Origin of the sequence: Fibrobacter succinogenes (assembly GCF_902779965.1) — a bacterium.
Taxonomy (GTDB): domain Bacteria; phylum Fibrobacterota; class Fibrobacteria; order Fibrobacterales; family Fibrobacteraceae; genus Fibrobacter; species Fibrobacter succinogenes_F.
This window is the reverse complement of record NZ_CACZDK010000031.1, coordinates 1-43,322: the sequence shown is the minus strand read 5'-3', so window position 1 is coordinate 43,322 and position 43,322 is coordinate 1. Positions and strand designations below refer to the sequence as shown.

The 43,322-nt window shown below is 44.3% G+C and carries 23 protein-coding genes; 10 read left to right on the top strand and 13 right to left on the bottom strand.

Annotation, left to right across the window (positions count from 1 at the left end):
* On the top strand, positions 1-1,210 hold a 1,210-nt coding region (aspS, locus tag HUF13_RS13280), incomplete at its 5' end, for an aspartate--tRNA ligase (RefSeq protein ID WP_173475591.1).
* Between the two features lie 117 nt (positions 1,211-1,327).
* Here the strand turns inward: aspS and HUF13_RS13275 are convergent.
* The 10 genes from HUF13_RS13275 to HUF13_RS13230 form a co-directional block, all read right to left on the bottom strand.
* On the bottom strand, positions 1,328-2,305 hold the full coding sequence (locus HUF13_RS13275) for a hypothetical protein (RefSeq protein WP_173475590.1): 978 nt from the start codon (positions 2,303-2,305) through the stop codon (positions 1,328-1,330).
* A 332-nt stretch (positions 2,306-2,637) separates the two neighbouring features.
* Positions 2,638-3,963 carry an FISUMP domain-containing protein gene (locus tag HUF13_RS13270; protein WP_173475589.1) on the bottom strand — a complete coding sequence of 442 codons (1,326 nt, stop codon included), beginning with the start codon at positions 3,961-3,963 and terminating at the stop codon, positions 2,638-2,640.
* A gap of 9 nt (positions 3,964-3,972) precedes the next feature.
* Complete coding sequence (locus HUF13_RS13265) at positions 3,973-4,773, bottom strand: hypothetical protein (RefSeq protein ID WP_173475588.1); 801 nt, start codon at positions 4,771-4,773, stop codon at positions 3,973-3,975.
* A 10-nt stretch (positions 4,774-4,783) separates the two neighbouring features.
* Positions 4,784-5,041 carry an FISUMP domain-containing protein gene (locus HUF13_RS13260; RefSeq protein ID WP_173475587.1) on the bottom strand — a complete coding sequence of 86 codons (258 nt, stop codon included), beginning with the start codon at positions 5,039-5,041 and terminating at the stop codon, positions 4,784-4,786.
* A 179-nt stretch (positions 5,042-5,220) separates the two neighbouring features.
* A complete protein-coding gene (locus HUF13_RS13255; protein ID WP_173475586.1) occupies positions 5,221-6,258 on the bottom strand; it encodes a hypothetical protein in 1,038 nt (345 codons plus the stop codon).
* 38 nt (positions 6,259-6,296) lie between these two features.
* Positions 6,297-12,959, bottom strand: coding sequence for a SpvB/TcaC N-terminal domain-containing protein (locus tag HUF13_RS13250; protein ID WP_304039163.1), 6,663 nt, complete (start codon positions 12,957-12,959; stop codon positions 6,297-6,299).
* Positions 12,960-12,981: 22 nt separating this feature from the next.
* Positions 12,982-14,277, bottom strand: a complete 1,296-nt coding sequence (locus HUF13_RS13245; RefSeq protein ID WP_173475585.1) for a glycosyltransferase — start codon at positions 14,275-14,277, stop codon at positions 12,982-12,984.
* Between the two features lie 14 nt (positions 14,278-14,291).
* Complete coding sequence (locus HUF13_RS13240) at positions 14,292-24,107, bottom strand: neuraminidase-like domain-containing protein (RefSeq protein WP_173475584.1); 9,816 nt, start codon at positions 24,105-24,107, stop codon at positions 14,292-14,294.
* A 274-nt stretch (positions 24,108-24,381) separates the two neighbouring features.
* A complete protein-coding gene (locus HUF13_RS13235; protein ID WP_173387338.1) occupies positions 24,382-24,555 on the bottom strand; it encodes a hypothetical protein in 174 nt (57 codons plus the stop codon).
* 8 nt (positions 24,556-24,563) lie between these two features.
* The gene (locus HUF13_RS13230) at positions 24,564-26,204 is read right to left on the bottom strand and encodes an acetolactate synthase large subunit (protein ID WP_173475583.1); all 1,641 of its coding nucleotides are present in this window, start codon (positions 26,202-26,204) and stop codon (positions 24,564-24,566) included.
* A 263-nt stretch (positions 26,205-26,467) separates the two neighbouring features.
* On the opposite strand from HUF13_RS13230, the gene HUF13_RS13225 reads away from it, so the two are divergent.
* The 6 genes from HUF13_RS13225 (at position 26,468) to HUF13_RS13200 (ending at position 35,438) form a co-directional block, all read left to right on the top strand.
* Positions 26,468-28,900, top strand: a complete 2,433-nt coding sequence (locus HUF13_RS13225) for a circularly permuted type 2 ATP-grasp protein (protein WP_304039161.1) — start codon at positions 26,468-26,470, stop codon at positions 28,898-28,900.
* 1 nt (position 28,901) lies between these two features.
* Positions 28,902-29,783 (top strand): transglutaminase family protein, encoded by an 882-nt coding sequence (locus HUF13_RS13220; RefSeq protein WP_173475581.1) that lies wholly within the window; start codon positions 28,902-28,904, stop codon positions 29,781-29,783.
* A gap of 80 nt (positions 29,784-29,863) precedes the next feature.
* Positions 29,864-31,357, top strand: a complete 1,494-nt coding sequence (locus HUF13_RS13215; protein WP_173475580.1) for a circularly permuted type 2 ATP-grasp protein — start codon at positions 29,864-29,866, stop codon at positions 31,355-31,357.
* Between the two features lie 38 nt (positions 31,358-31,395).
* Complete coding sequence (locus HUF13_RS13210) at positions 31,396-32,325, top strand: alpha-E domain-containing protein (RefSeq protein WP_173475579.1); 930 nt, start codon at positions 31,396-31,398, stop codon at positions 32,323-32,325.
* A 217-nt stretch (positions 32,326-32,542) separates the two neighbouring features.
* Positions 32,543-34,816: a CotH kinase family protein gene (locus tag HUF13_RS13205; protein ID WP_173475578.1), complete on the top strand. Its 2,274-nt coding sequence runs from the start codon at positions 32,543-32,545 to the stop codon at positions 34,814-34,816.
* Positions 34,817-34,919: 103 nt separating this feature from the next.
* Positions 34,920-35,438 carry a hypothetical protein gene (locus HUF13_RS13200; protein WP_173475571.1) on the top strand — a complete coding sequence of 173 codons (519 nt, stop codon included), beginning with the start codon at positions 34,920-34,922 and terminating at the stop codon, positions 35,436-35,438.
* 201 nt (positions 35,439-35,639) lie between these two features.
* Here HUF13_RS13200 and HUF13_RS13195 read toward each other — a convergent pair whose 3' ends face one another.
* The gene (locus tag HUF13_RS13195; RefSeq protein ID WP_173475577.1) at positions 35,640-38,390 is read right to left on the bottom strand and encodes an alkyl/aryl-sulfatase; all 2,751 of its coding nucleotides are present in this window, start codon (positions 38,388-38,390) and stop codon (positions 35,640-35,642) included.
* A 372-nt stretch (positions 38,391-38,762) separates the two neighbouring features.
* On the opposite strand from HUF13_RS13195, the gene HUF13_RS13190 reads away from it, so the two are divergent.
* Entirely contained in the window at positions 38,763-40,151 is a 1,389-nt protein-coding gene (locus HUF13_RS13190; protein WP_173475576.1) for a hypothetical protein, read from the top strand.
* A gap of 108 nt (positions 40,152-40,259) precedes the next feature.
* Here the strand turns inward: HUF13_RS13190 and HUF13_RS13185 are convergent, their stop codons facing one another.
* Positions 40,260-40,739, bottom strand: a complete 480-nt coding sequence (locus HUF13_RS13185) for an isoprenylcysteine carboxylmethyltransferase family protein (protein WP_173475575.1) — start codon at positions 40,737-40,739, stop codon at positions 40,260-40,262.
* A 133-nt stretch (positions 40,740-40,872) separates the two neighbouring features.
* Between HUF13_RS13185 and HUF13_RS13180 the strand changes: the two genes are divergently transcribed.
* Entirely contained in the window at positions 40,873-41,814 is a 942-nt protein-coding gene (locus HUF13_RS13180) for a hypothetical protein (protein ID WP_173475574.1), read from the top strand.
* On the top strand, positions 41,783-42,709 hold the full coding sequence (locus HUF13_RS13175) for a hypothetical protein (protein WP_173475573.1): 927 nt from the start codon (positions 41,783-41,785) through the stop codon (positions 42,707-42,709). Before HUF13_RS13180 ends, HUF13_RS13175 begins: the two co-directional genes overlap by 32 nt.
* 174 nt (positions 42,710-42,883) lie before the next feature.
* Here the strand turns inward: HUF13_RS13175 and HUF13_RS13170 are convergent.
* Positions 42,884-43,322, bottom strand: a 439-nt coding sequence (locus HUF13_RS13170; RefSeq protein ID WP_173475572.1) for a phosphoenolpyruvate carboxykinase domain-containing protein, incomplete at its 5' end; no start/stop codon positions are given.

Sequence of the window (43,322 nt, the reverse complement as noted above, 5' to 3'; positions counted from 1 at the left end):
CAAGTTCTACGCCCTCCCGCAGTCTCCGCAGCAGTACAAGCAGCTCTTGATGATTGCCGGCATGGACCGCTACTTCCAGATTGCCAAGTGCTTCCGCGATGAAGACCTCCGCGCTGACCGTCAGCCGGAATTCACGCAGATCGACGTTGAAATGTCCTTCGTCAACCAGGACGAAGTGATGGAAATGTTCGACAAGTTCGTGACTGAAGTTTTGGGCAAGGTTTGGGACTTCGAACCGCCGCGCCACATCCGCCGTATGAAGTGGGCAGAAGCTATGCTCAAGTACGGTTCTGATAAGCCGGACCTCCGCTTCGACCTCGAAATCCACGATGTGTCCGAAATCGGTGCCAAGTCCAACTTTGGCGTGTTCAAGAACTGCGTTGCCGCAGGTGGCAAGATCCGCGGTATCGCCGCTAAGGGCTGTGTCGATTTTACTCGTAAGCAGATTGACGAACTCACCGCTTACGTGGGCAAGTACGGTTCTAAGGGCCTCGTGTGGATGCGCGTCAAGGAAAATGACGAAGTGGAAACTCAGGTCGGCAAGTTCTTTACGACCGAACAACTTAACGAACTCCGTGACGCTGTCGGCGCCAAGTGCGGCGACATGATGTTCTTCATCGCCGGTCCGGAAAAGATTGCAGCAACGGCTATGGGCCAGCTCCGCTTGGAAGTCGCCCGTATCAAGGGTCTCCGCGATCCGAAGAAGCGTGAATTTGTTTGGATTACCGAATTCCCGATGTTCGAATACAGCGATACCGAAGGCCGCTACATGGCTATGCACCACCCGTTCACGAACCCGCTTCCGGAACATTTGGACATGATGCTCAGCGGCAACCTCAAGGATTGCAACGCTGAAGCTTATGACCTTGTTCTTAACGGCGTGGAAATCGGCGGTGGTTCTATCCGTATTCACAACCCGGAAGTTCAGGAAAAGGTGTTCCGCCTGCTCGGTCTCTCCGAAGAACAGGTGAAGACCAAGTTCGGCTTCTTCGTCGATGCCTTCAAGTACGGCGCTCCTCCGCACGGTGGCTTGGCCTTCGGTCTCGACCGCGTTGTTGCTACCATGGAAGGTGAAGAATCTATCCGTGACTACATCGCGTTCCCGAAGAACACGAGTGCCTCTAGCCCGATGGACCAGTGCCCGAGCGAAGTGGATCTGCAGCAGTTGCAGGATATTCATATTTCTGTGCAGTTGCCTAAGGGTAAGTAGCACCTGCGGTGCAGTTACTAGTTATTAGTTACTAGAGACGCAAAAAAATTTGAGAGTCGAAAGGTGTTTCGGCTCTCTTTTTTATAAAGAAGCGCAGGGCATAAGGTTAATATAAGATTATTTTTTCGGAAGCGGTATCGTGAGGATTGCGGTTTCTCCACGTTTCTCCTTGTAAAACCAGTCAAAGCCAAGAACAACAATTTTATCTTCCGTCACAGTCAAACGCTCAAACGCGAAAACTGGAATTTTTTCGTTCTGCCACGTTTTTCCACCATCAACACTATAATACAGATAGTGAATCCATTTTGAAGTTGACCATCTAAATTGAAAAATTCCAGCCATTATGTTTCCATTAACATAAAAAACTGACGGAATTACGTCATTCGCAAGTCCGAAATCACTAATAATTCCAAAATGCCATTTATAAACAAACTGACTATGTACTCTATATTCATCTCCTAATTTATGTAAAACACGGACTTCATATCGTTTATTATTTCCGCAAACGATCCAATTTTTGTCATTATAAGCATAACGTTGGCTCCAACTACGGCAATATTCTCCCAAATGTACAATCGGATAGTTTTCTCTTTCCAATGCAAAGAAATTCGAAGAATCTTTATTTACATGATATAAACCAATTTCAGGAGACTCCGCCATCCCGACATATTCCCATTTTTCAAAATCGCCGCTAGAAACATAAACAGGACGACTTACCGAATCATTGCTATCAATAAAAGCAACCATATAAACACTATCACCGACACGATCAAACGATGCAGATTGGAAATCAATGTCTATTTCCGATTTCTTCCAACTTTTGCCGCCATCAATCGTTCGCAATACAATGGGCTTGTTATTGTCACTTTTGGATTCATTTTTCGTGCCAAATAAAGTGACTATTTTTTCATTATCAACAACGGCTTCGTCATGAAAAGAAAAATCCATATCAGACAAAGATTTTTCCTTTTCAAAAGAAAGCGAAGTCCATTCTGCAATCCACTTAAGATCAATTTCATCAGCAACAAAAAGCAATGAAACGAGAATTATTACACCTATGAAAAAAAAGGGAACCATTTTTTTTAATTTAGCCATGCAATCAACACCTAAAGAAATTCCTGTCCATCGCGGAGAGGTGCGGCATGGAGGCCATGCTGCCGTGGGCGTTGTAGGAGAAGCTCGCCGTAACCTGCCCGACTCCATCATTATTTTCGCAGAGAAATCCCAACTCAAGCAACTGCGTTTCTAAATCAGAAGATTTCTCCTGAATTCCAAGATTCCTTCTTTGTAACGAAACGCTGGCCATATGGTTAATATAGGATTATTTTTGAACAAAATCACTAAAAAATCCATTATTCAACTCGCTCACATTCTGTTGTTCCGATATACGATGGGGAGTGAAACCTAAAAAACTTTTATTTAAACTTCTAAAACAATAAAGTTCTCTCTGTTTCAAACCGATAGAAATCGCCCCTAGGGAAAGGGGACATATACCTTTTCTCATTACACCCTTCGCCATATTTCTTCAGTTCTTGGGACCTTATATCATACAGCTGAAAGCATCCCTTATTTTTTTGAGGAAAAGAGACTGTTCCGTTTCGATCGATATCTATTACAAAGGCATAGTTTTTTTTGTATTTTTCCACAAACATTTCGATAGAAAAGCCGTTCTCCGTACACGTGATATTTTCGGCCCTTCCCAAAGTAACCCCGTCATCGTATTCTCGGAATTCAAACTGAAAAATCTCTTTAAATTCATTTCTTGGATTACCCTTAAAAATTTGGTATCTTGTAAGCATCACATATGAACTGTCTTTTGGGTCCATGCAGAATTTTTGGCACCTTTTAAGCGAGCCACAGAACTGGCCTTTTTTACAAGCCGAACCTTCATTACAACGAGTATAATAATCGAACTGAGTTTCATCCATCCACTTTGTTATAAGAGCCTTTTCATCTTCATCTTGTTCAGACGGTTCCAAGCCCTTCTGTTTCGGCAAGTTCTTTATGCAGCGAACAGGAAACGCAAACGCAGGCTTTACCATATCATACCAGGCATCTACATAAGTCTTCACCTGAACAAAACTTCTTCCATTGTCAATTTTCAAAACATGGTCTTTCCATAAACTGGAATAGAAAAAACTTTCACCATCTTTGTGTAGATACCAAACACCATGTCCGGGATATGCGGCGGAGTCCAAATTGTTTCCATTGGCAATACTCCAAAAGAACGCATTTTCACCTTTAGCAAAATAGAACAACGAATCCCAAATACCTATGCCCATATCCCTTATTTTCATATTATTGAAATCAATAAACATGCACAAGTTACAAAAAATATTGTAAAATTCATTTCGGTATCCACTAGGAAGCGCATTGAAACCGTTCTTACGCCCCAAAGAATCCCACTCGGGACTTTTCAGGACCGAAGCGATATTCTTTTCATCAATACTTCTGGCATTTTCTCTTAGTTGTCTAAAGTCATTCTCGGTCGGCAACCGCCATCCTTCAGGACATACATTCTGCGCAGCATCCCAAGTGTATAGCCGCCCGTATTTTTTGCAGTTTAACAAATCATTATTATAACAGAAACTCCCACTAACATCCGCGTCTATATTTTTAGCCATCCATATCTGATTACCAATACGTACGGACTCAAAATTTTTATTCAATGATTGTTTTTCATCATTCGAACACGCCATAAATAATGGCATAAGTAAAAGAACAAATAGTGTCGCAAAAAAATTCAATCTCATTCTGACCCACTATTGGAATTTATCATAACTAAAGAATTCGGGATCACCATCATCGTATCGTTCTTTAGATTTATAATAGACGACATTTACTCCAGTCGATGAACATTCTATTCTTTTTGCATGCTTTATATCAAAGGGATCGTCGGCAAGTTCAATATATTTTTCATAGCGGTTTTCCTTCAAGTTGAATTTCGAGATCCATCCGAGTCTAAAATACGGTTCGCCATGAAGTATATAATACTTATCATCAGCCCCTTTGCAAAATTTTTGGCACTCTGGAACATCGCCGCAAGGCCAATTGTTTGGACAAAACAAATCATTATTGATGTAAAACGGATACTTATTATTGGGGAAGCGAATATAATTATTAAAGTCACCATTGCCGCTTTCACTACAAGATTGGAAATATGGACTCATCGTCTTTCTTTCCCAATATTCTATGAGTTGCTCTTTCTCCAGCATAGCGAGGGAATCGTTTTTCGACAATGTCGCGACAGCGCTATTATTCTTTACACAACGCACGGAAAGCGCAAACAAACCGTAATTCATAAAGGAACTTCTAGAATAGAAGATTTCCTTTTCCCCTTGCGTCAAGTACCACAATTCAGCAATGGAATCGCTCCCTGTGGAACTCCAGAACATGCTTGCACCAGGCTGAGCAATAAACTTCATTTTTTCATGTTCGTCAGCGAAATGCAACGTAAAATATCCATAGCCAGCCGGAATGGCGTTAAAGCCGTTCTTCTTGCCAGACGATTCCCATCCGCGTGATTTCAGGACGGAAGCAACATTCCCGCTATCGACGCCCATGGCTTTCTTTTCAAGTTCTCGAAAGTCCGCATGAGTCGGACCACCCTTCGGGGCAAGCGTTCTGTGCAGCTTTCCAAGTGTAGAGCCGCCCGTACTTTTCGCAGTTCAACGAATCGTTGTCGTAACAGAAACTTCCACCGATATCGCGATTCAAATTGCGCGCCATCCACACTTGATTGCCAATGCTAACAGACTCGTAATTCTCGCTGGAGCATGCCGCGAGAAGGAGAGAAATAAATAGGGCACATTTAATCAGAAATGAGTTCATTTGCCACTTTTTTTGAATTGTTTGATATTTCCTATAAAAACTTGATCTATGTATTTATTACGAAGTACAGGATTCAACGGATCAATATTTTCTAAGGTAAATTTTGCCAAATTTTTGCTCATAAAAAATTTGGGTAGCTTTCTCTGTAAAGAAATGCTGGGCATAATGTTAATATAGGATTATTTTTTCGGAATCGGCATTGTCAGAATGGAGACCTTCAGCCGTTTTTTGTTATCTATATAATTTAATCCTAAAACTATAATTTCTTTTTTTGAAATATACAAGCGTTCATTAATAAATGCAGGAATTTTTTTATTCTGCCATGTTTTTCCACCATCAATACTATAATATAAATAATGAAGCCAACTCATTCCCGCATTATCCATCTTAAAATTCAAAAGACACGCAATCAAATTATTTTTTACGTAAAAATCAGACGGTTCCATTCCAACAGCGATAAAAGGATGCTTTTTATATGGAAAGGAGTTATATATACTGTATTTTTCCAAAGATTTGCGAAGAATTCGAACTTCGTGTACCGACGAAGAAGGACTATCATATCCACAAAGAACCCAATTTCTGTCATTTTGAGCATATTTTTTTCCAATGCTTTGGCAGTATTCTTCAAAAATTAAATCACCAGTATTTTCTTTTTCCAACAAGACTAATTTACCATTAGAAAAGGAGCTAGCCATCTCCACATGAGCAAAGTTAAATCCTGCATTTTTTGTTATTCCAAAATATTTCCAATTTTTAAAATCACCTCTAGATACATAAACTGGATTATTGCCTCTATAGTTTTCACTCAATAAATTAACAAAATATACACAATCACCAACATGATAAAAATTGACATCATCTACATCTATACCGGCATCAGTTGTTTCCCAATGCTTACCTCCATCCGTAGTTCGAAATATCAATATTTTTCTTTTATTTTCGCTCGAAATTGCTGCAGAAACACCAAATAAAGTGAATGTATTTTCATTTTCTATTACTATTTCTTCTACCCCCATAATTCCCAAAAGATTTTCAAACGATGACTCTTTTTTTTCAAAAGAAAATGAAGTCCATTCCGCTATCCATTTATCATCAATTTCAACAATCACAATAAGTAATACAAAAAAAACAATGAGACCTAAAGGAATTAGACAAAACATTGAGGAAAAAATTTGTCCTAGAAATTTCGCATGTCTACTTTTAAAAGAAGCAATCATATAATTGACACTCAAAAAATGTGTAATTGTTTTGTTCTCTATTTTTTTTCACGATTAACGTTCATATTGGTATATATCGCGCCTGTATTGTAAAAGAAGATCTTTATATCAAAACACTCTGCAGCAACACCAAGTCCCTGTCTTATACCTTTTTTTATATCTGATAGATCAGGGGTTCCAATAATATCCCACCAATCCATAGGCACTTTACAAAAGCCAGCATCAACATATGCCCTTACGTGACTTTTAAATGCTAAATCGTTAAGTGAATTTGGCATTTTTTCAGGGATATTTTCACATTTAGGATTTTCAGAAATTATCTTTTCCATTTCGTTTTGCAAATTTTTAAGTGTATCATCAAGCCAATCTTTACCTTCTTCAGTTAGTTCATTACGTGTTTCATATTTAAATCTAAACATGTATTTAGCACCATACACGATATAGTATTGTGCAACGCCATTTTTCCCGTCTCTTATCTGATAATCCCTTGCCCTAGCAATATAATAAAGATCTTGCAAATCTTTATCTTCAACTAAACGACCAAACTTTGTAGGATTTACATCAGTTCCTTTTTCCGGCCTACCTATATTTTTATATATTTCCTCATCAAAGGAACCATCCTTTATTTTTTCGATTATAGACTCTACCTTTTTTCGCCCTTCATCTCCTAAACCAGACAATACATGTTCCCTTATTGCATTTATTAGGTTTTCTTTCGCTTTATCATCATTATACTCATCATTTGCAGCCGTTTCATTGTTTTCCGTTCCCATACCGCTCGGGTCCACGCCGCTTAGGGGGTTCCCGTGCACGTAGGCGTAGATGTTGATGCCGTCCTCAAGCCATGTGGGGTCCGTCGAGACCCACCTCGATATGTGCGCCGCATAGTAACGCTGTTCGCAGTAATAGAGCGAGGATTCCTCGTCCTTCTCCTTGCCGGTGTATCGGTAGCGTTTCTGGCTCACCTCGCTAGCGCTGCGGCCCGCGCGGTAGCTGGTGTCGCCGTAGGGGTAGTATTCCTCGTAGCTGATGATGTTCGCGGATGCGTCGAGTTCCAATGACGCGGAACCAAGGTGGTTGTCTAGCTGGTAGCGTTGCACGGGCGAAGGGCCCGCGACACGGTTCCCGTTTTCCACCGTCAAGGTTTCGACTATTGCAATGCGCTTCTGGTCGTCCATGACGTGCAATGTCTCGCGTTCCGTATCTAGGGCACCGTTTACGGTCTTGCGCCAGATTTCAAAGCCGCCGAGGTACAGGCGGGTTTCCGTCACGCCATTTTTCACTACAACCTTGCGAGTCCTTATTCCGTTGCCGTCGTAGTTGTAGTAGGCCTCGGTCGTGCCGCGGGTGACGTGGCACAGCTTTTCGGTGAAGTCCCAGTCCATCGCGCTCAAGTGCGGCATGGACGTCATGGAACCGTGGGCGTTGTAGGCGAAGCTCGCCGTAGTCTGCCCGACTGCGGTACTGTTGAGGCGGTTGCAGTCCGTGGCGTAAGCGTTTCTCCTAGTCCATTGCGACCCATTAAACTTATGAATCATCGACAGGATATTCCCGACGCTGTCATATTCCCATTCGCGGGCGTAGTTCCGCATGGCGGTGCCGTCCTGCGGGCTTATCTGCGCGGCGTTATAGCCTTCGGCCTCCGGTTCGCTGTCCGCATTCACAGAAACATGCTCGCGGCCGGTGGCCTTTACCAGCCTGTAGAGGGCGTCGTATTCGAACTTCTGGCTCGGGCTGACAACACTGCCGTTGAAGAATATCGTCTGCTGGGCGCTGTCGTCTATCTGCGTGACATTGCCTACGGCGTCGTAGGTGTAGTTGAGGTCCTGCAAGACGTCCGCCCCGTTGTTGCGGGTTGTCAGGAGGCGCTTCAGGCGGAAGGTTTTATCGTCATACGTGTAGCCCGTCGTGGAGCCGTTGCCGTATTGTATCCGCTCGCGCTGGCCCTTCGCATCGTAGTCGATATTCTGGACAAAGTTCGTGGCGGTAGTGGCTCCGCGCAGCTTCACGTCAACCTTCTCGAGCAGCGAGGCCTCGTTGTAGCCCGGCAGAATCTCGCTCGCAGGAATGCTTGAGTTGTGCGGTGTCCTGATGCTCGTCGCGCGGTTCAGCGCGTCGTAGGCGGTAGTCGTCGTGAACGTTTCCGATTCCAGCAGCGAGTCCGGGGCGGTGACGTTCCAGTCTATGGTCTGGTTATACGCGCGGGCAAATTGCCGCGATCCTTGCAGGAGGTTGCCCTTGAAGTCGTAGGCGGCGTTTTCCACAAGCCCGCTCTGGTCGTAGGACTTCCACATCATGCCGCGCAAATTGCTGGCTTCAGAATTCGGCGCAGATTCGCCGTAAACGGTCCTGCCGACAAGTTTTTCCGCGCCGCCATTCTCGCTCAGCCACTGTTCTGTCGGTCGTCTCAAAGCGTCGTACCCGCTGCGGAGCCTGTGCCCGCGACTATCGAAACCGAGCACGGGCTGGCCATCGACAGCAAGCAACGTTCTGCGTTCCCCGGCGTCCATGCTCGCGGTCCTGCAGGCCACAGAGAGGGAGTTGTAGGCATACGACATTACCACGTTGCCGCGGGCGTCCGTCACGGAAAGCGGGTTGCCCAGGACGTCGAACACCGTGAGCGTGGCGTACCTGCCCCGCGTCCCGTTGTCCGCGACGCTGTAGAACGGGCGTCCCTGCGCGTCCAGGTACTCCACGGACGGAGTGCCCGCGTGTTTCGCGGCGAGCCATGCGGCCCTCTTTTCAGGATTTGCAGGTTCGTTCCCCGCCGGGTCCGGCGAGTTCCTGTCCGCGTACCAGGCGCTTTCCAGCACGGTGTCGTCCTGGTCGAAGTTCCTCTGTTCCCACGTGGCGAATTCCGCCCTGCTGAACGTCCCGTCCGGCAAGTCCGTGCGCACGAGCCTGTCGAGCGGGTCGTAGTGCAGCACGGGCGTGACCCCGGTCTCGACGACGGCGGGCTCACTCTCGTAATTGTCGCTCCCGCTGAAGTACGGCTCGTACTGCTTGACGGGATTCCCGGCGTTGTTGTAGATGGTGCGGCCGGAACCGACCCAGCGGACGTCCGTCCCGCTGTCCTTCTCGACGACTGAGCCATTTTCAAGCGTTTTGTACTTGCCGGGTTCCGCGACGGCCTTGGCGAGCACGACGCGGCCCGCCCCGTCCGAATACTCGACGGACTCCAGCCACCTGCACATGGACGATCCGTGCGCCTCGCGGCGGCGGGTGCGCACGTGGATTGGCGTCGACGACGTCCCGAAGCAGTCGAAATCGTATATAAACTCTTCGGTTGGGCTGTCGAGCGTATCGCCCTCCGACTGCCCCGTCTTGCCCATCAGGGCGACCTTCGAGACGAGGCCGAGGGGTGTCCAGTCCACCGCGGTCCTGTTGCCGTTCGCGTCCGTCACCGTCCGCGGGGACATGTAACGGTAGTCGTTGTCGGCAGAGACCGTGTTCCCTACGGCGTCCGTGACGGACTCCACGAGCCATGAATGCGCGTCGTAGACGACAGAAGTGCGGTTCCCGAATGCGTCCTCGATCCCGCAGGGCCGATAGAAGTTCAACGCGGCATCCTGCGCATAGACGTTCCTGCCCGATTTGCAGTACCAGTCGCCATCGCGGAGGACATACCCCGCCGCGGCCATGTCGCTCGCGTCCACGGAGTTCCCGTATATCGTGGATAGGGTCTGCGACTCGAAGGCGAGCCCGTAGCGCTCGTAGACGGTCCCCGCGAGGCCGCACGTGTCGTCGGCACGGGGTGCGGAAAGGGCGTCGTCGTAAAAGACGACATCTTCCCGGGTCAGGACGTCACGAGCCCTGCTCGCGTCTGCGAACAGTTCCCTCAACTTTTGCGGATTGTCCAGGTTGGAAGCACTGAATCCTTTCACTTCATAAGAGATAGTTTTTTTCAAGAGGCCCATGCGGAACTTGCCCGAAGAATGCACGGAATCCTGGGTATAGCCAGTCTCGGTGAAGGTCACAAAGTTCTTCTTCTGTTCGTTCCACACGACATCGGGCAGGCCGTCCGGCTTCGAGCCTCCGCGACCGTACCAGACCGAGGCCGAGAGGAGTGGCCTCCCGTACGCATCCGTATTCAGCGTAAACGAGGCGTTCGTACGCGGCGTGTCGTCGGCAGATTCCCGGAACGAGGCCGTCTCGGATTCCTGGATGCACTGCCAGCAGGAACCGTTGCGGAATCGATCGCCCGGCAAGCGGGCTTCCATGACAAATTTTGCCCGGTAGGTCCACGATGTCGTGGAAAATTCCTTGATTTCCGTCCCGTCCCTGTTGACAGAAAGAATCTTGCGGCTTTTCGGCATCCCCTGGAACGAGCGGCAGCCTTCCTGCCACTGGCGGGTAGTCATCGCCTGGGCGCAATCCAATGTGGGCATTTCCGACGATTTGCCTAAATAAAAATCCGTCCTTGTCTCGCGTATGTCCTGGTCGGTTTCCGGGTCGATGCCGCACTCGTGCTCGCGCAGCACCACGGAACCGAAGCCCCTGAACTCGCGGAAATCCGGGTCGTGGTAGCCGTCGCGGTAGGCGTAGGTCTCGGTCCGCTCCCAGCCCGTGACGAGGTCCCTCGACACGACCTTGGAGACGCACTGAACGACGTACGGCAACTTCGTAGTCCACGGGTTCCCAGATAGTTTGTCCTCAAGATAGTAGGCCGTACTCGGCGTGTATTCAATATCGACTTGCGCACCCGTTCCGTTCGAGTAGCCGGACATGACGTTGGTACGCCCGCCCTGCACTGGCAGGTACCGCGGCGATGCGGACGCGTCCGCAAATAGCGGGGAGCCGAACACGATGGTAGAAAGCCCTTTTCCAAGAACATCCGCAGATTTCACCGTCCCGCCCTTGCCAGGAAGCGAAATCGTATCGACGAACTCGAACGATTTCCCGAGACAGTTGCGGTAGATATGGATACGATCGCCCTCACGGTATAGCAGGTCCGTGGTCCCTGAACCATCAATGTCCGCAACGATCAGGTTCGCGGGATTGAAATTCTTATAGCCGCCCAAAACAGGCGCGTTGTCCATATAAATTGCCGAACCAAAGCGCCCATGGCCAAAGTTCGGCCAGTAACAGACATCCGAGAACCGGACACGCACAAGATCGGCGAGACCGTCGCCCGTCATGTCGGCGGCGAACACCGCCTCGTCGGGAGACTGCGAAACAAGCACGGGTTTTTCGCCCGGCTCGGTAAAATACCTGTAGATGGCGTTCCCGTAGCCCTTCACGCCGCCGGAGAGATACACGCGTATCCTGTCATTTTCGGCAACGACGATTTCGCTGCGTCCGTCGCCGTCAAGATCCATGAACTTTATGTTTGGACGTTCCCAGTCAATCCACGGGACACTACCGAACTTCTTTCGCAGTCCAAACTTCCCGGACTCGTCCAAAGAAGAAGCGCCGGCATTCGCGCCCTTGTTCTCGACCATCGCCATGACGCCATTGCCTTCGATATCCACAAGGCCAAATGCGGCACCCGGTACGGGTCTGTCGCCCACTTCCGAAGCGGAAGACAGGCGGCCGTTCCCCAGATTGTGCTTAAAGTACCATTTGCCACCGCAGTCCATGAGCAGGCCGGCGATGCCCTCGCCGTAGAGGTCGATCCATTCGGCGGACGTGAAGCCGCCGGGAATATCGCTCACCGAGCTACTGTCGAATTCGCACCATTCCTTGCCGAGTACGAATGGGAAATACGAGAACGACATGGGGGGCAAGCTTTCCGAAGCGGAAGAACCGTCGGCCAGTACACGGTGCCCGCTCTCCACGACCTTCTCCAGAAGCGAGATTCCGCCGCATCCGGCAACGTACTCGAATGAAAGCGACCGGACCTTATTCCCGTCGGAAAAGAGTGAAGCAGAGCCGAAGCCGTGATAGAGCGTAGCAGATTCGCACCTGAGACCGCAACGCACCTCGAATCCGGGCTTGCGATTTACATAGACATCATCGCGTTCCGCATACGCGAACACAAGGCCAAGATGGAAATCGTCTGGCGACGAACTTATAGTACGGGAAGCCTTATTCCCATAAAGCACCTGTTCCAAGTGGCGGTTCGCGCCGTCCCCGCAGTAGCGGTAGCGCACGACGTTGCCGAGCGCGTCCTCGCTGCGACTGATCAGGTAGGCAAACACATGCCCGGGATATTGCGGGTCTTCGATGCGCGATTCCGCAGAGTCGCCATATGTGGACTGGCTCCCGTCAGATCCGAACACGCAGAAGCTTGTTTCACCACTTGCTTCCTTCCTGAATTCGATGCGGGAGAACTGCGATTCGGATTGCAGGCGGTAATGGCGTACCGTTGTCGTTCCGCGTTTTTCCTCGGCGATGCAGACCAAGTCGGCGCCGGAGAGCGTAAACACATCCGAGTCTTCGGAATCCATGTACAGCGGGAGCCTGCGCGAAGTGGAACGCTCTATACGCGGGCAGCCCAGATTCCAGCCGAGGCCGAACGCCCCGTTTCCATTCCCGGAATCGTACGACAGCGACACGGGCGGAACGACCCCTTCCCTGTCGGGTGTGAACGGCAGCGGTATGGAAAGCTTAGCGCTACCGGTATGGGCGTCGCAGTTGAACTCGCCCTTCGTCCCGCGCAAAGCGCCACCACCACGGCCCGTGCTCAGCACGGGACCGCTAAGGAGCCAAGACTTATTTTGAGTTTCCTTTGACTCGTTACCTTTTTGCTTTTCCGCCATACGCTATACCACCCACACCTTATCAATTTGAAGAATCAGCCTCAGACTCGATTATACTCACACCTTCAAGCTTATTTTCTGAATCTTGGAATATATTATACAATCTTCCCATATTTTTCTTTATACGAAAATCAGTTGTTACCTTATTCATATAGTATAAATAACAATCCGTTATACTCGTTTCAACATCTAGCATGTTGTCAATACCGTTTTCACGTAAACGAAGAGCATTATCTAATTGATCTTTTCCCATGGGCGCAATGACAAAGGGTACACCATAATAAATACATTCCTTGATTGTCGCCAAGCCTCCATGAATAAAGGCACAATGAACGTTTCCTGAAGATAAAATCTTGCGTTGAGGGACCCAACCTTTTACAGTTACATTTTTATTATTTATTTTACTCCAATCTCTTGTACGCAACAATTTTTCCCCAACAGAAAGAAGTAGATGACAATCTTTCATTTGCGGAGCATCCATCATCTTGATAAGTTCATCGAACATGTGTTCCGCTTTTTTGCCGTAATCAAGAATCTGCGAACCTGCCGTTGCAAAAATAATTTTTGTATGTTCATCTACAAAAGAGTCCCAATAACCTTTAACGTCTTCAGCTTTATCGCCTAAAGAGGCATCATTGGTCCTATCTTTTAGGCAAGGCGTTATACACGGTTCTACATAGTGAACTAAATCGCCATGCTCATAATGTTGATAGTCAAATTCTCTAGGGCACGGAATCAATTCTTTAAAACTTGTTAACGGCTTTACAAATTCATCAATAGAAAGCTCCCTTCTTAAAATATGGGGCGGCCAAGAATATTCCTTTTGTTTAAATGTAAGAATCCTTTTTTTTACAGCATCTGGATAAGCAGTCAAATTTTGGACGGCTCGCATCGCAGGATCATTTTCCGGATGTCTTAAATATGTCGTAGAAATAATAACCTTAACATTATATTTACGATGAATAATCAAACTTTCCAATGATGTAAAATATCCAGAAACCAACACGTCAGGCCTATCTACTCCTGTAAAAATATGATTCAATTCACCATCTAATATTCTTAATACATGTTCAGGTTTCCAACGACCTTCAGGAGTTGTGTGGCTTTGGTCCGTATATCCCAAAGGGTATAACTTCTCAAAAATTTCATGGTATTGTATATCTTTATTAAACGATTCAACAAGAGATTTACAATCCTGAATTCCCATGTAAGAGACTTGATACCCTCTATTAATAAGTTCCTTAGCCCAGACAAAAGTCGGAAGCCAGTGCCCTTGTTCTTTATATACATCCGGCCAAAAAAGAATTTTCTTTTCCATTACTAAGCCTCCTTTTAATTTATATTCCCAAGCGTGTATTCATGAACAAAAATCAAGTTGTCAATACCAGTTTGTGTAGAATTATCATCTGGTTTGATGGAAATACTATATCCAGCATCGATACGACAAGAAGCATCTTTCCACAAAGTAACGGACTTTTGTGAAGCGTCAATCTCAACGTTGTCAATAGTAACATCATTTGAGGAGAAGGTCATCTTTGCATCAGAACCATTCTTGAATCGACCATAAACAGACAATCCCTTAAGAACACCACCATTCCTTGCAATGGCCGGGAAATGTTCCTTTACAAAATTTATAGAAATCTCTTCCCCGTTGCGCAACCGTTCTAACGCCCCAGAATCAATCACACTGAGACGTATAGCCGAAGATTTCACGCCCCAATCTTTTGCAATGAAATCTTTCAATTTATCTTTTGGTACAGCACCATTTCTTGCCGTATAGCTCACACGTAAAATGACATCCGAAATCGATTCGTAATCAAACTGATGGTAATCTGCCGGTAATTCCAGTCTCCACGAAGATCCAACTCCAGCACCTTCAAACGGGAGATATCGTTCATCGCGGAAATCAAAATTAAACACACCTGCATAAGCTTCCGCCTGACTTGTCGCAATAGTCGTAATTCCTATACGACTAAGCAAATAATCGTTGGCGTCATCATAGCTTTCAGCAATAGGCTTTATGCGTATTCTATTACTCGTCATGCTTAACTTAGCATTGACACCCATCCCAGCGGAAGCATTGCAATGGATTTCCATTTGTACTCCACGAATACGACGGAATGTCTGTCCTGGGAAATCCAAGTCAAAAAGCGCTTCCGGCAAATCAAAATCACACGACCCCTCTGTTTGAAGTTTTATCAAAGCTTCAGCATCGATAAGGGAAAGCGGCACAGCTCGATTAATTTCCAATTCTCGCTTATTTTTCTCCAAATACGAGGACTCCATAGTTCTGAGTGCAAATAATAGGCGGTCCCCTGCTAGAAGGCCCTTGCGAAGTCCATCCCAATAATCACTCTTGATAAAATCAGTATCGGAATCCTTTAAGCCCAACTCAAACCGATAACACATTTCGGCACGTTTTGCAAGTTTTAGAGCCATTTTAAAGAAGGACGAATGAAGTTGACCAAGCTGAGTCACCATCCACGAATAGAGATCCTGATTGGTAAATCGTTCTGTCATGAACTCATAGACTTCATCCATTTGCTCAATCTGACGTTCTAAATTCGAAATTTCTTTTTCCGCCATGTCAATCCTAATTTTCATGGCAATTATCTGCTTGTCAAGATTAGCCAGTTCCTTTTCAGCAAGTTTTTCCTGTAGTTTCCATTCTTCGAATCGACGTTCATAACCAGCCATGGTTTGAATCTGATTTGCCTGATTTCGAATAATTCCTGCAGCAATCTGTTTTGAGGATGCAATATGGCTCAAAGCTGAAGATAATTTTTCCCCACCCGAAGTATTCGAAGAAACTTCAGGTCCGCCAAACGCATTTATTATTCCACCAATAAACAAATCAGGAACCGCCGCCATCACAGAAGCGGAAATACTGTAATTCAAAGCAACATTATCAGATTGAATTGCTTTATTTTGCAATACCAAGGCTTCATTTTCTTTGTCAGAAATATCCTTGATATTCTTGTAAAAATTATATCGTATGTCAGTTGCATCCCTATTTATTACCAAAGACTCCAACTGAGCATTAAGATCCTTGACCTGAAAATCCTTAATTGTTCTAGACAAGGTAAGAATTTCCTGCTCATGGCTAGTCCGCATCAAGGAAAGAGCCTCTGAATCATTTTTCTCCAACGCCGACAAGAACGCACCCGAAAGCGACTGCAATTCATGGGTCACATCAATAGCCTTCTGGAGCATCACTTGGAATCTATACAAAGGAAGTGGAGCAGAACTTTCGGATAAAGCATCAGCAATCGACACGCCGGCGGCCTTTGCCTTTACAAGCAAAGCGGGATCAATAGGCGGTTCATAAAGCGCCAAAGTTCTCTTTACGCCATCGATATTCAAGCTATTGCGTATTTTATAAAGCCTATCAGCGACAGTATCCCAATATGCAAGAAGTTTATCGTTTCTCGGAATACTGAAATAGAATACTGACGAGAAAATGTTCGTCAATGTTTTGTTTTTTTCACTGAGCGAGCCTTGTTTTGTTTTACGTTCTTCAACTCTAGTTGTTACCAGAGAATCCTCAATATCCACGTAAACATTTGCAATAGCTCCTTCCTTCTTTTTAAGAAAGTCTGTTACACTCATTTTTTTGACTTCATAGCAATCCGAGGCCTCGATATTTCGAGGGCCAAGAACTTCCGCAGCAAGGATATACAACTGAATAGCCTCGTTGACACTTTCCATCGTATCCTGCGTAAACAATTCGTCAGCCCATGCAATCAAGTTATCCAAGTACTTCATGACAACATACTTTTGATATGCAGCCATACGATAACGAGCAATCAGATGTGGATTGAAAGGATCCCGTTTCCACTTATCGACAAGGCTTTGAAGAGTAATTACATTCGGAAGCAAATCGTATTTAGTGGGTTTACTGATAGTTTCCAAAATAGAGTCATCTGCATTCCGGTTCGCAAAGAACGGAAGGAATCTCCAGAACCTAGATCCCTTAGGCAAACTTCTTGACCAACGTCTTGTAATTTCATAATCACTCAAATCTAGTCTAGGATCAAAAACCATCCTATACCACTTTAGAGCCTCTTCGTAATTTTGTTCTTGGAACATTTTCTCAGCAAGAAGCATAGGAACATGGAAAAAAAGTTCCCAGTTATAAATGGCGTTGGATGTTCCAAACGAGAAATCAATCATCGGCATTGGATACGGACGCGCAATCAGCTTCGCAGAAGGTTTGTAGTTGAGAGAGAATAAAGACTGTCCTAAATCCCAAGCTTCCCAGTCACCAGCAATGTAATAACCTAAATAAACACTAAAGTAATAGTTGTAATAAGAATACGAATAGTAATAGCTATCCGAAACAGGCAACGCTTGAGTTTCTCTCTTAAAAAGCTGTTCATTTCCACCATCACGGTATCTCTTATAAAATTCAGCAACGAGAGGATGAGAAATCAAATCAAACTGATACTCAGTCGAATTTACACCGGGAACTTTATGGACAAGGAAGGAATGCTGGCTATCCATATAGAAGAACGGCAAATCATCACCCGAATAGAACGCAAAATTTATCGGCAATACACGGAAAGATCCGGGCGTATTTTGTAAGATTTGTTTTCCATCAGAGAACGAAAGTCCATCATACCCACAAATATGTTGATCTGTTTCTACCCAACAGTTTCTTTCCAAATAGCATTTATTCGGTGGAAATTCTTTAACATCCCTTGGAGTAACAGTCGAAGCAAGATATGCGTCATCCCTTCCATCAATCCATATTTGAATAGATCCGGTTTCCTGAATATATTGCTGATTATAGTCACGAATAACTTCGACTTTCTTTTTCTCCAATATTGTGCCATCAACCACTTCGAAAGACGTTTTAATTTCTTTCGATAAATCTTTATAATAAGACCGGAAAACATTAACTTGCACATATTCAGAAGAACCAGATTCTGCCTGGAAATGGTAGCGATAATCTATTTTTTCGCCATCCTCTAAGAAAATATCCCGTTCTTTTTCATACAAGTCAAAAAGAGCATTCTTAGTCGTTTTTATAGAGCTCCACTTATTACCAGTATAATAAGACCAGTTCATACGAATTTCAACATGGCTTATTACATCCATAGAACCTGAAGATTCAGTTCCATTCTCTTTTTTACTAATAATGAACGTAGGCCACATAATATAGAGCCTTTGATTCATCAAAACAGGAACAACAACTTCGGCATTAATATCCAAATTCAAACTTTCCCATGGTTCCCATTCTCCAGAATATAGAGCCTTTGCCCTATATTTACGAATGAAATAATGGTGCGGTTCGCCTCTTGTTCTACCAATTACGTGAAGCGTATATAGGATACCATCACCACCACCATCCTCTTTGCAGGCTCCAAGAATTTCAACGCCAGACGTTTCATATATTTTCTCAAGATAATTCCCTAAAGCAGTGTGCATCGCTTTAGGATCATCACCTACTTGGCGAATTTCATCTTCAAGTTCCTTGAAGAACGGACTTTTGTCATCTCTTAAATCGGATTCAATCCAATTTTCCGCATATAAGAACACCTTACGATTGGCCTCCCATACGCGATAATTCCGCATCCACTCCCAATTTCTACGTTGATCTTCATTCAGAATGAAAGAGCCCTCTAAGCCCAATTCAACTCGACTAACAAACTGCTGAATAGAATTCAGAGCCTGTCGCGTCCTTGAGACGCTCATGTCAGGTTCCATTTCAACATCTATTAAGTAGTACGAATAGATATCATTAGCATCGAAAAACTTTTGAGCATTATTTTTTTTCTGCGAATTAAAGCAAATATAACTTACAAGAGCATCCCTTCTTGATTTGCGCAAGGCATCGCTTACCGGAGTAATGAACGATTGCCAATCATGCGGTGATTGTTTATTTTTCAACGATTCATTCAATTTTTCAACAGCAACTCGATATTCTTCAATACAGCTAGATTTGAGCGAATCATCTGCAATCAAAATTTGTAAAGTTTCCATATCAATGGGAGCTTTCTTATAAACCTTCCAATAATTGCAAAGCTGTCTCCATTTTTTGGGTTTATCCAATGTCGGAATATTTTCACCAACAATCTCTCTCAATTGACGATTGTTTATATTCCATTTTTCCATAAGAAATTCAGAAGAAAGTTTGTCATAAACCCATGTCGAACCAAAACACTTGGAAACATTAAAACAGCAGTTCAATTTGCGGAGAGTTCTGGACAAATGTTTTACACCAACAAACAAATTTTCCTTAACAGGATAATTATTCCAATCCCATTCTTCTCCAACAAACCCAAGAGCATTCAGAGGGAATGACCTATTAGACCAATAAATAGATTCATGGCCAAAGATGTCCGTAAAATCAAGCATCTTCGTATAGCTATAGATTAACGCCAATTTAGATAACAACGCATATGCTTCAATTGCGTCCTCCGATTTTTTGTCAAACGGAATAGCAAGCCAATCAACAAAAAATGTTGCTGAAGAAGTCTGCTCAATTACATGTTCGTCAGATTCTGTGTAAATACACAGGATTTTTTCACAGATTTTACGTTCAAGACCAAATTCCGATGTCAATTTTTCCAAAATTTCATTTTTGGCAGCAGTTACATAAGCCAAAATACAGAGAACATTTTTAGCCCATAGATGGTCATCAAAACTTATATCCGTAAACAAACCATCAATTTCAGAAGCATAACTGTCACCCAAAACGCTAAGCAACCACGTCTTTACCGTTTCAAGGTCATCATTTTCAACCGATTCCACTTGATTTGCATCATGAATCTTCTCTAACAGAGCATAGACACCTGTAGGATCAGAGCACCATATGCAAGATTTGACAAAGGACATTATTTCTTTTCTAACAAATTCATAGAATATTACCGTTGAATCTTCCGTTGCATCTATATCAGGATAATCACGTGCTATTTCCTCTAACTTATCAGCTCTAGTAGATTCCCAAAGTTTTGACAAGGAATCGTCCAAAGCATTTACAAGCGATTTTGCCTTGTTCTTTGTAGAAGGAGAAAGTGGCATTGCCAAATAAATAAGGCTATCGACATCCAAAGGAGAATCCAGAACTTCTTTAACCACCAAGAAACACTTTAAACAATCCTCCAATTTCCATTTTGCAGCAGTTTTCTCATTCAAAAGGAATCTTAACAATTCAAATTTCTGCACAGAAATTCCAAGCCGCTTCGCAAATGTGGAAATTCGATACAGCATCTTTAAATTATTCTTGAAAGAGTCTTCATTTAAATCGCTAGAGAAAGCTTCCTTTTCAAATTCTAAAGCATATGATAAATCTGCTTGGCTTATGCCCAAAGAAACAGAGGCTATTTCAAGAAGTTTACACTTTAAACTATCAGCATCCTCTATTCCGGTCATCTCAGGGATGTTGGGGAATACGCTAGAGAAATGGTCTATAGACATATCATACGCCCAAGCCATTATTTCCCGAACAGAAGCAGAGGTAAGAGTTTTCAAGTGAGCAACACGATCAATATTTTCCAAGCTTAAATCGAAAACAAACGCAACATCCTCAATATTCCATCCCAACAAGCGTCTTAAACGCACAAATCGAGAAATTTTACGAGCAAACAATTCAAACGATTCTTCCGACATATATGTTATGCGGAATGCGTTTATATCACCCAGCTGGAATGTATTGCTTACACGAGAAAGCGTCGCTCTACAACCTTCAAACGGAGCAAATGACAATATTTCTTGAAATTCTTTCATGGTCAAGCCAGAACGGCTCAAGAAAATAGACACATTTGAAAGAACTTCATCCCATGAGCCAGAAACAACAGTTGCCTTGTCAGGGCAAAGTACTTCTTTATTAGTTTTGTCAAGCCCCCACAATTCCCAAACTTCTATATCCGATTTTTCTTCTGTTTCCGGCAATTGCAGAGTTTTGATTAATGTCGGAGACAATCTTAACGTGGTATAGTGATACTTTTTGTCAGGATTCTTTTGAGCCTGGATTAAATCATTCACAGAAAGAGAAACATTTTTCAACAAAGCAGTCATCTTTTCTGCATGGAAGTTTCTCGACACATCCATAGGATAAACTGCATCCATCAACTTCGCATAAGCACTATCTAACTTACCGGCAAATGTAGGTTCAGCGCGTAATTCTGCATCGCCTTTTTTAGAATCTGTATTATAATTAAGTTCCTCTAACGGTTTTCCTGCAGCCAAAAATTCAAGCAATTCCACAACAATATCAATCGTTGGCAATGAAGTTTCGGCATTTTCCTTAGTCAATTCAAGATTCAAAATATCAGGACGACGTTCTTTTAAAATCTTAAATCCGTCACCTTTCAAAAAATCCAACAGATCCATAAGATAAGCCGACGGGCTTAAAACAGATTGTCCTTTCAAAGCAGCATTTCGGTTTAATACACCAAATAAGTTTTTCCAATTTGCGATAATAGGCTGTTCAATTCTAGACGGAGCCACATTGCTCTTTACATTTCTATTCGAATTATTAGATTGCGATTCCAAAAAGCCTCTCGAAACAGAAGGTATAGAATCGCCTTGTTCTGTAAGGGAACCATAATATTTCGCCATTTGTAAAGAAACTTCGGACGTGTACTGCGAAGCCAAACAATATATCTGCTTCGCATTTTCCATTGTTCCTAGTCCAACATGATGTTCTGCAACAAATTCTTCTTCTGAATTCTGAGCAATTTGATATGCCGATGTAAAGCCTTTTCTGAGCAAATGGACAATAGAATCATAATCCGTCGTCAGTCTATACAAACGCTGTATTGTCTTTATGTCTTCTTTTGAAACAAAAGCATCCTTCACAAATCCTTTATCTTGCTCATTCAGATTTAACTTTTTTTCTTCAAGAAATTCATCTAAAGTGAGCTTGTCAAATAAGAAATCCTTCCAGCCAGCGCTCTGCAACAATTCTGCTATTTTTTCACATTTTAAAAGAACTAAATCACATTCCTGAGGATTTTTAGGAACATCATATTTTGCAAATTTCAAAAGAAGAGCATCTTGCGGGAACCACGATGTAATCAATTTTTGCAATTTTATCTTATACAAAGATTTCTGTTCCGCAGCCGTTGTTCCCGGGAATGTCACAGGCAAAGCAAGTTTCGATTCCCCACTTTTTTCCTGATAGCTTAAAGAAATATAACCAACAAGATTATCCCATTGTTCTTCTGTAAAGTCAAGCAAAACCTTTAATGAAGGTTCTTCAGGCTCTTGGTCATCCGATTGATTTTGGTTATCTTTGCGTTTATTAACAACATCAATAATAGTAAGATACGTTTGCTGAATTCCGTCGGAAAAATCCTCGAAGAAATTTTTCAAATCAAACACCAGCTTTAGTCGAGAATACTCCTTTTCATTCAAAGATGAATTCGCTTCAGAAGGCTTTATATCTTCTAAAAAGGACTCAACATCAGCTTCTGAATCGTAAAATTGCTCTAGCAGGTTTTTAACTTCACGTTCATCACCAACCGACTTACCTTTATACAACCCTTGCCCAGGCAGTGTCTTTGTATCTTTCGATAGAGACAAAATATCGAACGTATCTAAATTGACTTTTTCTTCGTTTAAAAGTTCCGTTTTTCCCTGAAGATTTTCCCAAAAAGTGACAAATTCAGAAATATTTGTTCTAGATGAAATTTGAGACCGCGTTACCGCTTCTAATAAACAATCTTGAATTACATGTTTTTGGGCAGATTGAATTTTTGCAATGCTATCTATACCTTTTTTACCTAAAGCAAAGAAACAAGACGCATAGAAAAACAACTTATCTAAAGGCACCCAGTCGGGATGCAAGCGCTGAATATGATAAACAAGTTCATAAGCTTTAAAGTACGAAACAACATCCTCCTGATTTAGGTTTTCTCTAAAACCAGGAAGAACATTTTTAAACGAAGAATCAATGAAAAACCGTATTTTATCTTCCCATAAACCAACTGGATTCTTATTTTTATCATAAAGAGGCTCATTTTTTACAGCCGAAAGATAAAATTTTAAAGCACTCTCTAAGTTATCAAACTTAGAAGATGTTGAAGACGATAAAAAATCTATTGTAAAGTTAATTTCTTGACAACGAGAAGCATCAAGAACCAAATTTGAGAAATTCCATTCTGGAGAATGGTCACTTGGAATTTGAATATTTTCATTTTCTTCCGAATCTTCAGAGTTTTTATTTTCCTTCAAATAAAATTCAGCAAAAAGAGATACTTTATCCTTTGGATTTAGAGGACTTGGCTCTTGTATATCACGGGGCAAACATGACGGAGAATACTTAATTTTATAATAACCATTTTCATCCGTTACTTCAGGCTTTAAATTCAAGGAATAATATTTAAAAGCATGAACATTTTTTTCATCCAAAAAATCTAAGCAAAAAGCTTTCACAAAGACATTTTTCAAAGGTCGGCCAGATTTATTCACGACCCGTCCATAAACAGCATAATTATCATTTGTCTCAGGAACTTCATGAGGTATTACAATGGAAACACATTCCTCCATCGCAGGAGGATTATTCACATTGAAATTCAGCAGTAAATTTCCCTTTAAATCATATATACAAAGAACCAAATTCGGAGTTTTTCGACTTAAATCACCTCTTTGAAAAGAATCTTTTGTATAGAAAATTTCAAAAGATCCATCAGCTTTAAGAATCGCACTGTTTAAGTAGTAATTTTGATAGTCCTTATAATCAAAAGCCTTTACAACGCCAGATTCTAAAGAAAGTCCTGTATCGTATTTTACAGTTCCCTTAACAATCCACATTTCTGGAGGAGGAGGATTATCTCCATCTGGATTATCCAACCCTTGTTGTCCAGAATCATCATCTTGTTCTTTGTCAATTATAAAAGAAAACGTCTGTTCACTTTCGAACGCCATAATCTTTTTCGATTCCCAAATCACATTTCCTTGATAATCAATCACCTGCATTTTCACATTAGGGTGATGAATAGAAGGATTACCGTTCTGGAAATTAGCACTAGAATAAGTAATTTTATACGAGCCATCATTGCTGATACCAGATTCGCCAAGGCGAATCAACGTTCCATTACAAACGTTAAAAGCCTTTATTATTCCAGTTGTAAAGGGCTTTCCATTAAGATAAGTAATTTTGCCAGAAATAAACCATGTGTAAGGAACTGGGTATATCATATTTTTCCACCTTATTAAAATCACAAAGTAATATACAACAAAGAAAGTGAGAAATCAAATAAAGTTTACTAAAAAAATATTTTTACACAAAATTCATTTAAATAAACCCTAAAGCATATTTTTTGTTCAAAGTAAATTATTCAAACAAGAAAAATAAGAAAAATATATCTTTGTATAAAAAAATCATTCCTAATCGTAAATCATCTTTCATTACAGAAAAGAACCATCAGCACAAAGCTGACGGTTCTTTCTTTATATGGAGTGGAGGAGTCTTTTACAAGTTCTGTTTCTGCTGTTTATGTTCTTCAACATTACCGCAGGGTTTCAAATGGCGGTAAACGGCGGGATGTCCCGAAATGTTATCAACGGAAAGAAAACGGGAAGATTCGGATACGGCAACACCGAATGATTCCGATTGTCCCGTAAATAGGCTATTGATGTATCCCATAAGATTCCTTATACGTTTAGATTTTTCAAATATTCCGTAAGCTCAGTGTTCGCGGAGTAATCCACCGGGCATTCGATGATGCTAGGCACATCCTGGCGGAAAGCATCGCGCAATATGCGAGGTAAATCTTCGGTGCGTTCGACACGGTATCCTTTCAAGTGCATGGATTCCGCATACTTCACAAAATCCGGGTTCGTAAAATCGACCGAGAAACTATCTCCGTAACGTTCCTCTTGTTTCCACCGAATAAGGCCATAGCCTCCGTCAGTAAAGATAAGCGTCACAAACGGGATGTGTTCGCGGAATGCGGTTTCCAATTCCTGGCTGTTCATCATAAAGCCGCCATCACCGGTAACTGCCAAGACTTTCTTTTTCGGATTCAAGAGCTTTGCGGCAATGGCGCCGGGCACCGCAATTCCCATGGTTGCAAAGCCGTTAGAGATGATGCAAGTGTTCGGATGATAGCAATTGTATTGCCTTGCAATCCACATTTTATGGGCACCCACGTCCGAAATCAAGATGTCGTCTTCATCCATGACGAGTCGAATGTCATGGAGCACTTTCTGCGGCGAAGGCGGGAATGTCGTATCATGATCATAGCGTGTATGGTCCGCGATCATCATTTGGCGGATCTGCAAAGCCCATTCCGGTTCCCACGTGTTTGGGCAAACGCTGCCGAGCGCATCCAAGGATGCCGAAATATCGCCAATGATTTCTTCTTCGGGTTGATAGAATTTGTTCACATGGTTCGGCGTTTCGTCGATGTGAATTATTTTCTTGTCACCATTCGGATTCCACTTTGCGGGGGCGTATTCCACGACGTCATAACCCACAGCTATCACAAGGTCCGCCTTTTCCATAACGATGTTCGGAAAATCCCTTTGCGGCATGCCAATGCAACCCATGAAATACTTATTGTCGCTAGAGACCACGCCCTTAGCCATCATGGTACACACCACGGGAATCTTCGACGAATACGCAAATGCGCTCAAAGCCTCGGATGCGTGGTTTCGCACTGCAGAATGGCCCACAAGAATCACCGGATTCTTGGCAGACGCAAAGACGCCGCCCGCGGCAAGAATTGCATCGGTGCTTGCATACACGGTGTTTTCGCGATGATGCTTTAACGGCGTTTGGGCAACTTCGCCCTCGACTTCCATTGCGGCAATGTTGCAGGGCAAGTCGATATGGCATGCACCGGGCTTTTCCATTTCAGCGTACTTGAACGCAATACGGACAATTTCGTTCACCGTATCCGGGCGGACGACTTGTTTACTGCGCTTGGTAATCGGTGTAAACATTTTTACCAGATCCAAATACTGGTGACTCGTCAAATGCATACGTTCCGTGCCCACCTGGCCTGTAAGGGCTATAAGCGGCGCACCGTCGGAGTTCGCATCGGCAACGCCTGTCACAAGGTTTGTAGCGCCGGGCCCGAGCGTCGAAAGGCAAACGCCAGCCTTCCCTGTTAAACGGCCATAGACATCGGCCATAAAAGCAGCCCCCTGTTCATGACGGACCGTAATGAACTTGATGGAGGATTTTTTAATCGCTTCCATCAGTTCCAAGGTTTCTTCACCGGGGATTCCAAAAATGTACTTGACGCCCTCACTTTCTAAGGACTTGATCAAAACTTCAGCAGTGTTCATAATTTTAAATGTCTCCGCGAGAGCTATGCAAAATTCATGCCAAAAGTTCAATCCATAAAAAAAGCCCTCTTTTTCGTGGAAATTTTGGGATAAAGCAAGGTAATTGAGCTAAAAAACGAAAAATTAGCCCATATTATTACATTCAAAAATTGTAAAAGAAACAAAATTTGTAATAAAATCATGCAAAAACCACGTATAAATGGCTTGGCACATTTTTTGCGATTTACCAGAATATGAAATACGTAGAGACTGAAGACACTTTTATGAAATCCATTTCGGCTTTGTCGAAGGTGGAATTCGAGCACCGCTGCAGGCGTCTGCACAATGTTCTTGACGAGAACGATCTTTCGTCGAGCACGAGCGGTAGCCACAAAAGTACTGACCCGATTCCGTTGGTGATTTCGAGCGATGAATGGAAAACGCTAGAAGCAGGCGTAGCGCAAAGAGCACGACTTTTCAACGCGTTAGCAAAAGACATTTATGGAGAACAAAGCCTTTGGAAAAAGGGCAAGTTGCCCGCCGCACTCTTGTTTGCAAACCCTGACTTTTTACAGGTCGTTTGGAAGGTTCAACCGCCCGGAGGAATTTTCGTGAATTTAACGGCTACAGACGTTGTCCGCCTGAAAGACGGATCGTTCGTAGCGGTGGCAGACCATTTGCAAGTCCCTGAAGGTTTGGGCCGTGCGCTCGAAAACCGCATTGGCGTAAGCCGCGCTTTCCCGGAACTTTTTCGCAGTATGCGCACAGAACGACTAGCCGTCTTTTTCAAGAAATTGATGGACGGTCTGAACGAAATGCACAAGGACATTCACACGCAAGGAGAATCAGACAAAGTCGTGTTACTCGCCTCGGGGCCCGATAACCCGCGGCGCGCCGAAGATGCCGTGATTGCGCGCTACTTGGGTATTCCGCTTGTTGAAAACGACGACCTTGCCGTTCGCAATTTGCAGGTGTACATGAAGACTCTTATGGGACTAAAAAAAATTGGAACCATTTTCCGCAGAGTTGAAGACGGAATGTGCGACCCGCTAGAGCTTCGCGTCGATAGTGGCGAAGGCGCTGTGGGCTTGATCAGCACGGTCCGCGCAGGCAATGTTGCGATTGCAAATTTCTTGGGAACAGGTGTTCTGGAATCTCCCATGTTCAAGCCGTTCTTGCCAGAAATTTGCCGGGAGTTGCTTGGCGAAGAGCTGTTGTTACGCGATGTGGAAACAGTTTGGCTCGGAAACGAAGAAGACGCAAAACGCGTTTTTGCAGAATCGGATAAATGGATTTTCAAGAAAGCTTTCCGCGATGCAGAAAGTTCCAAAGCAACAGAGTCAAAATTCTATTCAGCGATGACGTCAACAGCGCAACTCGCCTTGATGCAGGCTGTAGAAGAAGCGCCGGAACAATGGATTGCAGAAAAAGCAATGGATGTCGCAACCGTTTACGCTTACCGCGATTCTTCGCCGACAAAGCGAAGCGAAGCAAGGCTAAGCTCCAATGAAAAATCAAGCAGCCCTGAGTTTACGCAAGCCGTTTCGCTGATGCGATTCTTCGCCGTCAACACGAAAACCGAAACGGCAGTCATGCCAGGCGGGCTTGGAATTATGGGCAACGGCATTGGAGAAAAGGACATTTGGGTGCTTTCGGAAAGTCCCGTGGCAAACTTTTCGCTACTCGCTCCCGCGGGCCAAGCGATTACGCCTTCGAGAGCGAGCGGAAACTTGCCAAGCCGTGCTGCCGAAAACTTGTTCAGGCTGGGGCGTGACCTTTCTGCTTCGAACATGATGGCGCGTATCGCTAGAGGCATTGCAGTCAGGCTTTCGGACGAATCGTGGATGGACATGCCGGAACTGCCGTGGATCTTGAAAGCGGGACTCTCGGACGAGTCGCAATCAAGACTTCCGCAAGACCCGGAAAACGCGCTCCGTTATTTTGTCTTGCGCAAAGACAACAAGGACGGAATGCAATGTGTGCTGACGGAGATTCGCGATCTCGGGATGCAGTTGCGAGACCGCATTTCGGAAGACTTGTGGCTTTACCTGAACGGCTTTGGCATTGCAGAAATGCCCGCAGGGCCAGGTGCGGCGGCACTGTTGCCGTACTTGAAAGCTGTTCTTTCGGACAGTGCCGCTGTGGCCGGACTTGCAGCGGATTCCATGACGCGCGGCCACGAATGGCGCTTTTTGGAACTCGGTCGAGAAATTGAAAGCGCCATCCGCACCTTGCAACTCATCAAGAGTCTACTTTCTACGGCTCCCACCGATGAAATGACGAACTTGCGATTGTTGCAGGCCGTGCTAGAAATTGGCGACGGTCTCATGACTTACCACCGCCGCTATGGAGGCCGTTTGCAGGTTGTGCCCGTAATTGACTTGCTGCTCTCCGACGAATCGAACCCGCGAAGCGTCGCCTACCAGGTGGCAAAACTGCGGAAAGCGTCAAAGCATTTGCCCGGCAACAACCAAAGCGAAGCGACCTTCTCGCCACTAGACCGCGAACTGATGCGAGTGCTTGCCGAACTCCGCTTGGCAAACATTGAACTACTAGCAGAAACTGAAAACAACAATAGGGAGAACCTCATAAAACTACTTGATGTACAGATAAGCTCTATCGAACGGATTTCCGAAATCGTCACTAGGCTCTACTTAAGCCACGCTCCACGCACAGGCGTCATTCACGCTACAACCACAAAAATGTCGGAGGTTTAAAGTGCCTATTTACCAAATCGATCACGAAACGGTTTACGATTACAACCTTCCCGTTCTTTTCAGCAATCATTTGGCGCACATGCTCCCGCGAAGCGTCAGCCGGCAGAAATGGCTTAGCCACAGCATCGAAGTGGACCCGAATCCAACGATACAGCAAGAGCGGCTCGACATTTACGGGAACAAGGTTTTGGCGTTCAGCATCGAGCAAGAACACAAGCACTTTCGATTCAAGACGACAGGGATTGTCGATGTGCAAGCCGAAGAGCCGCCCAACCCAAGCGATACCATGCCATGGGAACAGGTGGCAAAGCTCTTGGAACGCCCGACAAGCGCCGAGACGCTGGACGCCGCGATGTACGCCTACGCCTCCCCTTTCGCAAAGTTCGAGGAATCCGTCCGTAATTACGCTCTCGAAAGTTTTGAGCCGAACCGTCCGATTTTTGATGCCGCTTACGAACTGATGACCCGAATCTACACGGATTGCAAATACACGCCAGGCGCAACAAGAATCGGAGCGCAGCCGCAAGAAATCTTGCGCGGGCGAAAAGGAGTTTGTCAGGATTTTGCGCACTTGATGATTGGCTGCTTGCGGTCGCTGCACCTCCCCTGCCGTTACGTGAGTGGATACTTGCACACGCACCCGTGCGAAGGCCAGCCCAAGCTCGTCGGCGCCGATGCAACCCACGCTTGGGTGAGCTCCTACGTTCCCGGCCACGGCTGGGTAGAACTCGACCCGACGAACAACGTACTCGGAGGCGATGAGCACATCGTGCTCGCTTGGGGTCGAGACTTCGGCGATGTGAGCCCGCTAAAAGGCGTCATTACCGGAGGCGGTGAGCACACCTTGAAAGTGTCCGTGAATGTGGATACGACGAATTACTGAGGTTGCTTCGTAACAGTTACTAGTTACTAGAAGTCCGAAGGGCGAATAAACTAACACATAAAAGCATAAGGAAACAAAACATGCAATTTGGAAACTACGATACCGAAGGCTTTTACGACGAGCTTTGCTTACCCGACGGGACACCCCGCCCGGTCGCAGAGCCGTTGTTTACTAAAATCAACGAGCTTCCCGAAGGAGAACTGCAACGCCGCCAGAAAATTGCAGAATCGGCTTTTTACGACAACGGCATTACTTTCGCTGTTTACGGCAACAAGGATGGCAAGGACAAGATCATCCCCTTCGATGTGATTCCCCGCATTGTAAGCGCTTCTGACTGGAAGCACCTTGAAGCGGGCCTGAAACAGCGTACCGATGCGTTGAATTGCTTTTTGACGGACATTTACAACGACCGCAAGATTCTGCGCGACAAGATTGTGCCCGAAAGCCTCATCAACACTTGCACCGCGTACAGAGCGCAGATGGAAGGCTTTGTGCCGCCCAAGGGAATTTGGGCACACATCACCGGAACCGACCTTGTGCGCGATACCGATGGCACGTTCTACGTGCTTGAAGACAACATGCGTTGCCCAAGTGGGGTTTCGTACGTGTTGCAGAACCGCCAAATTTTAAAGAGAACCTTTCCGCAGGTATTCTCCAACTGCTCTATTCGCCCGGTGGACGAGTACTGCACCCGCCTGCGCAAAGCGCTAGAATATTTGGCCGAACCCATTGCTTCTCCCAAGGTTGTCGTGCTTTCGCCCGGCATCTACAATTCAGCCTACTACGAACATTCCTATCTCGCACAGCAGATGGGCGTAGACTTGGTGACTGGCGATGACCTTGTCGTGCAAGACAAAAAGGTTTACGCCCGCACCACGCGCGGACTCAAGCAGGTTCACGTGATTTACCGTCGCGTCGATGACGAATTCTTGGATCCGAAGGTGTTCCGCCCGGATTCATGCCTCGGCGTGCCCGGACTGATCGAAGCGTACAAGGCAGGGAACGTTGCACTCGCAAACGCTCCTGGTTGCGGTGTCGCCGACGACAAGGCGATTTACACTTACGTGCCGCAGATTATCAAGTACTACTTGGGTCAAGAGGCCATCATTCCGAACGTGCCGACTTTCGTGTGCGAAAACCCGAAGCATATGAAGCATGTGTTGGACCACATCGAAAACATGGTTGTCAAGGCGGCAAGCGAATCTGGCGGCTATGGCATGCTCGTCGGGCCCAAATCGACGAAGGAAGAATGCGAAGCGTTCAAGAGCAAGATTATAGCAAACCCGCGTAACTACATTGCGCAGCCCATGATTTCGCTCAGCCGAGTGCCCTGCATCGTGAATGGAGGTTTCGAAGGACGCCATGTGGATTTACGCCCCTACATTGTGCAGGGTCGCGAGACCTACATTCTTCCCGGCGGCCTTACGCGTGTGGCGCTCCGCAAAGGCTCTATCGTGGTGAACAGCTCGCAGGGCGGTGGCTGTAAGGATACTTGGGTCATTGCCGAAAACGAAAAGGCTCCGGAACTTGGCCAGGCCAAGCTATGGATGGAACAACAACAGCAACAGCAGTAAACAGTAGGAAGTAGGAAGTTAGAAGTAGGAAGTGTAATATGTTAAGTAGAGTCGCAAATTCCATTTATTGGCTTGCCCGTTACATAGAACGTGCCGAAAACGTGGCGCGCAGTATCGACGTGAACCTCCAACTCCAACTGGACTTGCCCGGCGAGGTGCGCCCCTGGGAACCGGTCATCCAAATTGCGGGTAATGCCGACGATTTCTTCAAGAAATACGCTCACGCCTCGTTCGAAAACGCCCTGACATTTTTGACTTTCGACAAAGAAAACCCGAGCAGCATTATTTCGTGCGTGGCAGCTGCGCGTGAGAATGCCCGTTGTGTGCGCGAAAGGATTTCTTCGGAGCTGTGGATTGCTATCAACCAGTTCTACCTAAAGTTGAGCGACCCTGAAATGCCCAAACAGGTTTTGGCCGCGCCGCATGCATTTTACAGTAGCGTAAAGGAATTCAGCCAGCTCACAGCAGGCATTATTCAAGGCACAATGAGCCACGATGTGGCGTGGAACTTTACGCACCTTGGAACACTGCTCGAACGAGCCGACCAGACTTCGCGAATTCTAGATGTCAAGTACTATATCTTGCTCCCAGACGTGAGCATGGTGGGCATGGCACTCGATACCGTGCAGTGGAACGCCGTTCTTAAGAGCGTTGGCGCTTACGAGATGTTTCACCGTCGCAATTCCGACGTGACACCGCATAACGTCGCGGAATTTCTGTTGCTTTCCGAGGACTTTCCGCGCTCCCTGCGCTACTGCCTGGAAAAAGCGGAACTATGTCTAAAGAACATCGCATTCCCCATCAAGAGCAATGCGGAATCCATACGCCTCTTGGGAAAGCTGCGTTCCGACATCTCGTTCACGACCATCGAAGAAATCATCGAACACGGACTCCATGAGCAAATTGAAAAAGTCCAAATTCGACTGAACGAACTCGGCAATCAGATCTGGAAAGACTTTTTCTGCTAAAGCGCGCAATTCCAGCGCTCACAGCAACCGTCACATTTTTGAAAGTGTTCCGTAAGCGCGGAGCACTTTTTGTGCATTTTCGTTTCAACCGTTTTAGCAAATATCACAATTTTCACAACGCTTAAATAAAATTTTCAATAAATACAATCAAACGTATTAAAAACCACTATATATTATGGATATACGTGTGGGTTTAGAGTTTTTCAAGGAATGAGATATGCAGAAAAAACTCGTAGTTTGGGGTCTCGTTTTCGCGAGTACTTATTTTTGCGGCTGCACCGACGATAATGCAGCGGCTCCGTTTAATGATTCATCCGCAATCAGCGAAGAATCATCTTCGTCTATCGAACAAAATAAATCTTCTAATTCTAATCCATCAACTTCTGTTGATGTTTCATCTCCATCCGTAGCACGCTCCAGCGAATCCTCGCAAGTACCACCATCGAACAATTCTAGCGAAGATCCCATAAAAAGTTCGTCCTCTGCAGCTCCAATTTCAAGTTCTGCAGTTGCACCTGCAAGCAGTTCAACACCAGCCCAACTCCCCCCAACATATTCTTCTAGCTCCTATGCTATTTCCAACGCCACAATAGCAAGCAGTTCTTCTGCAAAAATTGCAGGTTCATCTTCTAGCGGGCTAAAAGATTACGATGACAATCACAAGCCCAAGGACAGTTTCCTCCCGGCAGCGGGATTCTATTCGAGTCTCACCATAAATCCGCTCTCTCCGCAAAAAGGTGGTGAAATCCGTTGCACATTTGACGGTTCCTTCCCAACAGCACAATCCGATCAAATAACAACAGCAAAAACACTTACCGAGAACACGGTTATACGTTGTTCTGAATTTGTAAACGGTCAGGCAATGGATACCACGACACAAACGTACTTCATCAACGAAAGCGTTTCGATGCCAGTCATAGCCATCACCGTAAATCATCACGACATGTTCGACTCCACAGACGGTCTCTACGCTACAGGCAATATCAACAGCGGTATCGGCGGCGGCATGGGCAACTGGGGCAACATGGGCGGAGGCGGAAACGTAACCGACGACAACAACCCAAAATGCACGGAACCCTGCAAGGGCGCTAACTTCTGGAAAGACGATGAACTCCCCGCTCACGTGGAATACTTCGAAAACGGAAGTTCTTCCAAGAGCAAAGCCTGGGAAATCGACGCCGGCATTTCCATCATCGGAAACTGGAGCCGCTACAAGCCCAAGAAGAGTGTCGCTATCAAGATGGATAACGATAATTACGGCGACAAGGTCCTCAAATATTCATTGTTCAAGACTCGCCCAGAAGCAAAAAAAATCAAGTCATTCAACTTGCGCAACAACGGGAACCGATTCTGGTGCGACTATGTTGGCGATGCCATGATGACCGCCCTTATGGAAGGCACCGATGTAGATTACCAACGCAGCCGCCAAGTAGTTGTGTTCTACAACGGTGAATACTTCGGCATCCACGACTTGCGCGAACGCTTGAACAGAAACTTTGTTGAGACAAATTATGGCATCGATTCCAAGTCCATCAACATGGTTAAAATTGCGGGAACAACCCTAGAAGCGAGTGGCACTAATGGCGCCTCGACTTCAGAATACCAGCAACTATACAATGAAATTAGCGGCGGCAATTTTGCGGGCGACAACAACACAAAATACGAACAAATAAAATCAAAAATCAACGTCAACAGTTTTGCGCAATACATGTTCGCCGAAATGTATTTCCACAATGGCGACTGGCCTACAAACAACGTTCGCGCTTGGGGCGGAAACGGTCACCCGTTCAAATTCGTCGCATTCGATACCGACCACGGATTTGGATTCTCGCCGGGCATCAGCGGCTTTGACGTCGATAATCAGAACATGTTCGACTGGGTACTCGGTGCAAAATCCAATAGCCAGGGAGGCAATCAAGGCGGTATGTGGGGCGGTTTCGGAGGCTTCGGTGGCGGAGGCGCCAGCGCAGGCCCGGGCACCATGCTGAGCAAGCTCCTTGAAAATCCCGACTTCAAACGGCTTTTCATCAACAACGCCTGCATCCTTCTCAATAGCTACTTGACTTACGAAAAGGTGCAAAAGACCGTGCAATCCATGATGGCAACCATCCCCTCTTCGGAACAGCAGCGCGACGAAAAGAGATGGCCACGTAACCAAAGCAACTTCAAGTGGGATCCGAACGGAAACAGATTGATTGCTTACGCCAAGAACCGCAGCGAAACCATCAAAAAAGAAATGGTCGAACGCTTCGACCTCGAAAACGAAGTTTCTGTAACGATTGGCGCAAGCGGAAACGGCTCCGTGTTAGTTGACGGGATGAAACTCCCAAGCAACAATTATCAATGCAAATTCTTCAGCAATAACGAACTGCTGCTGACCGCAATCGCAAGCTCCGGAACCGTATTCACGGGCTGGTCCGACGGATCCACCGAAAACCCGCGACTGGTACAAGTGAGCGCAGGCCAAACGATTACAGCCGTGTTCAAGTAAACAATCGCTTTTTCAAAATCGCCTCGCAGAAACTCCCCCGCGAGGTTTTGTTATATTCACCAAGCTATAGAATATCCTAGACAAATTTTTGTACATTAGCATCATGCCGTTCTCGCAGGAATATCTCAAAGATTACGAAGCAAAAATTCGTCAGCTCCCGCTTGAGGAATTGTATGACATTCTCAGTTTAATTCGAGATGATCCTTTCAAAGCAGACGATTCACCAGAACGTGTGAAAATAGTTGAAAAGAGAATTAAAGAACTTTGCGATAATCCCAATTGTCTTTTAACAGATTCTAAATTAAATGACAAGCTAGAAACGGAATATCAAAAAACGCCTCATCCAAAATCTTTTATTCTTAAACTACTTGGATTTATTTTACTTATTCCAATATTTTTCCCATACACGAGAAACGGAGATCCATGTATAGATTTTAGATCTTTCATAGGAGGTGTTTCTATACTCCTTTTTATGATTGCAAGTCTAATGGATAAACGCATTGTTATTCGAGGAGAAATTATTCATAAGGATGCACATCCATTGTCTTACAACTTTTGTATTGCAACATTTTTTGTAGCAAGCGTTTTTTGTTTTTATTGTGGGCTTTTCCCAAAAAATTAATACGTCATTAGACAACAATTACACTTGACACAGTTGTATCATTTAGTGAAGTAAAAATCAATTTTATAATGATACTGAATAACTATATTTGGACTATATCCCCCAAACAACAAAAATCTCCGTAGCACTTGTGCTACGGAGATTTTTTTAAAGACCGTTGCAAAAATAATTACGGTCTATTCATCAATTATTGAACGGTTTTTAGTACCTAATGTTTTCCGAAAGCTTATTGTAGCGCGTGTATAATTCCTTGAAGAAATCAGCAACATTAAACGATACAAGTGTTGACGATTCATCGGAAACATTGTTTAGATAACGCCATGCTAAAGAATCCCCTAAATCAAATTCAACGCTGTAATTAGAATCGCAAAGATAGTAATCGGCAACATAGGTTTCGAGCAAAACAATACTTTGTTTCAACTTAGTAAATGAATCATCAGTCCCTTTATAGCCAAAGTCATTTTTTAGATAGCTTCGATACAAGTATCTATAAAGCGTGTACAAAGTATAATACAATTCGTACGGCATGAACTTGCCGTCATTTCCGATTCCCATGGTTTCGTCACCTGGAATAAAGAAATCACCATCAAGCGTAACAAGAGTTTGTATTTTTAACAGATTGTAATAATTATTCCAGCTTTCGTTATCTTCGTTAGAAAGGACAAGTACAGATTTTTCATTCTCGAACTTTCTAACATATTTTTCAAGCAAATTAATACAACCAAGCACTTCGGTCTTCAAATCGACAATATCGCCATTTTCATTTTGCACATTGCTATCGTGTCTGCCAATAATATCGAAATATTTAAAGCGATCCTTGTTAGAAACAACAATTACAGCATTGGAAATGTCGCTAAGGAATGTATATTTTTCTCGACATGAATCATTCACTTGGCTTAAATAATCCTTTTGATATGAACCAACGGCAACGCTTTTGAGCTCGTTAAATTCAACCATAAATTTTGTTCTATTTTGCTTTTTGTAGTCTTCCTCTGTAATTTCATAATACAGTATCGCACCATTTTTGACAACAAATACAAAATACGTTTGATTAATAATTTTTTGTTTTTCATCCAGAGAAAAGACATTGAAACATACATCATAATCAATCTTAGATGCAGCTCTTTCACCATCGAAGAAAATGGAAATATAATCAAGAAGCGTCTCGGGCGGCATTTGAGCCAACTGATCAGATTTATTATCTTGTGTTGACCGAACCTTATCGTGGGTAAGTTCATATGCGGCACTCAGGTAAGCATTTCGCCATGTTCCCGATTCGCTCTGGTAACCGAGTTGTCGCAATGCAGTGGCGCACAATTTTTTTGCATCGTCAATATCATCACTATTTTCGCCCGCAAGAACCATCTGATGCGCCATGTAGGCCGCAGTCCAATAATTTCCAGAAGCAATGTCTTCAGATATCATTTCAAACATTTTTTTATTGTTTCCGGCTTTCACATAGCGAAGCATTTCTTTAGCCAATTGTTCTGGCGGAAGCTCCTGAAGGTGAATCGGATTAGCATCGTACCAGCCAAGATATTTCTGGTACACGGCCTTGGCATTGTGTACGGGCGTTCCATAAAATGGCTTGAGCGTCCAGTTTTTCTGCATTTTTCTCGGCAAAACAAGCATGTCCGCTACTTCGTTCATCTTGTAGCCCATATTCATATAAAGCAGCGTCTGGTCGTGAATGTACTTGTAAATGGCAGCAGTTTCAATAATAAAATTGCGTATATTAACTGTAGGAACCTTTTGTTCTCCATCCTTTTGAGTTGTATTTTCACCCCAATGCGGCCAGTTATGGCTCTGGAAAATAACATCAGCAACATCACCATATTTAACAGCAGTTTCCATCAAGAAATGCGACCAAGCCTTTGCATCGCGAATTTCTGCACCGCGAAGAGTGTAAAGGTTGTGCAATGTTCCGGAACAGTTTTCGGCGAGCCATAAAGCTTTATAATACGGGATGTAATTGTTCATTTCGGCAGGCGCTTCTGTCCCCGGAGTCAACTGGAAATCAACTTCAATTTCGTCAAGTTTCAGTGTGGTATTTTCCGAAATTTCCAATGTCGGCCTACCCACTGCGGAAGGTTTCCCGGTAGACTGTCCTTGCCCAATGCCGATGCTTATTTCACCACTAACATCTTTTTCGTTTTGTGGTTTAATAAAACTTCCATACTGATAAGAAGCTCGTCTACCCATAGCATTGCCCAAATAGACGTTTTCACTAACAGCATGGTCATAAAAACCGGCAGGAGCTATGATAAAGCGATTATTGACTATTTCTACACCATCTTCGGTTTTTCCGCCAATTTTTCCATCCCCATCTTTAACAAAGTATTCTGCAACTTTTTCCATTCCGCCATAGTGGTCGATATGCGAATGACTGATAATCATTCCCGCAATCCTTCCTTTTAGGAAATAACCCATAAATTTAGTCGCATACTTTATTCTTAAAAAATTATCAAAAAGAGACATCGCCGCGGCAGTACATTCATTGCTCATCAAAGTGTCAAAAACGATCCAACGTGGATATAAATGTCGATAAGAAAAAGGAGACATACTAGGATGAATTGAAAGTGGATTACTCATTACAAATGTAATGTTGGACATATCATAGCCACGAATCTGATATATCCTGTCCGGTACAACTTCAAATACACCTGATAAATGGTTGCTGGCCCCATTTTCCCAAAGATTCGGATGAACGTACAAATGACCGTTTGCATCATTAGCATCATCATAATCATACGGTTTTTCTAAAAACTTGTAGTTAACCTGAGACCAAACAGAATTAATATCGGGAGTATGCGCATACTTACAACAACAATTAGCAATACCATATTCTGAAGATCTGTTTCTATTTTTGCCAATATTGCTACGATTCGCTTCATAATGATTCTTGACTCGTGTAAAAGCAGTCGATGCCAACGAATTTACATTTTCTTCCATTTTGTCCTCATGATATAAATGTTGTTTTAAATCCAAATGTTACGGCAAAATTATTTAAATACTACACCACAAACAATAACCCATTTGGGTTAATCCATATCATCTAAAGTAAAATTTCAAATAAATCGTCTTGGGAAATACAACAAAAGATCACTTAAAACAAGGGTTTTATACAAAAGAAAATACAAATAAGTTTTCTGATTCTGAAAACACAGAGTTTCAGCCTTTCGTTGAAAAATATTATTTACATTTTATACATGAATTTTATTACAATTATATTACAACCTAGAGGATTTACGATTTAAATCCTTACGTACTGTCACCAGCATAGTACGTTTATTAAATCACATTATAAACAGGGGACAAACCAAAATGAAAAAATTATTTCAATTGGTTCTTTTAACCGCGTCTATGACATTCGCGGCTATTAGTATCGACGGAAATTCAACAACATACGGATGTACCTACTCGCCATCCTTCAGGTTGTACAACTCAGGAAGCACCATAGGCAAAGGTTTTAAAATCTATGCCTACTTCTCGAATTACGATCTTAATCCGCTGTATGATCTCGAAGAATACGCGACAGCAGCAACAAACATGCGTGTCCAAAAAACCGGTAACCACATATATCGTGTGGTAATGGACTTCGCCAACAGCACCATTCCTGCAAACAGCTATTTTCCAGCGTCAGTAACAAGGTTTTTCACCGTCAAGACGCGCAACAACAGCACCAGCAGATGCTGGGAACCGTATCCATGGAGAGCAAGATTTGGAGACATCGTAGTCGAAAACGCTAGCGGACAAGTAATATACGGTAGACATCCAGGCAACAGCTCCAGAATTGGTATTCTTGTGCCGGCCAATTCAGGATCGCTTTGCCCAAGCGGTAAAGTCGATGTCACCATAAGACTAGACGCAGAAGACCATGAGAATAGAACAAAAATTGTTAGCGGGAACAAGAGCCCGAAGGGTATCGAAATAAAGGATGGCGGACTCAAGTTCACATACTGTTCCTACATTTCGCCCAATCCGCCAAGAGTTCCGTATGATTACGCCGTTTTAAAACTTGACGACAATTGCCCTATCGGAACATACAATTTCAAACGTCATCACGATACCGAAGACCATGACAACCACAATTACGCCTCCGGTTCGTACTGGCCAAACGTCGTCACCGATAACGCCAATATCGAATACTGCCTAGTGCCTAGAGACCTATCTTCGAATATAGTGTATCCATTCAGCTCCAACTTTGGCATTTTTGCAAGCTATGCTTCTGGATCCATTCTTCATAGCGAAATATTGTTCGATGATGAAGATACCAACAATGAAAACTATTGGACTTGGTACAGCATGTCCACAACAATGCAGAACCGTGCAAAAGTCATCATGAGCGGAACGACCAACACCACTTACCATGTCGTCAAGTGGAATGGCGGCAGCCTGTTGAAGAGTGCAGAAACAGAAATTGCCAGCAAGCCGATTTCTGCAGACAACATGGTTGTCGTGAACAAGCCCGTACCAGCTACATTAAAGGGCATCAACCGTTCTACGGTGGCTGTTGAGCTCCAGTCTCAGGGCAATGTGGAAGTTTCCGTTGTGGATATCCACGGCTCCGTTGTCGCCAAGATTGCAGAAAACAACCTCAAACCGGGCGTTCATCAAATTCATTGGAACTCCGCAAATGTGCCGAACGGATTCTATGTGGTTTCCGTCAAGCAGAACGGCATGGTTAGCGCCAAGAACGTTATTCTAAAATAAATTAGCCACACACAAAAAAGCTCCTCGGTTTTAAACGGCCGAGGAGTTTTCTTATTGAAAAAACAAAAAGGCGTATAAAAGGTTCTAACAGTTTTTACAGAACAACATTTAAAATCTTCTGCGGATTTTGCAGAATTCTTCGTATTCTTTACCAAAGTCGCGGCGGAGTCGGCGTTCTTCGCTAAAGACTTGCACCATCATGATTGCAACGAAAACGGCAAATACAAGCAAGGCCTGCCAACGCCACAGCCATACCAACGCACCAATAAGATAAACGAACGTGCCCGTAAGCATCGGGTTTCTGTTTAGGCGGTACGGACCGTCAGTCATCAGGTGGCTGGTGCGTGGTGCGACTTCGTGACCAAAAGCATCCATCGGATTGCCTTTCCCGCGGCGTTTCATGTAAATGATCGTCCAAACGCTCAAAGCAAGCCCAGCAAGCATTACCACAGCAGCGATCACTCCCCGAGCGGCGTCAATTGGCAACAAATCCGGCATTCCCGAGGCAAGCCACATCAGCGTTGGAATTAACCCTACAAAAAGCACTCCGCCAAGCACGTATCCAATGATTTCGCGTAACAGTTTCATAAAACCCTCCTTGGTAATCTCCTATATAATACACTTGCGATAAAATATAAAAGTATTCCTGTTGATATGATGTATCATTTTGTATATTTTATCCAAATGAGGCTTTTTCTTTATAAGAGAAGGAGGATTTATAATGAAAAATGCTCGTCAATTGGTTGCTCTTGGTGTGTTTTGTTTGACATATTCTTTAATGTCTTGTGCTGATGGTCATCACGTAAATGACGCTACAAGCGAAAGTAGTCTCCCCAGCTCCAGCAGCGAAGAAGACGAGTATTTCTTTATAGATAGCACTCTTCACGTAGATGTGCAGCGGTATAGAGCCCTTAATTTCAACAAAGATACAACCGTTTGGGAACCGTCTGATTGCGAAATTAAAGATTCTACTTTTTCCTGTGACCATTTTGATCGGTACGATTATTCATACGGAGTAAGAGACGATATTTGGGACAGTATCTTTGATGACGAAAATCCGTCTAAAAAACGTTCCGGTTACAGAGATACCATTTACGATACAACCTATACGGATATAAACTTTGGAAAAAACGCGCTAGTCCACTACACTCCGGTTGCTGAGATTCCTGAATTCGATAGAGAAGCTGTTGCAAAAGCTCTTTCCAAGCTCTCTGGCGAGCGTTGCTCTCAAATCTTTGAACTTAGATCCAATTATAATCTTAAGGTTATTGGGCTTCCGGGATTTTCATGGAAGAATGAAGATGATGTGATGTTTGGGTATGATGCGTACGTTGATATGGATGATTCTGGTCAAGAGAAATGCTCCGTTCAAGGCGCCCGTATTCAGTACACCATGAATCCTCATTATTCTGTTGTCTATAGAAGATCTCTTCCCGAAGAACTTGACGACAATACTCTTCAATTTTTCAATGGTACTCTTACAACATTCCAAGATACGACAATTTCTTGGAAGTTGGTGTACACAGACCAATACCGCCGTGCGGATACTTTTGACATAACAACTAAATTCGAAATGAACGATTCTGATTCGTTAAGAATAAGATTGTCCGGCTTTTACGATGGGGATTGTTATGATGCCATCGAGCCGTCTAATTGTAAATAACGAAATGAAGTTGTCTTGTAAATTCACGGCTGTATCGCTAATTAGCTTAACATTTTGTCTTTTGGCGTGTACAAGTGACAAAATCGGCAACAATAGCACAAAGCCCACAAAAAAAATTCCCCTCGAAGATTACGCTTCGATTGCTGATAGCACGCTACACAAAAACGTGAAGATGTACCGAGCGCTCAATTTTAAGGGCGATACAACGCAATGGGACGAATCGGATTGCAACATAAAAGATACCAGTTTTAGCTGTTACCACGAAACTTGCGTCGGATGTTATACGGTAAAAATTTGCCGTGATGCCAACAACAAACGTATAAAATGTCCAAGCTATAAAGACACCATTTACGACACAACTTACAAGAACATAAACTTCGGTGAAAACGCGCTTGTCAATTACATCCCCATTGCAAAAATTCCAAAATTCAATCGGGATACCGTACAAAAAGTTTTATCGACTCTATACGGCTACGCATGCGCTCAATTTTTTGAATTCACCTCCAATTATGACCTTGAACCCATCGGTCTACCTGAAGGTTTTTCTTTTGAAGACCGAAACTCCGTCCCCTTTGGTTATGAAGCAATAAGTCGCTCAGGAGAATGCAGTGTTAGTGCAGCCAATGTACAATACACTCCTAAAAGTGATTATCCTAGAAGCATCGTCCGTAGACTTCCTGAAAAAGTTCGTCGGGTAACCTATCAATTTTTCAATGGATCTATGAAATCATATCGCGACACGACCATTTCTTGGAAACTCGCATATGTGGACCAATATGGGCGTGGTGATACTTTGGACATAACAACAAAGTTTATCGCAGATACATCGACAACAGATTCTCTACGTACTAGTATTATGGGCGTTCATGCGAGCCGCAAGTACAACGCCAACTAAATTTGATCGTTAAACAATAACTTTATACAAAAACACCCTTGCGACTTTCATCGCAAGGGCATTTAAGTTCGCAACTCTAGGCCGCTTTGAACATTATGCGTTGCGCTCTACGAGCGCAAGCCTATCGGCTCGGAAATGGGAACAAACAAGTTTGTTCCCGCTTCACTCGCCTTATTAAGCTTTGTTCAAACGATCCTGGATCATGTCGATGATTTCGGAGAGTTCCTTCGGGAGGTGCTTGCCGAACTTCGGATAGTGATTTTCCTTAACGTCAGCGAGTTCCTTCTTCCAGCCTTCAACGTCAACCTTCGTGATTTCCGGGAGAGTTTCCTTATAGTAGTCAGCGAGGCCTTCAGTATTGATGGCGCCGTCCTTCGGCATGTAACCGATCGGAGTTTCCTTAGCATTGTCAACACCGTTGCAGCGGTCGAAGATCCATGCGAGCACGCGGCTGTTGTCGCCGTAACCCGGCCACATGAAGCCACCCGGAAGCTTTTCGTTGTTGGCATCCTTACGGAACCAGTTCACGTAGAAGATCTTCGGAAGCTTGTCTTCAGTGGACTTCTTGCCGATTTCGATCCAGTGCTTGAAGTAGTCACCCATGTTGTAGCCG

Coding starts and splice junctions, on each gene's coding strand:
- HUF13_RS13275 (WP_173475590.1), bottom strand. CDS start 2,305: ATGGCTAAATTAAAAAAAATGGTTCCCTTTTTTTTCATAGGTGTAATA.
- HUF13_RS13270 (WP_173475589.1), bottom strand. CDS start 3,963: ATGAGATTGAATTTTTTTGCGACACTATTTGTTCTTTTACTTATGCCA.
- HUF13_RS13265 (WP_173475588.1), bottom strand. CDS start 4,773: ATGGGCGTCGATAGCGGGAATGTTGCTTCCGTCCTGAAATCACGCGGA.
- HUF13_RS13260 (WP_173475587.1), bottom strand. CDS start 5,041: ATGAACTCATTTCTGATTAAATGTGCCCTATTTATTTCTCTCCTTCTC.
- HUF13_RS13255 (WP_173475586.1), bottom strand. CDS start 6,258: ATGATTGCTTCTTTTAAAAGTAGACATGCGAAATTTCTAGGACAAATT.
- HUF13_RS13250 (WP_304039163.1), bottom strand. CDS start 12,959: ATGGCGGAAAAGCAAAAAGGTAACGAGTCAAAGGAAACTCAAAATAAG.
- HUF13_RS13245 (WP_173475585.1), bottom strand. CDS start 14,277: ATGGAAAAGAAAATTCTTTTTTGGCCGGATGTATATAAAGAACAAGGG.
- HUF13_RS13240 (WP_173475584.1), bottom strand. CDS start 24,107: ATGATATACCCAGTTCCTTACACATGGTTTATTTCTGGCAAAATTACT.
- HUF13_RS13235 (WP_173387338.1), bottom strand. CDS start 24,555: ATGGGATACATCAATAGCCTATTTACGGGACAATCGGAATCATTCGGT.
- HUF13_RS13230 (WP_173475583.1), bottom strand. CDS start 26,204: ATGAACACTGCTGAAGTTTTGATCAAGTCCTTAGAAAGTGAGGGCGTC.
- HUF13_RS13225 (WP_304039161.1), top strand. CDS start 26,468: ATGAAATCCATTTCGGCTTTGTCGAAGGTGGAATTCGAGCACCGCTGC.
- HUF13_RS13215 (WP_173475580.1), top strand. CDS start 29,864: ATGCAATTTGGAAACTACGATACCGAAGGCTTTTACGACGAGCTTTGC.
- HUF13_RS13210 (WP_173475579.1), top strand. CDS start 31,396: ATGTTAAGTAGAGTCGCAAATTCCATTTATTGGCTTGCCCGTTACATA.
- HUF13_RS13205 (WP_173475578.1), top strand. CDS start 32,543: ATGCAGAAAAAACTCGTAGTTTGGGGTCTCGTTTTCGCGAGTACTTAT.
- HUF13_RS13200 (WP_173475571.1), top strand. CDS start 34,920: ATGCCGTTCTCGCAGGAATATCTCAAAGATTACGAAGCAAAAATTCGT.
- HUF13_RS13195 (WP_173475577.1), bottom strand. CDS start 38,390: ATGGAAGAAAATGTAAATTCGTTGGCATCGACTGCTTTTACACGAGTC.
- HUF13_RS13190 (WP_173475576.1), top strand. CDS start 38,763: ATGAAAAAATTATTTCAATTGGTTCTTTTAACCGCGTCTATGACATTC.
- HUF13_RS13185 (WP_173475575.1), bottom strand. CDS start 40,739: ATGAAACTGTTACGCGAAATCATTGGATACGTGCTTGGCGGAGTGCTT.
- HUF13_RS13180 (WP_173475574.1), top strand. CDS start 40,873: ATGAAAAATGCTCGTCAATTGGTTGCTCTTGGTGTGTTTTGTTTGACA.
- HUF13_RS13175 (WP_173475573.1), top strand. CDS start 41,783: ATGATGCCATCGAGCCGTCTAATTGTAAATAACGAAATGAAGTTGTCT.